The following is a 57671-nucleotide window of genomic DNA, read 5'->3' on the forward strand; positions in this document are numbered from 1 at the left end:
AGTACGGGGTCGCAGTTTTCAGGTGTGGGGAAGTTACACCTCTAGGGGCGCGGGGGGGGGGGGGGCCCCCCCCCCCCCCCCCCCGCCCCCCGCCCCCCCCCCCCCCCCCCCCCCCCGGGGGGGGGGGGGGGGGCCCCCCCCCCCCCCCCCGCCCCTGGAGTTACTCCTCGACAGGCAGCAGCAGCCCCGTCAGTCCCTCGATGAGCTTCGCTCCAGGGCCTTCGCCCTGGTAGTGCACAAGCAGACCCCGCAGGACCGTCGCGCTCTGCCGGTCGTGGAGGGCCATCACCGCGAACATCGCCACGAACTCGTCGACCAGCCAGTCGCGCAGCGACTCCGCGCTGCCGACTCCGCCCTCGTCCAGCCAGGTCAGCGCCGTCGCCTCGACGACCGCGACCCAGGAGCGGATCAGCAGGGCGAGTCGCGGGCCGGGGTCGCGGACCCCGAGGTGCTCGATGATGTTGGTGAACGCGGACCTGCGGACCTCGTCCACGATCGCGTTGGTGCGCTGCGTCTCCACCGCCGAACCGCCGCGCAGCAGCGCGCCGTAGCCCGCCGCATGCTCACGGACGAACGCGAGGTAGCGGTCGAGCGCATAGGCGAGCCGCTCGGTCGGGTTGCCCTCCGCGGGGGAGACGAAGCGCGCTGCGAGCTCCCTGGCCGCGCTGCCCAGCGCGGCCTCGTACAACTGCTGCTTGCCGCCAGGGAAGTAGCGGTAGACCAGCGGCCGGGACGCTTCCGCCGCCGTGGCGACGTCGTCGAGGGAGACCTCCTCCGGCGCGTGGCGGCTGAAAAGCTCCAGCGCCACCGCGATCAGCTGCTCGCGACGCTGTTCCACCGGCAGGCGCCGGTAGGGTCCGCGGCGCGCTCGGGTCGTGGTCGTGGTCGCGGAAGCCTCGTCGGGCGTGGCAGGCGCTGGGGTCACCTGATCACCTTACGCCGCCGCCCCGTTCGGCGACGCGGAGCGTCCGGGCTCGGCCCGAGGTCGGACGGGGGCGGACGGGGTCGGGCACGGCCGGCCGGGCTCGGCCGAGGTCGGACGGGGGCCGCGCGGCTCCGCCGCCTCCGCCCGGCTCGGGTTGGGCCGCCGCGCCGCGACGACCTCAGAGCAGCCCCGACCGCCGCCACTCGGCGCGCACCGCGCGGCCGTGGATGACGCCGGTCTCCTCCAGGAACTCCACCAGCTTCTCCGCCGACCACCGCATGGTCTCCCTGCGGTGCTCGCTCGCGCGGACCTGGCGCAGGCACTCGTCCACGTCCAGACCGGCCCGCTGGTAGACCTTGGGGCTGATCAGCGAACGGGCCACGACGACCGCCGCCTGGCCGGAGGTGAGCCGGGTGAAGGTGCGCTCCCAGAGCGGCGCGGTCACCATCTGCCGACGCAACTCCTCGCGCGCGTAGCGCACATGGCGGGTCTCCTCGACGACGTGGATCCGGGTGATGCCGCGCACCAGCGGCTGGATCCGCTCGTCGGGGAAGCTGACCCGCTGCATCCGGTCGAGGATCTCCTCGACCAGCAGGGTCGCGGTGAAGGCTGCGGGCGTCGGCGCGGTGGTCTTGAGGACGCGCCCGAGGAAGCGGGACATCCCGCCCGGCTGGTACCAACCGGTCTCCAGCTTGGCGACCATGCGCGCGAACATCTTGGAGTGCCGGCACTCGTCGGCGACCTCGGTGAGCGCGTACTGGACGTGGCCGGTGCGCGGGTCCAGGTCGTAGATGTGCCGGGCGAGCAGCTGCATCAGGATGACCTCGAACCAGATGCCCGCCGAGGCGAGGCTGGCGGCCTCGTGGCGGGACAGGTCGATCCGCTGCTCCTCGGTCATCCGCTCCCATAGCGGCGTCCCGTAGAGGGAGACGAGGTGCTCGGGCAGGAACCAGAGACCGGGGACGAGCGGGGCGTCCCAGTCGAGCTCGGTGTCCGGGTCGAAGGAGTGCTTGGCCGAGGCCGTGAGCAGCCGTTCGGCGACCAGTTCACGGTCGCTGAGCAGTAGGGAGGGGGCGCCCGGGGTCGTCGTCATCGCCATGCTGTTATGAGACTCCGCGTCAGCAAGGGTGTCAATCCCTTCGACGTCGGCTTCCCCTTTCGGGGCGACTTTCCGTGGCGGCTTCGTGGCGCGAGTTGTCCACAGGCGGGGTTTGTCCACAGGGTGAGAAGTGCGCGAAGGGAAACATGTGGTTCTTGTGCAGAATGGCCCACATGACGCGAGTCGCCCGCCCCGTCCGGCCCAGTTCCGAGCCCTCACCGCCCAGTCCCGTCGCCAGAGCGGCCACGAGGCTCTGGGCGCTGGCCCGGTTCCTGATCCGGTCCGCGCCCGGCACCTACCTCTGGCTCTTCATCCTGGGCGTCAACACCCTTGCGCTGACGCGGATGTCGCCTCGCTTCAAGCACTGGTTCCTGGCCACCCACAGCACCAACCTGGTCGAACTCAGCCACCATCCGGTCAAGGTGCTGATCAGCAGCGCGTTCTGGACGGAGACGCCGAGCTTCTTCTTCTGGTTCGTGATCTTCAATCTGTTCCTGGTCCCGGCCGAGTGGTGGCTCGGAACCGCCCGCTGGCTGGCGGTCGTCGTGCTCGCGCACGTCCTCGCCACGCTGATCAGTGAGGGCACGGTGCAGTTGATGATCAACGCGCACATGTACCCGCACCGGGAGCGGTTCGTCATCGACATCGGCGTCAGCTACGGCCTCTCCGGGGGCGTCGGCGTGCTGGCCTGGTGGTGGGCCAGGCCCTGGCGCTGGTGGTATCTCGGCATCTCCGCCGCCTTCTACGGCGTCCTGCTCGGGGTCTCCACCAACTTCACCAATCTCGGCCATCTCTGTGCCTATCTGATCGGTGTGGCCTGCCTGCCGCTCACCCGTGGACGACGCGGTGGCGACATGACGCCGGCCAGTCTTATCGCTCCTCTGCGAAAACGACTGACTAGCACCCCTCTCCGTGGTGCAGGATGACCCGCATGGCAGACACCCATTCCCTCGCAGCTGACACGCCTCGTCGGATCGCGGACGCGTACGTCGACGCGGTAGCCGAGCAGAACCCCGTCACCGCCGCATACCTGGGCGTCAATCCGGGCGATCCGCGTCAACCGGACCTCTCCCCCCAGGGGTTCGACACCGAGGCGGATCTCGCCCGCCAGGCGCTTGCCCGGCTGGACGCGCTTCCGGCCGAGGCGTTCGAGGACCCGGTCGAGTCGGCGTGTGCCCGGCTGCTGCGCGAGCGGCTGACCGCGCAGCTCGCGGTCCACGAGGCCGGCGACCACCTCCGCTCGCTCAGCAACATCGGCGCGCCGGTCCACGACGTCCGCGCCATCTTCTCGGTCGCGCCGAGCGAGACCAAGGAGGACTGGGCCGCCCACGTGGGCCGGATGGGCAACGTCGCCGACGCGGTCCGCGGGTACCAGGCCACCCTGGCCGAGGGCCTGCGCCGCGACCTGGTCAGCGGCCCGCGTCAGGTGGCGACGGTCGGCACCCAGCTGGCCGCCTGGTTCGGCGAGAGCCTGACCGACGAGAAGAACTGGTACAGCACCTTTGCCGTCGACTGCCCCGCAGACCTGCGGGCCCAGCTCGACGCCAACGCCGAGCAGGCGTCCGTAGCCGTCGCCGAGTTCTGCGCCTGGCTGCGCGACACCTACGCGCCCGTGGCCGCCGACCGTCCCGACACCGCCGGTCGGGAGCTCTACACGCGGTCCGCGCGCCTCCACAGCGGCGCCGACCTGGACCTCGACGAGGCCTACGCCTGGGCGTGGACGGAGTTCCACCGCCTGGAGGCCGAACTCGTCGCCGAGGCCGACAAGGTGAAGCCCGGCGCGACCCCGCGCGAGGCCTCCGAGTACCTGGAGACCGACGGCCACACGATCGAGGGCGTGGAGGAGATCCGCGTCTGGCTGCAGAACATCATGGACGAGGCCATCGAGGCACTCGACGGCACCCACTTCGACATCCAGGACAACCTGCGCCGGGTCGAGTCCCGGATCGCCCCGGCGGGCTCCGCCGCCGCGCCGTACTACACGCAGCCCAGCCTCGACTTCTCCCGTCCCGGCCGCACCTGGCTGCCGACGCTCGACAAGACCGCCTTCCCGACCTGGCAGCTCGTCAGCATCTGGTACCACGAGGGCGTTCCCGGCCACCACCTGCAGCTGGCGTCCTGGGTTGCGGCGGCCGACACGCTCTCCCGCTACCAGGTCACCCTCGGCTCAGTCAGCGCCAACCTGGAGGGCTGGGCGCTGTACTCCGAGCGCCTGATGGACGAGCTCGGCTTCCTCGCCGACCCGGCCCACCGTCTCGGCTTCCTCGACGAGCAGATGCTGCGCACGGTCCGCGTCATCATCGACATCGGCATGCACCTCGGCCTCACCATCCCGGCGGACTCCCCGTTCCACCCCGGTGAGACGTGGACGCCGGAGCTGGGGTCGGACTTCTTCGCGGCCTACGTCGGCTCGCCCGCGGAGATGCGGGAGAGCGAGATCATCCGCTATCTGGGCTGGCCGGGCCAGGCCATCGGCTACAAGCTCGGCGAGCGCGCCTGGCGTCGTGGCCGCGACGCGGCGAAGGCGGCGGCAGAGGCGCGCGGCGAGGAGTTCGACCTCAAGGCGTGGCACATGAAGGCGCTCGCCCAGGGCTCGTTCGGGCTGGACGACCTGGTCGCCGAGCTCAGCGCGCTGTAGCGGGCAGGCCCTGGTCGGATTCTGGGCGGTCCCCGGCCGGTTGCCCGGTCGGATTGCTGCTCGGATTGCTGGTCGGGCTGCCTGGTCGGACTGCCTGGTTCGGGCGTCCTGCCTGCCGTACCCGAGTCCCCGGCGTCTGCGACGGCAAAGGCCGCGCGAGAGGCTGGGGCTCGGGTTACGGTAAGGCCCTCTGCTGACTACGAGGGAGACCACGTGGAGCACGAGCTGCTGGTCGCGGAGTCGCGGCTGGATTCCGTCACCGTCCATGCCGACGGCGCACTCTGCCGCCGCCGGGTACGCGTCCAACTCCCGGCCGGTGTCTCTCGGGTACGGCTCACCGGCCTGCCCCTGGTCTCCGATCCGCAGAGCCTGCGGGCGCGCGTCGTCGACCTCCTCGACCCGGACGCGGAGGGGGCGGCGGAAGGGGCGGCGGAGCGGTCATCACGCGGTCGGGTGCTGGACGTGCGACGCGAGGAACGGGCGGAGGTCGTACCGCGCGAGCAGCTCGCCTCACTCCGGCGCGAGGTCGACGCCGCGCAGGAGGCGTACGACGTCGCACGCGCTCGGCGTGACCGTCTGGCGGCGCGCGCCGAGACCACCTGCGCGCTGCGGCCCGTTCCGCCTTTGCCCCGGCGTGGGGACCCGCCTCGTCCCGCACCCGTCGACGCGGTCATCGCGCTCGCCGGGTTCACGGACGAGCGCCTCGACACCGTGAATGCCCAACTCCTCGGCGCAGAGCAGGCGTTCGAGCGGGCCGAGCACGACCTGGATGTCGCGCGACACCGTCTCGCTGAGGCCTCGCACGCGCTCCCCACGGAGTCGACCCGGACGACGGCCGACGCGGTGGTCACGATCGACCGCGGGGCAGACGGGACGGGTGGGGCAGGCGGGTCGGGTGCGGTAGGCGCGGCAGTCGGGTCCGGAGGGCTGGACGGCCAAGATGCCCTGGTCGAGCCGGAGTTGGAGGTAGAGCTGGAACTGGAGTATGCCGTCCCCGGCGCCACCTGGTTCCCCTCCTACCGGCTCCACCTGACCCGCCGCGGGGCAACTGATGGTGCCTCTGGTGTCTCTCCGCGCGACAGCCTCTCCCTCCGTGCGTCCATCGCTCAACGCACGGGTGAGGACTGGACCGGTGTTCGACTGAGCCTCTCCACCGCCGATCTGCTGACCCGCACCGTGATGCCGCAACTGCGCTCCATCCGGCTGGGCCGACGGCAGGCCGAGCAGCCCGCACCGCCGTGGCGGGAGGCTCCGGCAGGCCTGAGCGGACTCTTCAGCGGCTACGACGCAGCAGTCGCCGACGCCCCGGCTCCGCCGGTGCCGCCGCCATCGCGCGGTCTGGGCGCGGCAGTTGCTGGGGCCGGGGCCGGGGCTGGCGTCGTCGGCGGCAGCGAGGGTGAGAGGGAACTACGTCCCGCGATGCGCCGTGCCGCTCCACGTGCTGCGGCATTCGGTGCAGCCCCCGCCGCTCCGGGGGCTGCGCCCGGCGGTCCCGTCGCCTACGGCGGCGCGTCTCGTGCCCAGCCCATGGCCGTCGCCTTCCCGGCAGCGCCGCAGGCGGGCGCGGCCCCACCCGTCCGGGCGTTGCCCGCGGCCGAGCCGACGCTCGACGTCGCCCTCCGTGACCTCGCCGGGCTCGAACTCGCAGGTCCGACCGCACCGATCGGGGCTCGGGGCACGCTCGCTCCCAGCCTGTCCGGTGGCTCGGCCGGCCCGGTCGAGCGGGAGCACCGGCAACGCGCGCAATCCGTACGCGGGCTGCCGGTGCCGCCGCACGCTGTGCCGGTGCACCTGCGTGCGGCGGCCATGGGCGCCGGTCCCGTCGCCGACGACCGCGCCCAGACCCTCGAGCACCGCTTCGACCACCAATTCGACCACCGCTTCGACACTGCGGCGAGGGTGGACGTTCCCGCCGACGGCGCCTGGCACAGCGTGGCCGTCTCGGAGCTCCCGGTCGGGTTGATGCTCCGTCACCTCTGCGTGCCGTCCCTGGACCCGCAGGTGTACGCCACGGTCGAACTGGCCAACACCAGCCCGCACGCCTTGCTGCCCGGCCCGCTCGACGTGGTCGTCGACGGCGAGTACAGCACCACCGTCGCGATGCCCGCCCTTGCGCCCGGCGCGCGCAAGCGGATCGGGATCGGCGTCGAGGAGGGCGTGCGGGTCGCCCGCCACAGTCGTTCCGCCGAGTCGTCCAGCGGCCTGCTCGGCGGTACGACCGTGATCACCCAGCGCGTCGAGATCGAGGTGGCCAACCGCCTCGACCGTCCGATCGATCTCGACGTGCTGGAACGCGTCCCCGTCAGCGACGAGAAGGACGTACGGATCGAGGACACCGCCGCCACTCCACCCTGGACGGTCGTCCCGCCCGAGCAGGACGAGCACCATCGCCGGGGGCTCCGTCGCTGGCAGCTCGACCTCGCGCCCGCCGCCACCGCCACGCTCACTGGTGGCTACGAGATCCGCATTCCGTCCGCCAAGGCCGTCGCCGGCGGCAATCGGAGAGACGCATGACGACCCCGCCCGATCTCCCCGACGCGACCGACGCCACGGACGCGACCGACGCCACGGACGCGACCGACGCTCTTCACGCCCCGATGCTGCTGACCGCGCCCGTCACCGCCGTCACCGTGCTTGAGGACCGGGTCGAGGTCCAACGCGCCGTGTCGCTGGCCGGTTCGGCGCTGTCGCCCGGAGTGCACCGACTCCGCCTCGGGCCGGTCAGCCCGCTCGTCGTCGACCACTCCCTGCGCGGGGAGCTGGACGGCTTTCCGGGCGGCAGCGTGCTGGACCTGCGCGTGGTGCGGCGCTACACGCCGAGGCCGCCGGTCGCCTCGTCGTCCTCGGACGAGCGGTCCGACCTGTCGGTGGTCGGACGACGCGTCAACGACCTGTCGCAGCAACTGCGGAGGGCGGAGCTGAAGGTGGCCAGGCTCGCCGCGCACGTCGCAGTCCTGGAGCAGTTGCTCGTCGACGTGCACCGTGACATCGCCGAAAGCGCGGGCGCGGGTGACGCGCATCCGGAGCGCTGGCGTGAGGCCCTCAATCGCGCCGAGGGTGAGTACGACCGCCACGACGACGAGCTCGGCGCGGCCCGCCGCCGCGCCGCGCGCCTCAAGGCCGAGCTGATCGAGGCCCAGGAGTCCTTGGCAGCGTCGGAGACGCCCCCCATGGTGCTCACCGCACATGTCGAGGCGGTTCTCGAACTTCCGGAGAGTGGCGCGGTCGGATCTGCTTCCTTGTATGCAGAACCAATGTTGACGCTCCGTCATCTCACCCCCTGTGCCCTCTGGCGCCCGGCCTACCGGGCCACGCTCACCACCGGTGCCGGCACTACCGGCTCCACAGGCGAGCAGCCGGGCCTGCAACTGGAGCGCGACGCCTTCCTCTGGCAGCGCACGGGCGAGCCGTGGACGGACGTCCGAGTCACCCTCTCCACCGCCCGCCCGGCGCGTGCCGCCGAGCCGCCGTTCCTGCCCTCGGACGTGATCGCCCTGCGGGACCGCAGCGCGGAGGAGCGTCGCACGGTCGAGGTGGACCTGCGTGAGGTCGAGATCCCCGAACTCGGGCCGGCCATGGACGAGTCCGGGGCCGCAGCCGGGGGAGTGCAGTCCACGGTCTCGACGCTCCCGGGCGTCGACGACGGCGGCGAGGCACGGCGTCTGGTGATCCCGACAGCCGTGACGGTGCCGAGCGACGGGCGCGCCCATCGCGTGCCGCTGGGGGAGACCACGTCGGCCGCCACGGTCGACCTCTTCTGCCTGCCGGAGCTCTCGCCGCTGGTGCTGCGGAACGTCCGCTTTCGCAACGACTCCGGCGCGCCGCTGCTGTCGGGGCCGGTCGACCTGGCGCACGACAGCGCCTTCGTCGGACGCGGCGAACTGCGCTTCACCGCGCCCGGCGCGCCGGCGGAGCTCTGCTTCGGCAGCGACGGCGGCTTCCGCGCGGTCCGCAGCGTGCAGGAGACGACGGAGACGGTCGGACTCTCCGGCCGCACCGTGCGCAGCAGAACGGTCCGCGTCACGCTCACCCGTTTTGCGGCCAGCCCAGGGGACGAAGCTTCCGATCCGATCCGCGTCTCCCTGCGCGAACGGGTGCCGGTGTCCGAGCTGGCCGAGGTGGAGATCCGGCTCGACAAGCACGGAACGTCGCCGCAGCCGGATGCGCTGGACACCGACGGCATCGCCCGCTGGGAGATCGATGTCCAGCCGGACGACCGGCGGACGGTGGTGCTCCGCTACGACGTCGTCGCCGCGCCCAGTGTGTCGATGACCGACTGATCGTCAACGTGATCGTCAACTGGTCGTCCGCACAGCGATTTCGAACGAAGCAAACGCAGCCGATCGTTCGCTGCGCGAAGATGCCCGGTGAACGACTCAGCGATCGGAGGAGCGCGCCCATGAGCGAACAGTCGGCCGCCGAGCCCGCCGCCTCCGTGCCGCCACGCTCCCGTGTGCGCTTTCCCCTGCCTGACGACGAGACACGATCGGTCCTCCGCCGTGACGCGCTTCCGATCGCGATCGCCGCGATCGTGTCGATCGCCGCGCTGATCGTTCGCCATGGCTGGACGCTCGTCCTCCCGGCCCAGATCGTCTTCGTGGTCGGCGCCGCCGCGCTCGCGATGGTCGACGCCCGCCTGCGCCGCCTGCCCGACGCGCTGACGTATCCCGCGTATCCGGCGCTCCTGCTGCTGCTGGCCCTCCCGGGGGCGGGCGGCCCATGGCTCCGTGCCCTCCTCGGCGCGCTGACACTCGCTTGCGGCTACTACCTGTTGGCGCTCTTCGGCGGCGCAGGGCTCGGCGACGTCAAGGCAGCCGGGCTGGTCGGCCTCGTCGTCGGCTACGAGGGCTGGTTCCGTCTGCTCGCGGCCACCGTCTACGCCTCACTCCTGGCGGGCGTCTGGGCCGTAGCCCTCCTCGCCACCCGCCGGGCCGGACGCCGCAGCCAGATCGCCTTCGGCCCGTTCCTGATGTCCGGCGCCCTCCTCGCCCTGCTGCTCTGACCACCCGGCGCGGAGGGACAGCGGAGGGATATCCGTTCGCGGACGGGCAGTCGACCAGGCAGAGTTCGCGCATGAGCGCGACCACGACAGGCCTGGACAGCGACGGCTACATCGCCCGCGAGGGCTCACTGGACCGGGTGCCTTCGGCCTACGCCCCCGTGGTCGCCACCGCCCGGGACCGCATCGCCGCGGCCTTCGACCCCGGCTCCCGCCTCCACAGCGCCTACCTCTACGGCAGCATCCCGCGCGGCACCGCTGTGCCCGGCGTCTCTGACCTCGACCTGCTCCTCGTCCTGCACGAGCCGCCGACCCCCGCCGACCGTGAGGCGGCCGACGCGCTCGCGTCCTCCCTCGACGCGACCTTTCCGTTCGTCAACGGCGTCGGTGTGCTGCTCTTCGATGCCACCACCGTGCTCAGCGAGCTCGAACGCCACGACCTGGGCTGGTTCCTCGCCTGCCTCTGCACGCCCCTGCTCGGTCCGGATCTGGCCGCCCAACTCCCGCGCTACCGCCCGGACCGCCTCCTCGCCCGCGAGACCAACGGTGACCTGGCTCTCGCCCTACCCCGCTGGCGCGAACGCCTCGCCGCTGTCGAGGGCGATCTCACCACTGAGCACGACCTCGCCGCCCGCCGCGTCCTCTGCCGCAGCGTCGCCCGCCGCCTGGTCCGCACCGGCCTCACCCTGGTCATGCCCCGCTGGGGCGGCTGGACCAGCGACCTCCGCCTCTCCGCCCAGATCTTCGCCCGCTACTACCCCGCCCGCGCCACCCAGATGCACCTCGCCGCAACCGTCGCCCGCACGCCCACCGACGACAGGTCCGTCCTGCACACGCTGGTCGACGACCTGGCCCCGTGGCTCGCCACCGAGTACACCGCCGTCCACGGCACCAAGGCCCCACGCGTGTGAGGTCGGTGTATCAAGTTCGAGCTGGTCAGCGCCGTCGCGCGGGTCTCGCGGTACCTATCACGTGAAGCCGCCCGAAGGCCGTGCCGACCGCTAGGATCTCGGCATGCGTGCGTCCGTCCCCACAGCCCCACAGTTTGCGATCATCGACCTCTTTTCAGGTCCGGGTGGTCTCGACGTGGCGGCGCAGCTTCTTGGCGTCCGTACGACGGGCATCGAGTGGGACGTGGACGCGTGCGCCACCCGTCGTGCCAACGGGCTTGCTACAAGGCAGGGCGACGTCAGGGGCTTCAAGCCCGACGATTTTCCGGACCACAACGTTCTCGCGGGCGGACCGCCTTGTCAGACTTTCACGGTCGCAGGAAAGGGAGCCGGTCGTAAGGCGCTCGATCAGGTACTTGATTTCTCCCGCCGACTAGCGAGTGGGGAAGACCCTGAATCCATTGACGCGGAACTGGCCGAGCTCGACGACGAGCGCACCGGGCTTGTACTGGAACCCCTGAAATGGGTGCTGCGCGCTATCGCGATCGACAATCCTTACCAGGCGATCGTCCTGGAACAGGTACCTGCAGTACTTCCGGTTTGGCGTGCGTTTGCAGAGATCCTCCGATCGAAGGGTTACCAGGTCCGGGAGCCGGAGGTGCTGCACACGGAGGAATACGGCGTTCCGCAGACGCGGCGACGTGCCATTCTGATCGCCAGATGGTCGGGACCGACCGCATTGCTGAAGGGCAAGCCGGACTTGCCCGCCCCGACCCACCACCGGTACCGCAAAGGCCGTCCGCGCGGGGCGGGATCCGCAGACCGCGCTCCCTGGGTCGCAATGAACGATGTCGTCCGCGTCGGGCAGCAGTTTGAGGTTGTTTCCAATTACGGCACAGGCGGGGACCCAAAGGCACGAGGCCGCCGTCGATCGGATGAGCCGTCTGCGACCGTGACTGGCAAGATCTCAAGGAATCGTGTGGTCTCGGACGGGGTGGACCTGCAGCGTTTCAGCGACGCTGAGGCAGGACAACTGCAGACCTTCCCGCCGAATTACCGTTGGCGCGGCAATGGCGTTGCCCAGCAGGTGGGGAACGCGGTTCCTCCGCGTCTCGCCCTCCACATCATCGCCGCTGCGCTCGATCTGGAAGAGTCCCGGGTGGCCAAGGCAGTCAAGGTTCTGAACGACGGCATCGATCACGAGTCCGAGTTGTAACGGCCTGCATCGACTGACCCTGCCCCTGAGCGCAGTCCTAACGACGCTTCGCTCGTCTGGCGCCCTTGCTCGTCGCCTCGGAACGTCGTCGCATGACGGCCGCGCGGATAAGCTCTGCGCACTCGCCCGGCGCCTGGTGCTCCCAGAAGCGAAGAACAAGCCATCCCTCCGCTTGCAGGCGGGCGTCGGTGTCCCGGTCGCGGGCGACGTTCCGGGAGATCTTCTCCTCCCAGAACTGCGCGTTCGTTTTCGGGGCCGTGAAGTGTTCAGGGCAGCGATGCCAGAAGCAGCCATCAATGAAGATCGCCACTTTGGTGGGACCGAAGACAAGGTCGGCCGTACGGCGGATTCCGGGAACCGGTCTTGCGGAGACCCGGTAGCGGAGCCCGGAGGCATGCACCAGTGATCGCAGCGCACGTTCCGGGGAGGTGTCGCGCCCGCGATTTCCCAGCATGCTCCGCCGGTTGCCCTCTGAAGACGCCCAGGAACCAGCAGGTGGGGTCCAGTCAGACGTCGGGGACATGAGGCTCTACCTCCCGAGCACCAGTGGATCGCGCCAAGAGCGGACGCAGTGGGCGCTCGAGGTTGACCACAGTCTCGCGTGCGATCAGGGCGTTCACGGCCGCAGCCGCATGGTGTCTGGGGAGCTCCCACAGGGCTGGCCCCGAGGGCCCAGAGTAGTCGGAGATTCCGCTCGGTTGCCCGCCTTAGCGTGTGGCAACTGACAGAAGCACTTTCCCCTCCAGCGCTTCATGATCGCCCCCATAATGTGTGCAGGGACGGTGACGACAGCAGGCGTGGCGGCCCCGCTCCCAAGCAGGCAGGGGGCGGGGCTCGTTGGTCGCAGTCCTTGCCCTGCTCCACGGGCGGCGAGGATGCGATGACGAAGGACTCAGGGGTTCGGATGAGCGAGCAGTTCGACGAGTTGCTGTACGACACGTTCAAGGTACTCCTGGACACGTATCCGCCCGCTGAAGCGGTCAAGCGCCTGGAGATCCTCGGCACCTCGCCGGACGCGATCGGATGGATTCGTGAGCGCCATGAGCAGGAACGGCTGCAGATCAGGGAGTTGGAGGAGCCGCGCTCCGCGGTGATGGGAAACCGGGACACCTGGTATACCGGGCCGCGTGAGGGCGACAAGTGTTGGCCTGCCCTAGTTCGGCAGCTTGAGCGGGACGGGTGGCCGCAGGAGCCCGCGATCCGGAGTCTGGATGATTCCTCCACTCGCATTGTCTCCTTGCTCGATCACCCGAGGGAGCCCTCCTTCGCCACCCGCGGGCTGGTGGTGGGCTACGTGCAGTCTGGGAAGACCACGAGCTTCACCGCCGTGACAGCCAAAGCAGTCGACCGGGGCTACAAACTGATCATCGTGCTCGCGGGCATCCACAACGGTCTGCGCCGGCAGACCCAGGCACGCCTGATGAAGCAGCTGGTGGCCCCTAATCCGACGCTGTGGTCGCAGATGACCGACCTGGAGGATGATTTCCGTCCCCAGGCCAACCCTGCCTCCTATTTCGGCAAGAGCAACCGGACGCACGTGCTGTGCGTGGTGAAGAAGAACGCCACGGTGCTGCGCAGACTTGCGCGGTGGCTGGACCAGGCCAAGGAGTACCTGCAGGACTGCCCGGCCTTGATCGTCGATGACGAGGCAGATCAGGCCACGGTGGCGACGAAGTCGATCAACCCGTTGATCCTGGCGATCATGGGCAGCCTGCCACGCTGCGCCTACGTGGGTTACACCGCCTCGCCGTTCGCGAACCTGCTGATCGACCCGAGCGCGCAGGATCTCTATCCGAAGGACTTCATCGTCAACCTGCCCAAGCCGCAGGGGCATTTCGGCACCGAGGTGCTCTTCGGCCGATACGCGTTGGACGGCGAGGACCCCGAGCAGGTCGACGACGGGTACGACATGATCCGTTCGATCCCTGAGGACGACATCGACTGCGTTCGCCCGCGTACCCGTGATGAGGTGGAGGGCTTTGAACCGTACATCACCGACACGCTGCGAGATTCCCTGAGGTACTTCTGGTTGGTCACTGCAGCCCGCAAGGTACGCGGAACGGGCAACCCCCATAACACGATGCTCATTCACACGAGTGTCAACACCGGGGTGCACAACAGCTTCGAGTGGCCGTTGCGGCATGCGAAGGATCAGGCCCGGTCCCGGCTTCAGGATCCCGATCTGCTCGCCGAGCTCCGTGCACTGTGGGATCTGGAGACGGCTCGCGTTCCGGCCGAGGAGTTCGGTGAGGAGAGGGTCTCCTTCGACAAGCTGTTGCCGGAGCTCGCCGGGGTGCTCGACGGCTGCCGGATAGTGATGGACAACTCCAGCAGTGATGCCCGCCTCGACTACGAGAACGGTCCGGTCACGGCGATCGCGGTCGGAGGCAACACTCTCTCCCGCGGGCTCACCTTGGAGGGACTCTCGGTGAGCTACTTCGTTCGGGCGGTGTCCGCTTACGACACCTTGTTGCAGATGGGGCGTTGGTTCGGTTTCCGCAACGGCTACGCCGATCTGCCCCGGATCTGGATGACCGACGAGCTGAACGAATGGTTCCGCCACCTGGCCACGGTCGAGACCGAGATGCGACGTGATATCGACGTGTATCTCACCGAGGACGAGACCCCCTTGTCCTTCGCGGTGCGGCTGCGGACCCACCCTAGTCTCCGGGTCACCGCTGCGGCGAAGATGAAGAGCGCGGTGACCGCGGCCTCCTCCTTCGGAGGCAAGCGGGTACAGACGCACTACTTCCGCACCGACAGGAACTGGATTGTCCATAATCAGGCAGCCGCACGGACGTTGGTACGCGGAGCCCAACTGCAGGCGGTCCGGACCGAGGACCGCAGCGCGGAGGGTCGGTACCTGCTTCGGGAGGTCCCGCATGAACTGGTGCTGGAGTTTTTGGAGAGCTATCAGTTCCACGAGGATTCGGTGGAATGCGACGCCGGGTTGATAACCGACTACATCCGCAAGCGGGTGCGGGTAGCGGGTGCACTCGCCCGGTGGAACGTGGCAATCGTCGGCAACCCGCTGGAGGCGCATGAGGAAGGCTTTGAATTTGCTTCGGGAGTTGCAGTCGGCCGGGTGAACCGTGCCCGGCTCGTGCCCGAGCCTGGCAAGTCCGTGCGTGCGGACCGCGCCGATATCAAGACCTTGATGAGCCGTCGGGACGCGGCGGTCGATCTCGCAGGTGATGTCGCGAAGCTGGACGAGCACGGGATTATGGAGGAACGGAAGCGCCAGTTCCCCGACACCGGCCTGCTGGTGCTCTATCCGATCGACCGCGTCTCGCAGCCTGTTCCTTCGAAGAAGCTGCGTGCTCCACTGGACGCAGAGGAGCACGTGCTCGGCGTCGGCCTGGTCTTCCCCAAGCCGATTGGGGACGACAGCGAAGTGAGCCGATATCTCTCCGCCGATCTTTCCCAGGTTGTCCTGGAGGAAGAGGACTACAGCGCGCTCGAGGAGGACTCATGACCGAGGGCGCGTTGCCGACGGTGGTGGAAGAGCACTGGCGGAGGCTGACGGCCGAGCAGGTGTCTGGGGAACGGCGGCTACGAGTGGCGCCGCTGCCAGTCGACACAGTCAACGGCCCGTTGGCCATTGGAATCGACTACGAGGGGCACCGTCACCTCTTGGTGCCGATCAAGAGTCGGCAGCAGGTGCGTCGGGGGATGGACGGCCCGGTTCTGAGACTGCGCCGGCGGCCGTTGGAGGACGCCGAGAGCTACCGAGTGTACGCAGACCTCGGGTGTCTGCTGCCCGCCTATCAGGAGCTGTTCACACGACTCTGCAGTGACGTGTTGGCTGAGACCGGGCAGATGCCCGGGAATCCGCTCAGAGCGTTGTACCGGGTGCTCGATCGCTGGAAGGCCCTGTTCGAGTCGAAGGGTGTGCTGCTGGGACCGGACGAGCTGGCCGGCTTGTTCGGGGAGCTCCAGGTGCTCAACCGGCTGCTGGAACAGGATCCGGGCGCATATCGGCTGTGGCTCGGCCCGAGGGGCAACCGACACGACTTTGTCGGTGCGGATGGAGCGATCGAGGTGAAGGCGTCCACGGCGGAGGAAGGCCGTCGTCCGCGCATACACGGGCTTGATCAGTTGGAGAGCCCCAGCGAGGGTGCTCTGCAGCTCGTCTGGTTGCGCCTGCGGCGGGCGACGTCGAGTGGTGTGGGTCTGGTCGAACTTGTGGATCATGCTTTGGACCTGTGCGATGACGAGAGCGCCCTCCTGTCACTGCTGGCCGATGTCGGCTACCGGCCGGGCGACACGGAGTTGTATCAGCCGCTGCGGTTCGAAACCACCGAGGAACGCTGGTACCGGGTCGACGCGGATTTTCCGAAGCTGACGGAGCAGCAGCTTGTCGAAGCAGGACTCCCGGTGGACGCACTGAACGTGGAGTACACGATCGACCTGTCGGGTGAGCAGCCCACGCCGTTGGGAGAGGGAGACGTGATCGAGGCCGTGCACCGGCTGCTCGCTGGACAGCGCACATGACGGAGCCTGGCTGGTTCTCCCAGCCCTACCCACCCCTGGGCGCCAGCGCTGCCGAGGGGATCCGCAATCAACTCGGCCGCCCTGAGCTGGATTTGATGACCATCCTGGTGCGGGAGTCGGTGCAGAACAGCTGGGACGCGCACCTGGAGGGCACGGGAACGCCGGTGGACTACCGGTTGGACCTGTGGACAGTCAGCCCGGGCCACATCGCGGCCTGGCGCGAGCTCCTACTCAACGATGCTCCGGCAACCGCGTATCTGCCGCTTCGTGACTCGTTGCGGCGCAGTGTGGTGCAGGTTCTGGCTGTTTCTGACCGAGGGACTACCGGCCTCGGGGGGCCGACGCGGGCTGATAAGGCCTCCGACACCGATAGAGACTTCGTATCGTTCATCCGCAATATCGGTGAGCCCCGCGACACGGTGTTGGGTGGGGGGACCTATGGCTTCGGCAAGGGTGTCTTCTACCTGATGTCCAAGCCCGGTGTGATCCTGGTGCACACCCGCTGCAGGCTCGCGGACGGCTCGTACGAGACCCGGCTGATGGGTTGCGCGATGTGGAAGAGCTACGTCGCCGATGAGAACGGTGTCAAGTGCCGCTATACCGGCAGACATTGGTGGGGAGACACCTCCGGGGACATCATCGAGCCACTGATCGGGGCGGAGGCCGAGGGCATCACCCGTCGGCTCGGGCTCAAGCCGTTCGGCCCGGACGAGACGGGCACGACTGTCGTGGTCATCGACCCTCTCCTGCGGCGTGACGAAGAGCCACTGGCTGCCGGCGAGGCAGCCGACTATCTGGCTGACACCCTGGCCTGGCACTTGTGGCCGAAGATGATCGAGGTTTCGGGTGATGGGCCCGCGATGCGATTCTCCGTCAGTTGTGACGGTATCGAACATCCGGTGCCTGATCCGCGCACGACGCCGGGGCTGAAGTTGTTCGTAGCAGCCTACGAGGACATGATCGGACCGGACGCGCGGAGACTCGACTGTCACCGGCCGAAGAAGCACCTCGGCAGGCTGGGTTTGGTCAAGCGCATCATGCCGCCACTCGAGCCGACGCTGGCCGCACGCATGGTCGGCATCGACAGGCTGCTCCATCATGTCTGCTTGATGCGCCCCGCAGAACTGGTGGTCACCTACTGGCCGGGGGTGCGGCCACCGAGTGAGAACCTCGGTTATGCCGGTGTCTTCCGAGCCGACACAGCGATGGATGACGTCTACGCCCAGGCCGAGCCGCCGACGCACGACGCGTGGCACCATCAGCCACTGGACCACCCGGACAGTACGTTTGTCCGAACAACGTTCACGCGTCTCGCGGAGAGTGTCGACGGCCTTCTCAACTTGAGCGGCGGCGTCCGTCAGGGAGCGGCCAAAATGGCGCTCGGTGCGGCAAGTTCGATGTTCTCCGGGCTGGTCGGCGGCGCCTGGGGCATCGGTGGTGCGACTGCCTACGCCAAGGCGGGCAGTACCGCTATGCCTGCCCCTCGACGGAAGGCCGAAGCACCGGACGTCGTCGAGGAGGAGTACGTGTCGCCTGGCGTTGCGTGCGACGGAGGTGGTGCCGTCGGTGTAGCAGGCGGTCTGTCCGAGTCCGCCGGCGACACCTCAGCTGGCCCGAAGGCCGTGGCTCGCCCGCGAGTGCAGTACGTCGGTGAGCCGTACTACGACGAACGTGAAGGCGTCACTGTGCTGGTGCAGGAGTTCCGTCTGCCAGCGGCGCTCGCGCAGCGGGTACGCATCGACCTGGCCATCACCTTGCCCGGATCTGGCGGACGGGAGACCGAACCTCCGCAGGGCGCGCTGATGCCCGAGCTGGTCGGTTGGGAGGACACCGGAGGCAGTCTCGTTGGCGCTCCGGCCTGTGTTATCGAGGGCGGCGACGGCAGGATCTGGCGTGTCCTCGTTCGACCTGCTCCAGACACCATGACCGAGATCGGCGTCAGGGTCGAGGCGGTGCGGACTTCGTGAGCCTGCGCGCACTTCCGTACCGTGTGCCGACAGCAGACACGGTCACTGCCCAGCCATGGCATCTGATCACTGATGACGGTGCGATGCCTCTGCCGGAGGCTCTGCCGGACTGGGACTACCAGATGGATCTCCACCTGTGCCGTAAGGTCCGGATCGACGTCGACCGGGTCCGCGCTCAGACCGGTCTGTCGGCAGATGCCGTGCTTGGACTCAGCGCTGTCTGGAGTGCGACCGGCTCCAACCTCAGTGGTCCGGCGCATCACGTCCGTCTTGTCGGGTCCGGCACGGTCGATGTGGAACTGGAGGCCCGCCTGCGTGGGGCGGATCTCGGCGGCCTGCTTCTGCTTGACACAGCTCTGGTGCTGGCAGAGAGATACTTGGACGGCAGGCCCTCTGCGCCGCGCCGAGCAGGCTCCGTGCTCTGGAGCCACCAGGATCAGTTGCGGCTGCAGGGAGACGCCCCGCAGTTCCCCATGGCTGTCATCGACTTTGCGCACACCTCGTTCCCTGCTCGGGCTGCCTGGCACCTTCAGATCAGCGGCAGCCTGGAGAGCGCGACCATGGGTTCGCTGTTGTTGTTGATCAATGAGAAGAACACGGTCACTGCCACCGCCTTCGAGAATGCCGCGAGGCCGCGCCCTGTGGACAGGGCGGTGCTCTCGGCCGTCTACGCGGACGCGGCGCGCACCATGCTCGAACACGCTCTGGCACACCCCGACTTCGCCGATGATGCCGAGTTCCCCGATGACTCCTTGGGGATGACGTGCATGGCCCTGTTCGACACGCTGTTCCCGAAGCGCACTATCACCGACGTGCGACTGCTCCGCGAGCAGTCGGCGAGCCTGTTCGCCTCGGAGCTCCAGGCGCAGGTGAGGATCTTTGAGGAGTCCGGATGAGCTACCTGTACCCGAGACTGCTGTCCGGCCAGGCGAAGGCGCTTTTCGAGGAGTACCGGGGACTGTCCGTTTCCGAGCTCACCGGACGGGCACGGACGTCGCACGACTCTGCAGTCTACGTCGCCACAGGTGGCGACCGCGTCGCGGAGCGTCGGCTCAAAGAACTGCGTGGCGCGGTGGAGACACTGGCCCTTGAGGCAGGTTTCCCCGACCGCGCAAGCAGGGCTGACAACACCGAGTTCGACGTGCGCCTGGCCAGGTTGCTGCACGACAGCATGGGGCTGGTCCCAGCGGAGGCCGCGTCCAGGGACGTCTGGGCGTTCCTGTCTCTAGTGCTCCTGCCCGACATCGCGTACTGGCGTTACCCGTCCCCGCCTCGCGACCGTGTTCTGGGGACGGATCTGACTCGGCATGTGTTCGGACGTATGTGGTGGCGGGCACAACTGGTCTACTCGCCCGAGGACGAGGATCCCTACGCCTCACTTCGGATCCTCGGCGAGGCAGCCTTTGACCAGATCTATGCCCGCCGCGCTGCTCTAGGCGGCAGCCCCCATATGGTCAAGGCCATCCTCAAAGTCTGGAACGAGATCGCACTCACCGGACTGACCGGACTCAACGAGCGGGAGACACTACGCGACTTCCTCAAACGGCTGCTCCGCCTGGCGCCCTTCGTGCTCTTCGACGGTGTTGAGGCAAGTGCCTTGGAGGACGAACTCCGCGCTGTGCTAAGCGAATCGGTGACTGCATTGCTCGCCCGGGCAAGGGGCGATGAGTCCGGCTCCAGCCAGCTCGTGGCCACCGTTGACGCCGTGTTCGCCAGCACGGCGATTACAGAGGCCGTCCCGGAAGACGACTGGGTCCTGGCGCCTCCGGCCCAACGACGGTTCACGTCGGTGGAGGTCTGCGCCGGGGCAGGAGGGCAGGCCCTCGGCCTTGAACGTGCAGGCTTCGATCCAGTGCTCCTCATCGACAACCAGGAGCATGTCTGTCGGACTCTCGGTCTCAACCGGCCTCGATGGGACGTCCGCTGTGGCGACGTGCGTGCCTTCGACCCGGCTGAACATCTGCGAACCGAGCGCGTGGACTTGCTCAGCGGAGGGCTGCCGCGGATCCGGTCGGCGGCCACGTCCGCGCGCGCGGACGATGTCGAAGAGCGCGAGGTCTTCGAGGCCGCGGTCAACCTGGTTGCACGGATGAGGCCGAAGGCCGTCCTGTTGGAGAACATGCCCGAATTCATCGAGAAGGACGACTTTGCGGCTGAACGCTCGGCGATTGAGGCGGAACTGACGGAGCACGGATACCACGTGTTCTGGCGAGTGCTTGACGCCGCAGACTTCGGCGTCCCGCAGCATCGCCGATCCGGCCTTCTCGTAGCACTCGCCGAGCCCTACCATGAGGCGTATTCCTGGCCAGCAGCGATCCCTGAGTCGCCTCGCACGGTCGGGGAGGTCCTCGGGGTTTCCATGGCGTCGGGAGGTTGGCCCGGAGCGACCGAGTGGGCGACCCGCGCTGACAAAGTGGGTCCGGCACTCGTGGGCGGTTCGGACAGGCGGGGTGGCGCTGACCTCGGGCCGACCGGAAGTAAGAACGCCTGGGCGGGTCTCGGCGTCAACGGGAACAGCCTCGGGGACACTGTGCCCGAGGCGGGTTTCCCGCCCGGAGAGATGCCGAAACTCACCGTACGCCAGGCAGCTTTGCTGCAGTGCTTCCCGGAGGACTGGGGTTTCGAAGGCGGGAAGACCAAGGAATACCGTCAGATTGGGCATGCCATGCCACCACCACTGGCAACAGCGGTGGGGCGGCGAATCGCGGCAGCCCTTGCCTGATCGCCTGGTCCAGTCGCCCGTCTCGCACTTTCGCATAGCCCAAGGAGACGCGTCCGGGGTCGAGCAGTCGTCGCGCACGCCTCCGTGGTCGTGTTCGCAGCGCCAGCGAGACTGAGGCAACCATGGGCCGCGCCAGGGCCCGCTCAGGGGGGAGCTGGCGCTAACGGCATGCAAAACGGGGTGTGGACATCAAACTGTCCACACCCGATCACGGCCAACCTGCCCGTCATGGCGAACCACTGACGGATGCACGGAGTGCCCCCGGTAGGATTCGAACCTACGCACCCGCCTCCGGAGGGCGGTGCTCTATCCCCTGAGCTACGGGGGCGCACTGTCTTGCGACGTGGAGAACACTACCAGTCCAGACCGCCTGCTCGTGCACGTGGTTTTCGGAAGGGGACGTAACCAGTTCCGGCGGAAGTCCCCAAAACGGAGACGGAGTGTGGTTCCTCCGCATACCCTCAGTGATGTGTCAGGCGAGTCGGGGCGGGTGCTGGTTGTCGACGACAGCGCGGTGATCCGCCAGCTGATCAGGGTCAATCTGGAGCTCGAGGGCTTTCAGGTGGTGACCGCCGTGGACGGGGCCGAGTGTCTGGACGTGGTGCATGCGGTGCAGCCGGATGTGATCACGCTGGACGTGGTGATGCCCCGTCTGGACGGTCTGCGGACGGCGGCGCGGCTGCGGGCCGATCCGCGGACGAGCCATCTGCGGATAGCGATCGTCAGTGCCTGTACGCAGCTGGACCTGGAGCGCGGGGAGTCCGCCGGCGTCGACGGCTATCTCGCCAAGCCATTCGAGCCCATGGAACTGGTCTCCCTGGTGCGGCGGTTGGCCTGCGGCCAGGAGCGCCGCGGTCGTCGCGGCGCGGCCGGCGGAGCGCAGGTGCTCGGCGGTGGCGGAGCGGCGGGCGGCCGGACCGGTGTCGGGCGGGCGCGTCGTTCGCTGTGAGCGAACGTTCCGGGCCGGATCGCAAGCGCAGGTGGATGCGCAGCGACCGCCGGATCCCGCTCGCCGGGTGGACGCGGTGTCTCACTCGGCAGAACTGATGCCAGGGAAGGCCCGCCTCTCGCCTAGGCTTGCCCCGTGACACCCGCAGAGCTTTCCCAGGCAGTCCAGGATGCCGTCCGCGCCGCCGTCGAGGCGGGCGAGATGACCGTCGCCGTCCCCGAGACGGTGACCGTCGAGCGGCCCAAGAACCGCGACCACGGCGACTACGCCACCAACGTCGCGCTCCAGTTGGCCAAGGCCGCCGGCAAGCCGCCGCGACAGGTGGCCGAGCTGGTCGCCGCCAGGCTCCGAGAGCTGCCCGGGATTGCGAAGATCGACATCGCCGGTCCGGGCTTCATGAACGTCACCCTCGACGCCGCCACCCAGGGCGAGCTGGCCCGCACCATCGTCACCGAGGGCGCGCACTACGGCCACGGGGATGCCTTCGGCGGGCTGAAGATCAACCTGGAGTTCGTCTCCGCTAACCCCACCGGCCCGATCCACATCGGCGGTGTCCGCTGGGCGGCCGTCGGCGACTCGCTCGCGCGCATCCTGCGCGCCTGCGGCGCGGACGTGACCACCGAGTACTACATCAACGACGCCGGCGTGCAGATCTCCAAGTTCGGCACGTCGCTGCAGGCCGCCGCCAACGGCCGTCCGGTGCCCGAGGACGGCTACGTCGGCGAGTACATCAACGACATCGCCGCGGAGATCGTCAAGGAGAACCCGGGCATCCTCGACCTCTCCAAGGGCGACTCCAACGCCGAGCCCAACGGCGATGCCGAGGACGAGCAACTGCAGAAGTTCCGCACCGAGGGCCTGCGCCTGATGGTCGCCGAGATCCAGCGCTCCATGGCCGAGTTCGGCGCCCACTTCGACGTCTGGTTCTCCGAGAAGTCGCTGCACGACTCCGGCGCCGTCGAGAAGGCCGTCGACCGGCTCCGCGAGCAGGGCCACGTCTTCGACAAGGACGGTGCGGTCTGGCTGCGGACCACCGACTTCGGTGACGACAAGGACCGCGTCCTGATCAAGGCGGACGGCGACACCACCTACTTCGCCTCCGACGCCGCGTACTACCTGAACAAGCGCGACCGCGGCAACGACGTCACCGTCTACATGCTCGGCGCCGACCACCACGGCTACGTCAACCGCCTCAAGGCCATCGCGGCCTGCGCCGGTGACGACCCGTCGCACAACATCGAGGTGCTGATCGGGCAGTTCGTGAAGATGCTCAAGGACGGCGAGGAAGTTCGCATGTCCAAGCGCGCCGGCAACATCATCACCATCGACGACGTCGTCGACTGGATCGGCGTGGACGCCGCCCGCTACTCGCTGGCCCGCGTCCCCACCGACTCGACGCTCACCCTCGACATCGACGTGCTCACCAGCCAGTCGAACGAGAACCCGGTCTTCTACGTCCAGTACGCCCACGCCCGGATGTCCTCGGTCGCGCGCAACGCGGCCGAGCTGGGCATCGACAAGGGCGCGGCGGAGGACTTCCGGCCGGAGCTGCTTGCGACCGAATGGGAGAACCAACTCCTCGGCCGTCTCGGCGAGTTCCCCGGTGTGCTGGCCTCCGCCGGCGAGCTGCGGGAGCCGCACCGCGTCGCCCGCTACCTGGAGGAGCTGGCCCGCGACTACCACCGCTTCTACGACAACTGCCGGATCCTGCCGCGTGGTGACGAGGAGGTCACCGACCTGACGCGCGCCAGGCTCTGGCTGGCGGAGGCCACACGAACGGTCATCGCCAACGGTCTCGGGTTGTTGGGCGTCTCCGCCCCCGAACGCATGTAATCCGCGCGAGGGGCCCGAAACCGTCAACCCGGACGACGGTTTCGGGCCCCTCGCGCAAGTGGGCCCCACGGCAGTCGGTGACCGACGAGTAACCAACAGCAGTTGTGGAGCGCGCAAGCACAGCAGCAGAACAGCAGGGAGAACCGAAGCAATGAGCCGTTCCGCCCACCCGGCCGGACCCCGTCATGGCGACGTGCTGCCCGAGGGCCACTACGCCGCGCCGCCCGCCGACCTCAACCTGCTGGACCCGAAGGTCTGGTCCAAGACCGTCACCCGTGACGAGGCCACCGGCGCGGTGACCGTCGCCGGGCTGGACGTCCGGGCGCTGGCCGAGCAGTTCGGCACCCCCGCCTACATCCTCGACGAGGAGGACTTCCGGTCCCGCTGCCGCGCCTGGCAGCAGGCCTTCTCGCACCTGGACGCGGACGTCTACTACGCGGGCAAGGCCTTCCTCTCCCGCGCCGTGGTCCGCTGGCTGCACGAGGAGGGCCTCAGCGTCGACGTCTGCAGCGGCGGTGAGCTGACCGTCGCGCTCTCCGCCGGCATGCCGCCGGAGCGGATCGCCTTCCACGGCAACAACAAGACCCGCGCCGAGCTGGAGCACGCGGTCAAGTCCGGGATCGGGCACGTGGTCGTGGACTCCTTCGAGGAGCTGGTCCGGCTGGCCTGGGCCGCCGACCAGCAAGGCGTGCGGCAGAAGATCCTGCTCCGGGTCACCGTCGGCGTCGAGGCGCACACCCACGAGTTCATCGCCACCGCGCACGAGGACCAGAAGTTCGGCTTCTCCCTGACCGGCGGTCAGGCCGCCGAGGCGGTGCGCCGGGCGCTGACGCTGGACGGCGTCGAGCTGGTCGGCATCCACTCGCACATCGGCTCGCAGATCTTCGACATGGCCGGGTTCGAGGTCGCGGCCCGCCGCGTGGTCGGCCTGCTGGCCGAGGTCAAGCACGAGCACGGTGTCGAGCTGCCCGAGATCGACCTCGGCGGCGGTCTCGGTATCGCCTACACCAGCGAGGACGATCCGCGCGAGCCGCAGGAGATCGCCACCGCGCTGACCGGGATCGTCCGCCGCGAGTGCGCCGCCGAGGGCCTGGCCATCCCGCGTCTGTCGGTCGAGCCGGGCCGCGCGATCGTCGGCCCGACGGCGTTCACGCTCTACGAGGTCGGCACGATCAAGCCGCTCGGGGGCCTGCGCACCTACGTCAGCGTCGACGGCGGCATGTCGGACAACATCCGTACCGCGCTCTACGACGCCGACTACAGCGTGGCGCTGGTCTCCCGCGCCTCGGACGCGGAGCCGATGCTGAGCCGCGTGGTCGGCAAGCACTGCGAGTCCGGCGACATCGTGGTCCGCGACGCGTTCCTGCCCGACGACCTGGCCCCCGGCGACCTGCTGGCCGTGCCCGCCACGGGCGCGTACTGCCGGTCGATGGCCAGCAACTACAACCACGCGCTCAAGCCCCCGGTGGTCGCGGTCCGCGACGGCCAGGCCCGGGTCATCGTCCGCCGCGAGACGGAGGAGGACCTGCTCCGCCTCGACGTGGGCTGAGAGGCGGGCTGAGAAACGGCCTGGTCAGCAAGGAGCTCCCGGCAGTGGCGAGAGGATTTGCTGCCGTCCGGTATCGACCAGCGGAATTTGCGTCTCAGTCCGTGGAACAACAGAAAAATCGGCGGCCCGGTCGCCGAGACTTGAGACAGAACAGCACAACACACACGTACAGATATACGTACAGAACAGCACGTTCCCCAGTGGTCAAACCCGTGCAGAACGGAGTCGGATGATGCGTACGCTCAAGGTGGCGCTCCTCGGTTGTGGAGTAGTGGGCTCCGAGGTGGCGCGCATCATGACGACGCACGCCGCCGATCTGGAGGCGCGCATCGGGGTGCCCGTGGAGCTCGCAGGCGTGGCCGTACGCCGGGCCGGACGCGCCCGTCCGGGCGTGCCGGAGCACCTGATCACCACCGACGCCGAGGCGCTGGTCAAGCGCGGCGACATCGACGTCGTGATCGAGGTGATCGGCGGTATCGAGCCGGCGCGTTCACTGATCGTCTCGGCATTCGAGAACGGCGCGTCCGTCGTCTCCGCCAACAAGGCGCTGCTCGCCGCCGACGGAGCCGCCCTGCACGCCGCCGCGGCCAAGGCCGGCGCGGACCTGTACTACGAGGCCGCCGTGGCCGGTGCGATCCCGCTGATCCGCCCGCTGCGCGAGTCCCTGGCCGGTGACAAGGTCAACCGGGTGCTGGGCATCGTCAACGGCACCACCAACTTCATCATGGACAAGATGGACAGCACCGGTGCCGGCTACTCCGAGGCGCTGGAGGAGGCCACCGCGCTCGGCTACGCCGAGGCCGACCCGACCGCCGACGTCGAGGGCTTCGACGCCGCCGCCAAGGCCGCGATCCTGGCCGGTATCGCCTTCCACACCCGGGTCACCGCCGGCGACGTCTTCCGTGAGGGCATCACCGAGGTCACCGCCGCCGACATCGCCTCCGCCAAGGCGATGGGCTGCGTGGTGAAACTGCTCGCCATCTGCGAGCGCTCCAAGGACGAGAACGGCGAGGAGTCGGTCACCGCCCGCGTCCACCCGGCGATGATCCCGCTCAGCCACCCGCTGGCCTCCGTGCGCGGCGCCTACAACGCCGTCTTCGTCGAGGCGGACGCGGCCGGTCAGCTGATGTTCTACGGCCCCGGCGCCGGCGGCGCGCCGACCGCGTCCGCCGTGCTCGGCGACCTGGTCGCGGTCTGCCGCAACAAGGTGGGCGGTGCGACGGGACCGGGCGAGAGCGCGTACGCTCAGCTCACCGTCAACCCCATGGACGACGTGGTCACCCGCTACCACGTCAGTCTGGACGTCGCCGACAAGGCAGGTGTCCTCGCCCAGGTCGCCACGGTCTTCGCCGAGCACGGGGTGTCCATCGACACCGTCCGCCAGCAGGGCCGGGACGGCGATGCCTCGCTTGTCGTCGTGACGCACCGCGCCACTGACGCCGCGCTGTCCGCCACCGTCGCCGAACTGCGCACTCATGACCACGTCCGTGGCGTGGCCAGCATCATGCGTGTCGAAGGGGAGTAACCCGATATGAGCACCACCCTCCAGCACACCCCTCAGTGGCGCGGCCTCATCGAGGAGTACCGCGACCGGCTCCCGGTCACCGCCGCAACGCCCGTGGTGACGCTGCTCGAGGGCGGCACACCGCTCGTCCCGGCCCAGCTGCTCTCCGAGCGCACGGGCTGCGAGGTCTACCTCAAGGTCGAGGGTGCCAACCCGACCGGGTCCTTCAAGGACCGCGGCATGACCATGGCCATCTCCAAGGCCAAGGAGGCGGGCGCGCAGGCGGTCATCTGCGCGTCCACCGGCAACACCTCGGCGTCCGCGGCGGCGTACGCGGTCCGGGCGGGGATGGTCTGCGCGGTGCTGGTGCCGCAGGGCAAGATCGCGCTGGGCAAGATGGGCCAGGCGCTGGTCCACGGCGCGAAGATCCTCCAGGTGGACGGCAACTTCGACGACTGCCTGACGCTGGCGCGCGACCTGTCCGACAAGTACCCGGTGGCGCTGGTCAACTCGGTCAACCCGGTCCGGATCGAGGGCCAGAAGACGGCCGCGTTCGAGATCGTCGACATGCTGGGTGACGCCCCCGACATCCACGTGCTGCCGGTCGGCAACGCGGGCAACATCACCGCCTACTGGAAGGGCTACCGCGAGTACGCGGCGGACGGCATGGCGACGAGGACGCCGCGCATGTTCGGCTTCCAGGCGTCCGGCTCCGCCCCGATCGTGGACGGCGCGCCGGTCCTCAAGCCGCAGACGATCGCCACCGCGATCCGCATCGGCAACCCGGCCTCGTGGGACTACGCGATCGCCGCACGCGACGAGTCGGGCGGCCTTATCGACAAGGTGACGGACCGACAGATCCTCTCCGCCTACCGGCTGTTGGCCTCCCGCGAGGGCGTCTTCGTGGAGCCGGCCTCGGCGGCGTCGGTCGCGGGTCTGCTCCAGGCCCACGAGCAGGGCCTGATCGACCCGGGCCAGCGGATCGTCTGCACGGTCACCGGCAACGGCCTCAAGGACCCCGACTGGGCGGTCGCTGGCGCGCCCCAGCCGACGGTCGTCCCGATCGACGCCGCGGCAGCGGCGGAGCGTCTCGGTCTGGCCTGAGTGCTTCGCTCCCGCAGGGAGCCGCACCGTCCGGGGCGCGGGGCTGTGCCGATACGCGGCGGAGCCCCGCGCCCCTGCGGCGGAGCCGCACGTCAGCAGCGCCGCACGTCAGCAGGGCCGCACGTCAGCAGGGCCCCGCGCCCCTGAGCATCCGCCTGGTTCGCCGTCCGGACAGGAGACACACCTCGTGTCGAGGTGTACCGCTGAACAGCCCCTTTTCGCTACCCTGGCGTCATACCCCAAGCGCATGCACTGATTTGCACGCTTGCATCGGGTTTCGTCGTACCCACTCCCGCAGGAGAGTCCACGCAATGGCAGGCCCCGCCTTCCGCGCCGCCGCAGTACGGGTGCGGGTTCCCGCGACCAGCGCCAATCTCGGGCCTGGCTTCGACTCCTTCGGCCTCGCCCTCGGCCTCTACGACGACCTCGTCGTGCGCGTCGCCGACGCGGGTCTGCATGTCGACATCGCCGGTGAGGGCGCGGACACGCTGGCCCGCGACGAGCGCCACCTCGTCGTCCGCGCGATGCGCGCCACCTTCGACCGGCTGGGCGGACAGCCGCGCGGTCTCGAAGTCGTCTGCGCCAACCGCATTCCGCACGGACGCGGACTCGGCTCCTCCTCCGCCGCCATCTGCGCCGGCATCATGGCCGCGCGTGCGGTGACCGTCGGCGGAACCGACGCCCTCGACGACGCCGCGACGCTCGCGCTGGCCTCGGAGATCGAGGGTCACCCCGACAACGTCGCCGCCTGTCTGCTCGGCGGCTTCACCATCGCCTGGACCGACGACTTCGACGGCGAGGGGACGCCGACGCCCGGCTCGGGCGCGCACGCGGTCACCCTCACGCCGAACCGCGAGGTCGTTCCCGTGGTCTTCATTCCCGGGGACCCGGTGCTGACCGAGGTCGCACGTGGTCTGCTGCCCGGGACCGTCCCGCACGCCGACGCCGCCGCCAACGTCGGCCGCGCCGCGCTGCTGGTGGAGGCCATCACCCGGCGTCCGGAGCTGCTGCTCCCCGCGACCGAGGATCGGCTGCACCAGGACTACCGCACTCCGGCGATGCCGCAGAGCGCCGCGCTGGTCGCGGGCCTGCGTGCGGAGGGAATCGCCGCCGTGATCTCCGGTGCCGGACCGACGGTGCTGGCCCTGACGGACGCGTCCACGGCCGAGAAGGTGCTCGGTTTCGCGGGCGAGGGCTGGGCCGCGCACCGGCTGGCGCTGGACACCGAGGGAGCCGCGGTACTGCCGTTGTCGCAATGACACGTCGATCCGCACCTGGAGATCTGCCCAGGGATCTCCACGGGGCAGATCTCCACGGGGCAGATCTCCACAGGCAGATCTCCACAGGATCCACAGGTCGGGGCGGATCTGCGAACGGCGGTGCCGGGAATACGTCGGGAAAGTGGGGACACGATTGACACTCGCAGAGTGGGGGAATGTTTGTTGGGTCCAGTAGTGTTAATCTCATGTCAGCACCAGGGGCCCTGCGGGGCCGGGTGCGCGGCGTCCCCACCGTTGGGACAGCAATTCTCCGGGAGCCCGCCACATCGCGTACGCAGCCTGCCTGCGCCATTGTGACCGCATCCCGACGCCGTGTCGGCTAAAGAACCGCCTCCGAGCAGGGGCCTGGAGCCGGAGCCGTACACGCGCAGGGGGCCCGGACGCGTTCGTGCGCAGCGCCATTGACACTGACACATCGCACGTACGCAGTGGGTTCCATCGTTTTATCGCAGCCACGCCCTGCCAAAAGACCACAGGGCGGACAGCACGACCGGTCGCCGAGCCAGAAAGGCCGACGTCCGCTCCAGGGAAGGACCCTTCGTGAGCGACACCACCGATCTGATGGGCGCGCGCCCGGACGCTGACGCGTCGGACGCCGGCACGGCCCCCGCGCCGAAGCGCCGTCGGACCACGGGCACCGGGCTGAACAGCATGGTGCTCGCCGAGCTGCAGCAGCTCGCCTCCGGCCTCGGCATCAGCGGCACCGGCCGGATGCGCAAGAGCCAGTTGATCGATGCCATCAAGGAGAAGAGCGGCGGCGACCCGCTGCTCGCCGCCTCCGCCGCGGCTCCCGCCGCGAAGCGTGCCTCCTCACGCTCCGCCGCCGCTGCCACGCCGGCTGCCGACGACGCCACCGAGACCGCGCCCGCCGCCCCGGCCCGCCGCACGACGCGGTCCCGCGCCGCCGCTGCCGCGCCCGCCGAGCAGCAGATCGAGATCCCGGTGCAGAGCAAGGCCGAGAGCGCGCCCGCCACGGTCGGCGCCACCGCTGCGCCCACCACCGCGGAGCGTCCGGCGCGTCGCAGCCGTCGTGCCACCGCTCCGGCGGGTTCGCCCGAGGGCGCCCCGGCCGCCGCCGCGACCGGTGTCGCGACCGAGGCCGCGCAGGCCTCCGCCCAGGCCGCGCCGGCTCAGGCGCAGGCTCCGGCCGCCGCCGAGTCCGCCCAGTCGGCTCAGGCTGCGACCGGGACCGAGACCCGTGAGCGCGGCGAGCGCGGTGACCGTGCCGACCGCGGTGACCGCGGCGAGGGCCGTGAGGGCCGTCGCGAGCGCCGTAGCCGTCGCGACCGCCGTGAGCAGCAGGGCACCGACGGCGGCCAGCCCCAGCAGGGCCAGGACGGCAACCGTCAGGGCCGTCAGCAGGGTGGCCAGGGCGGCCAGGAAGGTGGCCGTCAGCAGGGTCGCCAGGGCGGCCAGAAGGACACCGACTTCGAGGACGACGAGTTCGGCGGTCGGCGCCGTGGCCGCTACCGCGACCGCAACCGCCGTGGCCGTGACCGTGGTTACGAAGGTCCGGCCGAGCCGCAGGTCGGCGAGGACGACGTCCTGATCCCGGTCGCCGGCATCCTGGACATCCTGGACAACTACGCCTTCGTCCGGACCTCGGGCTACCTCGCCGGTCCGAACGACGTCTACGTCTCGCTGGCCCAGGTGCGCAAGAACGGTCTGCGCAAGGGTGACGCCATCACCGGCGCCGTCCGCCAGCCGAAGGACGGCGAGCGCCGCGAGAAGTTCAACGCGTTGGTCCGCCTCGACTCGGTCAACGGCACGGACCCGGAACCCGGCCGCAACCGGCCTGAGTTCAACAAGTTGACGCCCCTGTACCCGCAGGACCGGCTCCGCCTGGAGACCGACCCGGGCGTGCTGACCACCCGCATCATCGACCTGGTCGCACCCATCGGTAAGGGCCAGCGTGGTCTGATCGTCGCGCCGCCGAAGACCGGCAAGACGATGATCATGCAGGCGATCGCCAACGCGATCACCCACAACAACCCCGAGACCCACCTGATGGTCGTCCTCGTCGACGAGCGTCCGGAAGAGGTCACGGACATGCAGCGCTCGGTCAAGGGCGAGGTCATCTCCTCGACCTTCGACCGTCCCGCCGAGGACCACACCACCGTCGCCGAGCTCGCGATCGAGCGCGCCAAGCGTCTGGTGGAGCTGGGCCACGACGTGGTCGTGCTGCTGGACTCCATCACCCGCCTGGGCCGCGCCTACAACCTGGCGGCGCCGGCCTCCGGCCGCATCCTGTCCGGTGGTGTCGACTCGACCGCGCTCTACCCGCCGAAGAAGTTCTTCGGCGCCGCGCGCAACATCGAGAACGGCGGCTCGCTGACCATCCTGGCCACCGCGCTGGTCGAGACCGGCTCGCGCATGGACGAGGTGATCTTCGAGGAGTTCAAGGGCACCGGCAACATGGAGCTCAAGCTCGACCGGAAGCTCGCCGACAAGCGCATCTTCCCCGCGGTGGACGTGGACCCGTCCGGCACGCGTAAGGAAGAGATCCTCATGTCGCCGGACGAGCTGCGGATCGTCTGGAAGCTGCGCCGGGTGCTGCACGCGCTCGACTCGCAGCAGGCGATCGAGCTGCTGCTGGACAAGATGAAGCAGACCAAGAGCAACGCCGAGTTCCTCATGCAGATCGCGAAGACGACCCCGGGCCAGGACGACTGACCCGACGCTCCGCGCTCAGCACTGCGACCCCGGGCCCGAAAGGGCCCGGGGTCGCGGGCTTTTCCTCAGGCACGGGGGCCGGTCGCACGGTCCGGGGGCGCAACTCCGGGCCCCGGAATATCCGTGGCCCGAACCCCGTTTTGGAGCATGACGGCAGTCCCTGGCAGACTGGTACGTCGGTCCCGGTTCACGCGCGGCAGCCCGCCGCACGACCCGGTGCCCTCCCAGAACATAGGAGCATCCCTTGAAGGCCGAGATCCACCCCACCTACGTGGTCACCCAGGTCACCTGCACCTGCGGCAACGAGTTCACCACGCGCAGCACTGAGCAGTCCGGCGTCATCCGCGCCGAGGTCTGCTCCGCCTGCCACCCGTTCTACACCGGCAAGCAGAAGATCATGGACACCGGTGGCCGCGTGGCCCGCTTCGAGGCCCGCTTCGGCAAGAAGCACGCCGCCAAGCAGCAGTAGCGGCCTTTCGGCGCCGGCCGGGCGTACCCGTGGTTTCCCGGGTGCGCCCTGGTCGGCGCCGTTCGCGTTGACGAGAAGGTTTCACCGGTTCCATCCCACTTGCGGAAGAAGGCCCAGCTCCCATGTTCGAGGCAGTCGAGGAGCTCCTCAACGAGCACGCGACGCTTGAGGAGCGTCTTGCCGATCCGGCCGTGCACGCCGACCCGGCCGCCGCGCGTCAGTTGACGAAGCGCTACGCCGAGCTGACGCCGATCACCAAGGTCTACCGCGAGTGGCGTCAGACCGGCGAGGACATCGAGACCGCCCGCGAGCTCGCCGAGGCGGACCCGGAGTTCTACGCCGAGATCAAGGCCCTTGAGGCGCAGCGCGAGGTGCTCACCGAGCGCCTGCGGATGCTGCTGGTGCCGCGTGACCCGAGCGACGACAAGGACGTGCTGCTGGAGGTCAAGGCGGGTGAGGGCGGCGAGGAGTCCGCGCTCTTCGCGGGAGACCTGCTGCGCATGTACCTGCGCTACGCCGAGAAGCAGGGCTGGAAGACCGAGATCATCGACGCCAACGAGTCGGACCTCGGCGGCTACAAGGACGTCCAGGTCGCGGTGAAGTACCGCGGTGGCAACCCCGAGCCCGGCCAGGGCGTCTGGGCGCGGCTGAAGTACGAGGGCGGTGTGCACCGCGTGCAGCGCGTGCCGGCCACCGAGTCGCAGGGCCGGATCCACACCTCCGCCGCGGGCGTGCTGGTCACGCCGGAGGCCGAGGAGGTCGAGGTCGAGGTCAACGCGAACGACCTGCGCATCGACGTGTACCGCTCGTCCGGTCCGGGTGGCCAGTCGGTCAACACCACCGACTCCGCCGTGCGCATCACGCACCTGCCGACCGGTATCGTCGCGTCCTGCCAGAACGAGAAGAGCCAGCTCCAGAACAAGGAGCAGGCCATGCGGATCCTCCGCTCCCGTCTGCTGGCGGCGGCGCAGGAGGAGGCGGACCGTGAGGCCAGCGACGCCCGCCGGAGCCAGGTCCGCTCGGTGGACCGCTCGGAGCGGATCCGCACCTACAACTTCCCGGAGAACCGGATCTCCGACCACCGCACCGGTTACAAGGCGTACAACTTGGACCAGGTGCTCGGCGGCGAGCTCGACCCGGTGATCCAGTCCGCCGTCGACCAGGACGCCGCCACGCGGCTCGCCGAGGCGACCTGAGCCCGTCGGCCGCACCGGCGCTCCGCCGCCGGCGCAGCGAGTAGAACCCGAAGGACCGCAAGAGAGGCACGCACGTGAACCTCCTCCTCGCCGAGGTGGCCCAGGCCACCCAGCGGCTGGCTGCCGCAGGCGTGCCCTCGCCGCGTTTCGACGCGGAGGAGCTCGCGGCCTTCGTCCACGACGTCAAGCGCGGTGAGCTGCACGCCGTCAAGGACGCCGACTTCGACGCCCGTTACTGGGAGGCCGTCTCCCGTCGCGAGGCGCGCGAGCCGCTGCAGCACATCACCGGGCGGGCGTTCTTCCGCTACCTGGAGCTCCAGGTCGGCCCCGGGGTCTTCGTGCCGCGTCCGGAGACCGAGTCGGTGGTCGGCTGGGCGATAGACGCCCTGCGCGACATGGACGTGGCCGAGCCGCTGGTGGTCGACCTCTGCACCGGCTCGGGCGCAATCGCGCTGGCTCTGGCCCAGGAGGTGCCGCGCAGCCGGGTCCACGCCGTGGAGATGTCCGACGACGCCTACGCGTGGGCCCGCCGCAACGTCGACGCCAGTCCGGACGCGTCCCGGATCGAGCTGATCCGCGGCGACGCGACCAAGGCGTTCGTCGACCGGCCCGAGCTGAGCGGCCAGTTCGACCTGGTCATCAGCAACCCGCCGTACATCCCGCTGACCGAGTGGGAATACGTCGCGCCGGAGGCTCGCGACCACGACCCCGAGATGGCACTCTTCTCCGGCGAGGACGGTCTCGACACCATCCGCGGCATCGAGCGCGTGGCCGCGCGGCTGCTGCGGCCCGGGGGAGTGGTCGTCGTCGAGCACGCGGACACGCAGGGCGGTCTGGTGCCGTGGATCTTCCGCGAGGAGGCGGGCTGGACCGACGCCGCCGACCACCGCGACCTGAACAACCGCCCCCGCTTCGCCACCGCGCGCCGCGCCGTCCTCTAGGAAGGGATTCCACCGATGAGTCGTCGTTACGACTGCGCCGACGCGACCGAGCGTGCCGCCGGTCTGCGCGAGTCCGCCTCCGCGATCCGCCGGGGCGAGCTGGTGGTCATCCCCACCGACACCGTCTACGGCCTGGCCGCCGACGCCTTCTCCGCGGACGCCGTGGGCGAGCTGCTGGCCGCCAAGGGCCGCGGCCGGAGCATGCCCAGCCCCGTCCTGGTCGGCTCGCCGACCACGCTGCACGGGCTGGTCACCGACTTCTCCGAATCGGCGTGGGAGCTGGTCGACGCGTTCTGGCCGGGCGGGCTCACCCTGGTCGCCCGTCACCAGCCGTCGCTGCGCTGGGACCTCGGCGAGACCCGCGGCACGGTCGCGGTCCGGATGCCGCTGCACCCGGTCGCCATCGAACTGCTCAACACCACCGGCCCGCTGGCCGTCTCCAGCGCCAACCTGACCGGCGGCCCGTCCCCGGCGACCTGCGACGCCGCCCAGGAGCAGCTCGGCCAGAGCGTCTCGGTCTACCTCGACGGGGGCCGTGCGGACCACGCGGTCCCGTCGTCCATCGTCGACGTGACCGGCAAGGTCCCCGTGCTGCGGCGCGCGGGCGCGGTGTCGCTGGAGCAGCTCCGGGAGGTCGTACCCGACCTGGAGGCCGGGAGTTGACCGGTCGCGTCCGGCCGATACGCCCCACTCCGCGTCCCTACGCCCACGGCGCGGAGCAGCGCGTCGGAAGATTCCGGATCCTCTACGTCTGCACGGGCGGAGTCTGTCGCTCGCCCATCGCCGAGCGGCTGACCCTGCATGAGCTGACGGTCCGTCTGGGCGGGCGCGTGGGTTCGGAGATATCGGTGGAGAGCGCCGGCACCTGGGGCCACGAGGGCGCTCCGATGGAGTCCAACGCGGCGGAGATCCTCGGCGAGTTCGGCGCGGACCCGTCCGGCTTCATCGGCCGCGAGTTGCTCGACGAGCACGTCATCGAGGCCGACCTGGTGCTGACCGCCACCCGCGACCACCGGGCCCAGGTCATCTCCATGGGCCACGACGCCGGCATGCGCACCTTCACCCTGAAGGAGTTCACCCGCCTCGTCCGGGCCATCGACCCGGCGACCCTGCCCGACGACTCCGTCGAGCCCGGCGCGCTGGCGGAGCGGGCACGCGTCCTCGTCCGCGCGGCGGCGGCGCTGCGCGGCTGGCTCCTGGCGGCTTCGCCGGAGGCGGACGAGGTGGACGATCCGTACGGGGCGCCGTTGGGCATGTTCCGCAACTGCGGATCGGAGATCTTCGACGCGCTGGACCCGATCGTCACCGCGCTCACGGGCGTTACCCGGGTTCGGGTCTGAGCACGGTCCGTTCGGGCAGAGCGGACGTTGCACTTTCCCATGGGCGCGGGGCTCTGCTTGATCAACTGCGTGCGCGAGCCACCACCCGGTGCGGATGGCCCTGCTCGTTCGGCGTGCCAGGTCCGCCGGTGGCTTCTCGCGCCCGCGCGGCGGAGCCGCATATCCGCAGAGCCCCGCGCCCCGCAGGTGTGCAACGGCCTCGCCGCGCATGAGTCCCCGCGCCCCGCAGTAGCGCAACTGGCCCTATGCGGGCGTGTGCGCACGGGCGTCTCTGCCGCCTCCGGCGTACCGTTTGCACCGGAGGTGAGCGCGGCCATGGCGACCCTGGTGACGAGCGACGAACCGGCGCGGGCTGCTGCCTTCCCTGACGAGCCGGATCCCGCCCTGGACGCGCTGCTCGACGCCGAGCGGGACCGCCGCCGGACGCAGATCCAACTGCTCGCCGGAGAGAACTTCTCCTCCCCCCGTGTGCACGCGCTCCTCGGGAGCGACTTCGCGGACAAGTACGCCGAGGGCTACCCGGGCAGGCGACACCACACCGGCTGCGGCCCCGCCGACGCGGTCGAAGAGCTCGCCGTCGAGCGCGCCAAGGCGCTCTTCGGGGCCGACCACGCCAACGTGCAGCCGCACTCGGGGACCGGCGCCGTGCTCGCCGTGGCAGCGGCCCTGCTGCGGCCGGGGGATTCCGTGCTGGCGATGTCGCTCGCGCACGGCGGGCACCTCACCCACGGCTCGTCGGCGAACTTCTCCGGACGCTGGTTCTCCGTCACCGGATACGGCGTGCGCGAGAGCGACGGGCTGATCGACCTCGACCAGGTGCGCGACCTGGCGCGCACCGTGCGCCCGAAGGTGCTGGTCGCCGGGGCGATCTCGTACCCGCGGGCGATCGACTGGGAGGCGTTCCGGTCCATCGCCGACGAGGTCGGCGCGCACTTCGTCGCCGACGCCTCGCAGACGCTCGGGCTCTCCGCCGGTGGGACGATCCCGTCGCCGGTGCCGTACGCGGACGTGGTGTGCGGGGTCACGCACAAGGTGCTGGGCGGTCCGCGGGGCGGACTGCTGCTCTGCACCAGGGAGTTGGCCGAGCGGATCGACCGGGCCGTCTTCCCCTTCATCCAGGGCGGGCCGATGGTCGACCAGCTCGCCGCCAAGGCCTACGCGCTCGGACGCGCGGCCACGCCCGCCTTCACCGCGTACACGCGCCGCTGCGTGGTGAACGCCCAGGCGCTGGCCGCCGCGCTGGACGGGTACGGCCTGCGCCCGCTGACGGGCGGGACCGACACCCACCTGGTCACCGTCGACGCCCGCGCGCTCGGGCTGACCGGACGGGAGGTGGAACAGCGGTGCGAACGGGCGGGTCTGCTGCTCGGGCACTGCGCCGTCCCGTTCCAGGAGGTACCGCCCGCGTCCGCGTCGGGGGTCAGGCTGGGGACACTCTGTGTGACGACGCAGGGGATGGATGAGCCGGAGATGTCCGAGATCGCCCTCCTCATCCGCTCCGCAATTCAGGAACCGGATTCCGGATCGGTCGCCGAACGTGTGCGTGCCCTGGCGGAGCGTTTCCCTACCCTGTCGACAAAACCGCAATGCGGGGAGTCGGCGTCTCTCTGATTAGGGTGTGCCCGTGACGCACCTTGATTCCGGCGACCGCTCATGGACGGGACGGCTATGCTCTGCCGATATCTCGGGGGTGTCCAGCGCAGCACAGGAGGACTCTGGTGCGTGAGTTCCTGCTGACGCTCTGTGTGACCGCGGCGGTGACCTATCTGCTGACCGGTCCGGCGAGGAAGTTCGCGATCATCGCGGGCGCCATGCCGCCGGTCCGTGACCGCGACGTGCACAAGGAGCCGACGCCACGACTCGGTGGGATCGCCATGTTCGGCGGTCTCGTCGCAGGCCTGCTCACGGCCGACCATCTGGACACCCTCAAGTACGTCTTCCAGGGCACCGGTGACGTCCCGGCGCTGCTGTCCGGCGCGACCATCATGTGGGTGCTGGGTGTGCTGGACGACAAGTGGGGTGTCGACGCGCTGGTCAAGCTCGGCGGTCAGATGGTGGCCGCGGGCGTCATGGTCTACCAGGGCCTGACCGTGCTCTGGCTGCCGATCCCCGGTGTGGGCACGTTCGCGCTGCCGGAGATGTGGGGCACCTTCATCACCGTGGCGCTGGTCGTCATAAGCGTCAACGCGGTCAACTTCATCGACGGTCTGGACGGCCTGGCGGCGGGCATGGTCTGCATCGCCGCCCTCGCGTTCTTCGTCTACGCCTACCGGCTCTGGTACGGGTACTCGGTGCCCGACGCGGCGCCGGCCGCACTGTTCAGCGTGATCCTGGTCGGCATGGTGATCGGCTTCCTGCCGCACAACTTCCACCCCGCCCGGATCTTCATGGGCGACTCCGGTGCGCTGCTGATCGGGCTGGTGCTCTCGGTCTGCATGATCTCGATCACCGGTCGTGTCGACCCCGACGTGATCACCATGCAGACGCAGAGCGGGACGGCCACCGTCCACGCGATGGTCCCCGTCTACATCGTGCTGCTGCTCCCGCTGACCGTGATCGCGATCCCGCTCGCGGACCTGATCCTGGCGGTGGTCCGCCGCACCTGGGCCGGCAAGTCGCCCTTCGCCGCGGACAAGCAGCACCTGCACCACCGCCTGCTGCAGCTCGGCCACTCCCACAGCCGCGCGGTCCTGATCATGTACTTCTGGGCGGCTCTGCTCGCCTTCGGAACCGTGGCCTTCTCGGCCAGCCGCACCGAACTGCTGGCCATCAAGGTCGCTTTGGTGCTGTGCGCGATCGGCATCCTGCTTCTGCTGCTGCCGCGCTTCCGGCCGCACGCGCCCCGGGTGGCGGAGCGCTTCCTGCCGCCGCGCTACCGGCAGAGTGCAAAGGTAAGTGATGTTCTTACCAATGGGCCGGTAAAGGAGATCGTGGACGATCCCATTCCGGTGGCATCGTCGCTGACCACGGCGGATGAGGAGCTGCTCGACCAGATCGGTACGGGCTCCCATGCGGTGGGGCACCATTCGGGCACTTCGGGACGATCCGGCTCCGGTGCAGTGCGTGTGTCAAGGAGCACACCAAGAAAGTAAAGACTGCGCCAAATAGCTTGTGATACCGTTCACGACATCGGGTGAGCTGCCGAAGGACCTTATGGGAGAAGGTCGTTCGACCCGGCTCTCCGTCCCAACCCACCCTGCTGTAACTCACGACCTCATCGCTCCGGAGCCACGACAATGTTGTCCAACGACGCCCGGATCCTTCGCGGCTGTGCCCTGGTGGCAGCACCCGTCGGAATCCTCGCGCTGGTGCTCAGCACGGTTTTCGCGGGCTCCAAGGGACTGGTCGGCGCGCTGATCGCGCTGGCCGTGGCCCTGGTGGTGTTCGGTGGTGGGTTCGCGGCACTGATGAGGCTCACTCGGGACCGTCCGCAGACGGTGCTGATGGCCGGGCTCCTGGTGTACGCGGTGCAGATGCTGCTCGCCGGCGTCTTCATCGTGGTCTTCAAGAACGCCTCGTTCTTCAACGGTCGTGCGTTCGGGTTCTCCCTGCTGGCCACCCTGCTGGCCTGGGTCGGCGGGCAGGTGTACTTCACGCTCAAGAGCAAGACCCTCTACGTGGACACCTCGGCCGGCAAGCCTGACGGGCCCCAGAGCAAGTCAGGCGGCTCGGGCAACGGGACGTAAGGCCCGCGTAAAGGTAGTACCAAGACATCTGCTATCGTCCGGATTCCGGAGCCCCCTCCCTGACCCTCGTGCGTCAGGGGAGCGAGTGGCCCCGGACAACCCGATCACGGTGCCGAACTGCGGCGGTCCTCCGTCGCGCCGACACACAAGGTTGCAGTTCTGATGCTTCACGACGAAGGAGTCAAGGGTGAGTAGCCCCTCCACGACGCTCGTTGCGAGCGGGTGTCACATCACCCCCTCTGGTTGCGGTTTCCCGGCCCCTGGGCTCGACTCCTTCAACTTCAAGCCGATCTTCAGCATCGGCAGCTTCGACTTCACGAAGCCGATGCTGCTGGCGATCATCTGCATGCTGCTGGTGATCGGCTTCTTCTGGGCCGCGTTCCGCAAGCCGAAGCTGGTCCCCACGAAGCTGCAGCTGGTCGGCGAGATCGGCTACACCTTCATCGCGCGTGGCATCGCGCGTGACGTCATCGGCAAGAAGGGCGACAAGTTCGTCCCCTTCCTGACGTCGATCTTCTTCTTCGTGTGGATGATGAACATCATGTCCATCATCCCGCTGGCCCAGTTCCCGGTGGCGTCGCGCTTCGCGTACCCGGTGGCCCTGGCCGTGCTGGTGTGGGTGACGTACATGTACCTCACCTTCAAGACGCACGGTTTCCTGGGTGGTTGGAAGCACCTGACCTACATGGAGGGTCTGCCGAAGCCCCTGGTGCCGCTGATCGTCTTCCTGGAGTTCCTCCAGAACGTCATCACGCGGCCGTTCACGCTCGCGGTGCGACTGTGGGCCAACATGTTCGCCGGCCACATGCTGATCGTCATGTTCAGTGTCGCGAGCTGGTACCTGCTGACGCCCTCGATCATGTCCGCCTTCGCCGGAGGATCGTTCGTCCTCGCCATCGGCATGACGGCCTTCGAGGTCCTGATCCAGTTCCTGCAGGCGTACATCTTCACCCTCCTCACCTCCCTCTACATCAGCGGAGCGCTCGAAGAGGGTCACTGAGACCCGCCCGCTGCTGACCACCTGAATCTTCCGCCGGGAAGCCCCCCTGCGGATCGCATCACAAGAAGGAAGACAACAAAATGTCGACCCTCCACGGCGTCACCGAGCTCGCTGCCAACTCCATCAGCATCAAGGGCAACCTGGGCGCAGTCGCCTACGGTCTGGCCGCCATTGGCCCGGGCGTTGGTATCGGTCTCGTCTTCGGTCACTCGATCGAGGCCATGGCCCGCCAGCCCGAGGCCATGCCGATCATCCGCCAGAACATGTTCCTCGGCTTCGCCCTCTGTGAGGTTCTGGCCCTGCTCGGCCTGGTCGTTCCGTTCATCTTCTCGGCCTGAGTCGACCCCAGTAGCCACGCTCGACGAAAGGTTCAGACATGCTGACGCAGTTTCTGGCTGCGGAGGGGCCTCAGAATCCTCTGATCCCCTCCACGCCTGAACTCATCATCGGCTTTCTCGCCTTCTTCATCGTCTTCGGCGTCCTCGGCAAGAAGCTCCTGCCCAACATCCAGAAGACTCTGGAGGAGCGGCGCGACGCGATCGAGGGTGGCCTGGAGCGGGCGGCTGAGGCTCAGGCCGAGGCAACCCGCACGCTGGAGGAGTACAAGGCGCAGCTCGCCGAGGCCCGTCACGAGGCGGCCCGGATCACCGAGCACGCCCGCGAGCAGGGTTCGATGATCATCGCCGAGGCCCGCGAGGAGGCGCAGCGTCAGGCTGCGGTCACCGTCGCGCACGCCCAGGCGGAGATCGAGCGCACGCGCGGTCAGGTGACCACGCAGCTGCGCCACGACATCGGCCGTATCTCGATCGAACTGGCCGGCAAGGTGGTCGGTGAGTCCCTGGAGGACTCCGCCCGCCAGAGCCGCACCATCGACCGCTTCCTTGACGAGCTCGAAGCCAAGGCTGCGGAGTCGGCGGGTGCCAAGTGAGCGGCGCCACCCGGCAGTCCATGGCGGCCGCCCGCGAGCGACTTGAGGCGCTGACGGACCACGCGTCCGTCGACCTCGACCGCCTGGCGGACGACCTGCTGGACATCACCCGGGTGCTGGACCGCGAGGCGGGCCTGCGCCGGACCCTGACCGACCCGGCCGCGCCGGGTCAGGCCAAGGCCGACCTGGTCACCAACCTGCTGCAGGGCAAGGTCGGCGCGGACGCGATCGACCTGGTCTCCGGCATGGTCCGGTCCCGCTGGAGCGCCGGCCGCGACCTGGCGGACGCCACCGAGCAGCTGGGCGCCATGGCGCTGATCATCGGCGCCGACAAGGCCGACGCGCTCGACGAGGTCGAGGACGAGCTGTTCCGCTTCGGCCGCGTGGTCGCGAGCAACGTCGAGCTGCGCTCCGCGCTGACCGACAACGCCGCGAGCAACGAGGCCAAGGCCGCGCTGGTGCGCAACCTGCTCGACGGCAAGGCCCGGGCCGCGACCGTCGCGCTGGTCACCGTGCTGGTGACGCAGCCGCGTGGACGTAGCCTGGAGAGTGGCCTGGAGGAGTGCGCCCGGCTCGCCGCCGACCGTCGCGGTCGTGTGGTGGCGCTGGTGACCTCCGCCGTGCCGCTGTCCGACGCGCAGAAGCAGCGCCTCGCCACCGCGCTGGCGTCCCTGGCGGGACGCCAGGTGCACCTGAACCTCGACGTGGACCCGGCGGTCCTCGGCGGCGTTCGGATCCAGGTCGGCGACGAGATCATCGAGGGCACCATCGCGGGTCGTCTCGACACCGCGAACCAGGGCCTGGCGGGCTGAGCCCAAGCAGCATTCCGACCCTCGGTCGGTACACAACAGAGGACGGTCAGGCCTCGCACCGCACCACCAGCGGGAACTGACCGAGAGTCGAATACTTGCGGCCCTCCATGGGCGGGCCGAGGACGCAACTAGGAGAGCAGGGAACCCAGATGGCGGAGCTCACGATCCGGCCGGAGGAGATCCGGAACGCTCTGGACAACTTCGTCCAGTCGTACCAGCCGGACGCCGCCTCGCGTGAAGAGGTCGGCACCGTCACCTTCACGGCGGACGGCATTGCCAAGGTCGAGGGCCTTCCCTCGGTCATGGCCAACGAGCTGCTGAAGTTCGAGGACGGCACCCTCGGCCTCGCGCTCAACCTCGAGGCCCGCGAGATCGGTGTCGTCGTCCTCGGCGAGTACAGCGGGATCGAGGAGGGCCAGACGGTCCGCCGCACCGGCGAGGTGCTGTCCGTCCCGGTCGGCGAGGGCTACCTCGGCCGCGTGGTGGACCCCCTCGGCACCCCGATCGACGGCCTCGGCGAGATCGAGACCCACGGCCGCCGCGCGCTGGAGCTGCAGGCTCCGGGCGTCATGGTCCGCAAGTCGGTGCACGAGCCGATGCAGACCGGCATCAAGGCCATCGACGCGATGACCCCGATCGGCCGTGGCCAGCGTCAGCTGATCATTGGTGACCGCCAGACCGGCAAGACCGCGGTGGCGATCGACACCATCATCAACCAGCGCGACAACTGGCGCTCGGGCGACCCGAAGAAGCAGGTCCGCTGCATCTACGTCGCCATCGGCCAGAAGGGCTCCACCATCGCCTCCGTGCGCGGTGCGCTGGAGGAGGCCGGTGCCCTGGAGTACACCACCATCGTCGCCGCCCCGGCGTCGGACCCGGCGGGCTTCAAGTACCTGGCCCCCTACACCGGCTCCGCCATCGGCCAGGAGTGGATGTACGACGGCAAGCACGTCCTGATCATCTTCGACGACCTGTCGAAGCAGGCCGAGGCCTACCGCGCCGTGTCCCTGCTGCTCCGTCGTCCGCCGGGCCGCGAGGCCTACCCGGGTGACGTCTTCTACCTGCACTCCCGCCTGCTGGAGCGTTGCGCCAAGCTGTCCGACGAGCTCGGCGCCGGCTCGATGACCGGTCTGCCGATCATCGAGACCAAGGCCAACGACGTCTCGGCGTACATCCCGACCAACGTCATCTCCATCACCGACGGCCAGTGCTTCCTGGAGTCCGACCTGTTCAACGCCGGCATCCGCCCGGCCGTGAACGTCGGTATCTCGGTCTCCCGCGTCGGTGGCTCCGCGCAGATCAAGGCCATGAAGTCGGTGGCCGGTCGCCTCCGTCTGGACCTGGCCCAGTACCGCGAGCTGGAGGCGTTCGCCGCCTTCTCCTCCGACCTGGACGCCGCGTCGAAGGCGCAGCTGGAGCGCGGTGCGCGCCTGGTCGAGCTGCTGAAGCAGGGCCAGTACCAGCCGTTCCCGGTCGAGGAGCAGGTCGTCTCAATCTGGGCCGGCACCACCGGTCAGCTGGACGAGGTCCCGGTCGCGGACGTGCGCAAGTTCGAGCGTGAGTTCCTGGACTACCTGCGCCGCGAGCACAAGGGCGTCCTGACCACCATCGTCGAGACCCAGAAGCTCGAGGACGGCACGATCGAGTCCCTGGTCGACGCGATCACCGCGTTCAAGCGCGAGTTCACCACCCACACCGGTGCGCTGCTCGGCGAAAACGCCTGACGAGACGGAAAGGACGTAACGACCCATGGGAGCACAGCTTCGGGTCTACAAGCGCCGGATCCGCTCTGTCACCGCGACGAAGAAGATCACCAAGGCGATGGAGATGATCTCCGCGTCGCGCATCATGAAGGCGCAGCGCGCGGTGGCCGCCTCCTCCCCGTACGCGACCGAGCTCACCCGTGCGGTGACCGCGGTGGCGACGCGATCGAACGCCAAGCACCCGCTGACCCAGGAGCCCGTCGACGCCACCCGCGCCGCCGTGCTCGTGGTGACCGCGGACCGCGGTCTGGCCGGTGGTTACTCCAGCAACGCCATCAAGGCGGCGCTGGAGCTGACCCGCCGGCTCCAGTCCGAGGGCAAGGCCGTCGACACGTACATCATCGGCCGCAAGGGCGTCAGCTACTACGGGTTCCGTGACCTCAAGGTCACGGGCTCGTGGGTCGGGTTCTCCGACAAGCCGACGTACCAGGACGCCAAGGAGGCGTCCGCGGCCCTGATCGACGCGTTCGTGACGGAGACGTCCGACGGAGGCGTGGACGAGCTCCACATCGTCTCGACGGAGTTCGTCTCGATGCTCACCCAGAACCCGGTGGAGGCCCGCCTCCTGCCGCTGTCCCTGGCTGAGACCGAGGCCACCGCCGAGGCGGAGGGACCGTTCCCGCTCTACGACTTCGAGCCGTCGGCCGAGGGTGTCCTCGACGCCCTGCTGCCGCGGTACGTGGAGAGCAGGATCTACAACGCGCTGCTGCAGTCGGCTGCTTCCGAGCACGCCGCCCGCCGCCGCGCGATGAAGAGCGCGACCGACAATGCGGGCGAGCTCATCAAGTCGCTCACGCGACTCGCCAACACGGCCCGCCAGGCCGACATCACCCAGGAAATCAGCGAGATCGTCGGTGGCGCGAGCGCCCTGGCCGACGCGACCGCGGGGAGTGACTGATCACATGACTACCACTGTAGAGACGGCCTCGGCGACGGGCCGCGTCGCGCGGGTCATCGGCCCGGTCGTCGACGTGGAGTTCCCCGTCGACGCCATGCCGGACATGTTCAACGCACTGCACGTCGAGGTCGACGCGCCGGACGGCACCGGCAAGAAGACCCTGACGCTGGAGGTCGCGCAGCACCTGGGCGACGGGATGGTCAAGGCCATCTCGATGCAGCCCACCGACGGCCTGACCCGTGGCGCCGCTGTCTCCGACACCGGCTCCGCGATCTCGGTGCCGGTCGGCGACATCACCAAGGGCAAGGTCTTCAACGCCCTCGGCGAGGTGCTGAACGCGGACAAGGCCGAGTTCAACGCCCAGGTCACCGAGCGCTGGCCGATCCACCGCAAGGCGCCCAACTTCGACCAGCTCGAGTCGAAGACCGAGATGTTCGAGACCGGCATCAAGGTCATCGACCTGCTCACCCCGTACGTCACGGGTGGCAAGATCGGTCTGTTCGGTGGTGCCGGTGTCGGCAAGACCGTTCTGATCCAGGAGATGATCTACCGCGTCGCCGAGAACTTCGGTGGTGTGTCGGTGTTCGCCGGTGTCGGCGAGCGCACCCGTGAGGGCAACGACCTGATCCACGAGATGGTGGACTCGGGCGTTCTGGACAAGACCGCGCTGGTCTTCGGTCAGATGGACGAGCCGCCGGGCACGCGTCTCCGCGTCGCCCTGTCCGCGCTGACCATGGCGGAGTACTTCCGCGATGTGCAGGGCCAGGACGTGCTGCTCTTCATCGACAACATCTTCCGGTTCACCCAGGCCGGTTCCGAGGTGTCGACCCTGCTCGGCCGGATGCCCTCCGCGGTGGGTTACCAGCCGAACCTGGCCGACGAGATGGGTCTCCTCCAGGAGCGCATCACCTCGACCCGCGGTCACTCGATCACCTCGATGCAGGCGATCTACGTCCCCGCCGACGACCTGACCGACCCGGCCCCGGCCACCACCTTCGCCCACCTCGACGCGACGACGGTTCTCTCCCGTCCGATCTCGGAGAAGGGCATCTACCCGGCCGTGGACCCGCTGGACTCCTCGTCCCGCATCCTTGACCCGCGGTACATCTCGGCCAACCACTACGACACCGCTGTGCGTGTCAAGGGGATCCTGCAGAAGTACAAGGACCTCCAGGACATCATCGCGATCCTCGGTATGGACGAGCTGTCCGAAGAGGACAAGGTCACCGTCAACCGGGCGCGCCGCATCGAGCGCTTCCTGTCGCAGAACACCTACGTCGCCAAGCAGTTCACCGGCGTCGACGGCTCCACCGTGCCGCTGTCCGAGACGATCGACGCGTTCAACGCGATCGCGGACGGCAAGTACGACGGCGTGCCGGAGCAGGCGTTCTTCATGTGCGGTGGCATCGAGGACCTCGAGCGCAACGCCGCCGAGCTGGCCAAGAAGTAATCGCTGCAGGTGAGGGGGCGGCCCGACCGCTGGTTGGGTCCGCCCCTTTCCCACCCGTTATTCTTTCCCCACTCCCGTCTTTCGGCGGGGGGCAGAGACCGAGGAGCCCACGGTGGCTGAGCTGCACGTCGAGCTGGTCGCGGCCGACCGAAAGGTCTGGTCGGGCGAGGCCACGATCGTCCTTGCCCGTACCAAGTCCGGTGACATCGGCATCCAGCCGGGGCACACCCCGGTCCTGGGCGCGATGGACACCCAGCCGGTGACCATCCGCCAGGCGGACGGCACCACGGTGATCGCCGCGGTGCACGGCGGCTTCCTGTCCTTCGCGGACAACAAGCTGTCGATCCTGGCAGAGGTCGCGGAGCTGGCCGACGAGATCGACGTCGACCGCGCCGAGCGGGCCCTGTCCTCGGCCAAGGCCGAGAGCGAGGCGGCGGCGCAGCGTCGTGCGGAGGTCCGGCTCTTCGCGGCCACCGGCCGCTGAGGCGCTTGGCGCTTTCGCTCGACACGAGCTCTACCGGCAGTCCCGGGGCACCGAGGGTGACCCCGGGACTGCTGTATCAGTTGTGCAGAACGTGAAGGACCTGCTGGACGCGTAGGACGCCGCCGACCCCGGGACGGGTCGGCGAGGAGGGAGCCGGGCATGGTGCTCGCGGTGGTGACCGTCATCGCGGTACTGCTGGTCTGCCTGCTCGGGCTGGGGGCCTTCGCAGTGCGGAGACGCCTGATCCAGCGACCGGGTGGCACCTTCGACTGTTCGGCGCGGCTGAACGCGCCTTCTGCGGAGGGTACTGAGGCAGAGGGCAAGGGGTGGATCTTCGGGATCGCCCGGTACAACAACGACTCGGTGGAGTGGTTCCGGGTCTTCAGCTACGCGCCGCGTCCGCGGCGGGTGCTGGAACGTTCGCAGATCGAGGTCCTGGAGCGGCGCACGCCCGCCGGGCAGGAGGAGCTGGCACTGCTCTCCGGCGCGGTCGTCCTGGTCTGCACGCACGCCGGCGAGCCGCTGGAGCTCGCGATGAGCGAGGACGCCCTGACGGGTTTCCTCGCGTGGCTGGAGGCGGCGCCTCCAGGCCAGCGGGTCAACGTCGCCTAGAACATTTCGCCGGCGGACGTTGCGCCCCTGAGCACTTGCCTGGTTCCTCGCCTGCGGAATCCCCGCCTAGACTTCCTTCATGGAGCAGGTGAGCCTGGACACGCTCGTGTCGCACGACGGGGTCGTGCTGTGGGGCCTGCTCGGGAACGTGTACCGGTTGATCAACGACCGGTTGCATGAGGACATCCACGACGCCACCGGCCTCGACGGCTCGGAGTTCGAGTTCCTGCTGCGGCTCGCCCGCTTCCCCGCGGCGCGGGGGATGGCCACGCGGGTCGGGGAGCGGATGGGGTTCACCTCCGCCGGGACGACCAAGCTGGTGGCGCGCTTGGAGCGCAAGGGGCTGATCGAGCGGACCAGGGACCCCGACGACGGGCGGGCCTATCTCGTCGCGCTGTCGCTGCGCGGTGAACGCCTGCTCCGGAAGGGGCTCACGGCGCACGTTCCGCGCCTGGACGACGAGGTGCTCGGGCACCTGACCCCCGCCCAGCAGCGGCAGTTGCACTCCCTGCTCAGCCGTCTCGACCCGACGCTGCGCCCCTGAACCGCCGAAGTACCGATTCCCCCGGGCGATAGGCTCCGGACATGGTCAACCTCACCCGCATCTACACCCGCACCGGCGACGACGGCACCACCGCGCTGGGCGACATGAGCCGCACCCGGAAGACCGACACGCGTCTCGCCGCCTACGCGGACTCCAACGAGGCCAACGCCGCCATCGGCGTCGCCATCGCCTGCGGCGGTCTGGACGCGGACGTGGCAGCGGTGCTGACGCGTGTTCAGAACGACCTCTTCGACGTGGGCGCGGACCTGGCCACGCCGGTTGCTCCGGACCCGAAGTACCCGCCGCTGCGCGTGCTGCAGACGTACATCGACCGGTTGGAGGAGGACTGCGACCGGTTCAACGCCGATCTGGAGAAGCTGCGCAGCTTCATCCTCCCGGGCGGGACGCCGGGTGCGGCGTACCTGCATGTGGCGTGCACGGTCGTCCGCCGCGCCGAGCGCAGCACCTGGGCGGCGATCGAGGAGTACGGCGACGGCATCAACCCGCTGACCGCCAAGTACCTCAACCGGCTCTCGGACCTGCTGTTCATCCTGGCGCGCACGGCCAACAAGGCGGTCGGCGACGTGCTCTGGGTGCCGGGCGAGAACCGCTAACCCTGACCGGGTTCCGGCGCGGCGGGGTCGGGCTCTTCGCCGAAGAGGGCCAGCATCCGGCTCAACACCCGTACGCACGCGGTCAGTTCGGCGTCCGTCAGGTCGCCGGCCAGCTGGCGCAGGAGGGCGTACTCGTGCCCGGTCACGGCCGTGATCGCCGCGCTGCCGCTCTCGGTGAGCCGGATCAGCGAGGAGCGCTGGTGGGCGGGGTTGGGGATGGCCTCGACGAAACCCTGTGCGGCGGCGTCATTGACCATGCGCTGGACGAACTGACGGCTGAGCGACTGGGCGCGGCCCATCTGCGGGACGGTCATCGGGCCGTTCTCGCGCAGCAGGTCGAGCACGGCGCGGACGCCGACGGAGAGCCCCTCCGTCGGAGCGTCCTGCTCGATCCGGCGCTGGACCCGCCGGTAGAGCGGGCCGACCAGGCCGAACACCTCCATCAGGCGTTCGGGCAGTTCGTCGGGGGAGAGGATGCGGTCGGGCACGGCTTCATGATGACACACGACATGACACCTCGGTTGCCATAGTGCTCCAACTGTGACACCTTGGTTGTCATGACTGAGACCTCGATCTCTTCGGTGTCCCGTGACGCAACCCGTGACGCATCCCCTGACACGCACTCCTTCGACTCCGGCGACGGTGACCTCGTCTACCGCGACTCCGGGCCGCCGGACGGGCAGTTGGTCGTGCTGCTGCACACCGGCTTCGTCGACCGCACCCAGTTCGACAACCTCGTCCCGGGCCTCGCCGCCCAGGGCTACCGCGTCGTCGCCCCCGACGCGCGCGGGCACGGCGACTCCGCCAACGCCTCGCGGCCGTTCCGCTTCACGGACGACCTCGCCGCGCTGCTGCGCCACCTCGACGCCGGTCCGGCGGTGCTGGTCGGAGTCTCCATGGGCGCGCTGATCGCGAGCGACACCGCGCTCGAACACCCGGAGCTGGTCCGGGCGTTGGTCACCAGCGGCTACGGCCTCGGCGACCATGACGCGGGCGACCCCTGGTTCGTCGAGCGCCAGGCGGCGCAGAGCGACGCGCTCGCGCGCGGGGACATCCCGGCGTGGATGGACGTCTTCCTCGACTGGCTTCCCGGGCCCGACCGCGCGCTCACCGACGTCGACCCCGCCATTGTCCGTCAGGTCCGGGAGATGTCCGTCCGGACGCTGATGAAGCACACGCCGGACGAGCCCGACCACGCGGTGTGGGTGACCGGCAAGGAGGAGCGCGCCCACGAGCTGACGCTGCCCGTGCTGGCGGTCAACGGCGGTTTCGACTGCGTCGGTGTGCGCCGCTCCGTCGCGCGGATGGTCGCGGCCGTCCCCGACGGCCGCGCGGTGGATCTCCCCGACTCAGGCCATTACACGACGATGGAGCGGCCGGAGGAGTTCACCCGGATCCTGGTCGACTTCCTCGGGCAGCTGGACTGAGCAGCCCGAACCGGGCGACACCGACATCACGCGTCACTCTTCCGGCCGAGCGCGCGACGGGCGCCACGTACGATGCCTGACCATGGAACGGTTCCGGGTGGTCGGTGGCACGCGGCTCGTCGGGCGGGTGCGCGTGCCGGGTGCGAAGAACAGCGCGCTCAAGCTGATGGCGGCGACGCTGCTTGCCGAGGGCGAGTTCAGGATCGGCAATCTGCCCCGGATCCTGGACGTCGAGATCATGGCTGAGCTGCTGCGACGGCTCGGCTGCCAGGTGCAGCTGGAGTGGGAGGACATCCAGGGCGGCACGGCCGTGATCAGCGTGCCGGGGGAGATCGGTTACGAGGCCGACTACGACCTGGTCCGCCGGTTCCGCGCCTCCATCGCCGTGCTCGGGCCGCTGCTCGCCCGCTGCGGGCAGGTGCGGGTCGCCCGGCCGGGCGGGGACGCGATCGGCTCGCGCGGCCTGGACATGCACATCGACGGCCTGACCCGGCTGGGCGCCAGGATCGCCACCGAGCACGGGTTCCTGGTGGCGGAGGCGCTCTCCGGCAGGCTGGTCGGCGCCTCGGTGGAGTTGGACTTCCCGAGCGTGGGCGCGACCGAGAACATCCTGATGGCAGCGGTGCTGGCCAAGGGCGACACGGTCATCGACAACGCCGCCCGCGAGCCGGAGATCGTCGACCTCTGCGAGATGCTGCAGGCGATGGGCGCGAAGATCGGCGGCGCGGGTTCGTCGACGATCGAGGTGCAGGGCGTGGACCGGCTCTACCCGGTCGCCTACGACACCGTCCCGGACCGGATCGTGGCCGGGACCTTCGGCGTCGCGGCGGCGATGACCATGGGCGACGTCCGGGTCGACCACGCCCGCCCGGAGCATCTGCGCATCGCGCTGGACAAGCTCGCCGCGGCGGGAGCCGAGATCAGCGCGGACCCGGTGGGCTTCCGGGTGGTGATGACACGCCGTCCGCGCTCCGTGGACGTGGTGACGCTGCCGTACCCGGGGTTCGCGACGGATCTGCAGCCGCAGTTCGCGGCGATGAACGCGGTCGCGGAGGGCACGGCGATGATCACCGAGAACATCTTCGAGGCGCGCTTCGTCTTCCTCCAGGAGCTGGCCCGCTTGGGCGCGGAGGTGCGCACCGACGGCCACCACGCGGTCCTGCGCGGCGTCGACTGGTTGTCCGGTGCGCCGGTGGTCTCCTCCGACGTGCGGGCAGGCGCGGGCCTGGTCCTGGCCGGGCTCGTCGCGGACGGCGAGACGGTGGTCTCGGGGATCCACCACATCGACCGCGGATACGCGGGCTTCGCCGAGCAGTTGACCGCGCTGGGCGCGACGATCACGCGCGAGCACGAGTCATAGGGGAAGTTGCAGGTTCCTCAGGGGCGCGGGGCACTGCTGATCTGCGGCTCCGCCGCCGTGGGCGCGCCAACCCACCCACGCGGGTTGAGCGCCGAACGTTCAGGGCCATCCGCACGGGGTGGCTTCTCGCGCAGTTCCCCGCGCCCCTGGAGATTGCACCGTCCCTCTCACCGCAGCGTCCGGCGGGCCCGTTCCACGTCGTCCTCCCAGACCATGACGCGGGGGCCGGACGTGGTGTCCACGATCGTGTGCCGGATGCCCGCCTCGTCCAGCCGTGCGCTCAGCACCAGCGCCTCCTCGGTGTCGGCCGGCGCAGCCACCGGCACCAGCAGGCCGTAGTCGTCCGGGCGGCCGGACCTCGGCTCGCGCTGAGCGAGGGAGCGGCCACGTCCCCAGGTCCAGCGCAGCAGCAGCATCAGGACCCCGACCACGAGAAACGGGGCCAGCAGGCGCAGGGTGAGCGCGATCACGCTCCCATTCTGCTTCGGACGGCCGTGAAGTGTGTAGATTCCTGCCAGGCACGACGCCGTGCGCGGGCGATCCTCGCTGCGCGGATGCGCTGCCGCGGACACCACTACGACACGGAGGACACCGTGACCAGCAGCATCGCCGTCGTCGGAGCCGGGCTCATGGGTTCCGGAATCGCCCAGGTCTCGGCTGTCGCCGGACATGACGTGGTGCTGCGGGACGTCACCGACGCGGCCCTCGAGCGCGGCCTCACCGGCATCCGGGACAGCTACGCCCGCTTCGTCAGCAAGGGCAGGATGACCCAGGAGGCCATGGACGCCGCCCTCGCCCGGATCACCACGACCACCGACCTCGGCGCGGCCGGGAACGCGGACATCATCGTCGAGGCGGTCTTCGAGCAACTGGACGTCAAGGAGGGCGTCTTCCGCGAGCTCGACAAGATCGCCAAGCCGGGCGCGGTGCTCGCCACCAACACCTCGGCGATCCCGATCACCCGCATCGCGGCCGTGACGGAGCGTCCGGAGGACGTCGTCGGCGTCCACTTCTTCTCGCCGGTGCCGATGATGCAGCTGGTCGAGCTGGTGCGCGGCTACAAGACCAGCGACGCCACCCTGGCCACGGTCCGCGCCTACGCCGAGGGCATCGGCAAGACCTGCGTCGTCGTCAACCGGGACGTGGCGGGCTTTGTGACGACCCGCCTGATCACCGCGCTGGTGGTCGAGGCCGTCAAGCTCTACGAGTCCGGCGTCGCCAGCGCGGAGGACATCGACACCGCCTGCCGTCTCGGCTTCGGCCATGCGATGGGCCCGCTGGCCACCGCGGACCTGACCGGCGTCGACATCCTGCTGCACGCCGCGCACAACATCTACGACGAGACCCAGGACACCAAGTTCGCCGCGCCGGAGATCATGGCGCGCATGGTGACCGCGGGCGACCTCGGTCGCAAGAGCGGCCAGGGCTTCTACCCCTACGGCGACAAGTAGGACCGCTCCGCACGCGTGCGGAAGTGTGACGTGGGCCCCAGGTGAGCTGTCTCACCTGGGGCCCCATCAGCACTGGGGATCCTCGATAATCAAACGAACATCCGGTCGACTGACGTGAAGCGCGGACATCCTTCACCCGGATGAGTGATTTCCTTTCAGATCTCGCCGTGGCCAGCAACTTGCTCGCCTGTCGTTGCGTCAGATGGAGGGGGTCACCTGTGAGAAGTCACCGGCGGACACCTCGGTGACCCGGTATCCACGAGAGCGAGGGGAGCCCGCATGCTGATCCGCGGTGACCACGGTCACCTCGCCGTCGAGGGCGAGCTCGACGTGCGCTCCGCCGCCGATGCCCGCACCGCGCTGCACCGCGCCGTGGACGACGGAGCGGGCGATCTCGTGCTCGACCTGAGCGGCCTGTCGTCCTGGGACGCGACCGGGCTGGGCGTGATCATGGGTACCCACCGCCGTGCCGGACGTTACGGCCGCCGCCTGGTGCTGCGCGGCGTCCCGCTGCAGCTGCAGCGACTGCTGGTGGCCACGCGGCTGCACCGGATCCTCGCGATCGAGAGCTACCACCCGGCGTCCGCGGTCGAGCCGCTGCCGGTGTCCATCCCATAACGGTCCGAGGGCCGCTCTCCCCAGGGTTCACTTCCGTACCGCAGAATGACCCCCGCAGAGCGCCTTGTGTCGGCGCGGACGGGGCCGGAAGAGGATCATGAGCGAAACGACAGGCCACCACTCCGCAGGCATATCCGGCGGGGAACTGGTGCCCAGAGGTACACCCGGCGCGGTCGCACCGTATACGGGCGGTTTGTCCGTCGCGGGTGGAGCGCTCGGCTCCGGCGAGCCGCTCCCTGACGGACGCCGACGTACCGGCGACGTCGTCGCAGGCGACCTGCTGCTGACCGTCAACGGCCCCGAGGGCTCCGCCGTCGAGCCGCTGCCCGAGCACCGCCGCCCGCAGCCGCCGACGCCGCTGGGCGACGCCCACGGCCCCGTCCGCTACGCGGCCGGCGGACTGCTGGAGCGCGAGGAGCAGTGCGCACGGCTCCGGGAACTGCTCGTCCAGGGCCGCTCGGTCCGGCTGACCGGCCCGCACGGCTCCGGACGCAGCGCCGTGCTGGAGGCCGTCGCCGCCTCGTGCTCCGGGCTGCTGCCCGGCGGCGTGGTCCGGCTGAGCGCCTACCGCAAGCCGCTCGGCGACCTGCTCCAGGACCTCTACGCCGCACTCGGCGGCGCCCCCGGCCACCGGCCCACCCGTCGTGAGCTGCCGCAGCTGCTGGCCGGCCACCGCGCCGCCGTCCTCGTCGACGACGTCGACTTCGGCGGCGAGGCGCTGGACGAGCTGATGCTCGCCGCTCCCGACTGCTCCTTCCTGATCGCGGCCACCCCCGACGCCCCCACGCCCACGGCCGGCGCACCCGTCGAGGAGTCGCGGCTCACCGGCCTGAGCCGGGCGGGCTGCCTGGCGCTGCTGACCAAGCTGGCGTGCCGCTCCCTGGACGAGAGCGAGCGGGCCTGGGCGGTGGACCTCTGGTTCGAGTCCGAGGGCCTCCCACTGCGCTTCGTCCAGGCCGCCGCGCTGCTGCGCCACCGCGAGCTGGCCATCGACGCGCTCGCGGGCGGACTCGTCGACCTCGACGAGGACCCCGTGCCGCTGCCGTCGGTCGCCGAGAGCGCCGCGCCCGCGGCCCGGATCGCCAGGGGCCTCTCCGAGCCCACGCGGGCCGTGCTCCGGCTCGCCGCGTCGCTCGGCGGCGACTTCCCGACCCCGCCGCACCTGCCCGCGCTGGTCGACGTCGGCCACGGCGAGGCGGCCCTGGAGGAGCTGGTCGAGGCCGGTCTGGCCGAGGAGGTGCCCGGCGGCACGCACCGCCTGGTCGAGGGCACCGCCGCGCTGCTGGCGGGGGAGTGGCCCGAGACCGGAGTCCGGGACGCCGCGCAGCACTTCGCCTGGTGGACCGGGCACGCCGCGGTGACGGAGACTCAGATCGCGATCGAGGCCGAGGTGCTGCTCGCCGTGCTGCGCACCGACCAGGAGGCCGGACGGCACGAGCAGGTGGTGCTGCTGGCCCGCGCCTGCGCGCCCGCCTTCGGGCTGGCGCTGCGCTGGGGCGCCTGGGAGCGGGCGCTGCGCCACGGTCTGGAGTCCGCGCGGGCGACCGCCTCGGTGGCTGAAGAAGCCTGGTTCCACCACGAGTTGGGCGTGCTGACCTTCTGCGCGGGAGCCTACGAGCGCTCGCGTGCCGAGCTTGAGGCCTCCGTAGCGCTGCGCGGTGCCCTGGCCGACGCGCGCGGCACCGCCAACGGCCGCCACGTGCTGGAGTTGCTCGACCAGGCCGCCGTCATCACCGGCGCCACCGCCGTCGGCGGAGCGCGCCTGCGCGGCGGCCGGGAGGACGGCCTGCGCCGCCTCGCCGCGTTCGCGACGCGTCGCACCGTCGGGGCCACCGAGCGCCGCGAGGGTCCGGCGACGCGGCGTCAGCTCATGCTGGCGGGCGGCAGCGTGGTGCTGATGGGCCTGCTCGGTGCGGGCGCGGCCGTGGGGCTGCACGTCTTCGACGGCGGCTCCGGCAAGGGGCAGAGCGTCGACGTCGCCCCGGCCGGTCGTCCCAGCGCGACGCCGACCCTGCCGGACCTCGGTGGTCCCGGCTCGCCGTCCGGCTCCGGCACGACCTCCTCGTCGGCCAAGGCGTCCCCGTCGAAGTCGACGACCGCCTCGCCGAGTTCCAGCGCGTCCAGCCCCTCGCTCTCCCCGTCGGCTCCGGGCGTGACCCAACCGCCGAACTCCCCGCCCGCCACGCACGGTGGCTCGGGCGGTACCACGGGCGGGTCCACCGGCGGTTCCAGCGGCGGCAGTTCGGGGGGCACCACGGGTGGCACAACCGGTGGCAGTACCGGTGGCAGTACCGGTTCGACGGGGGGCAGCACGGGTTCCACCGGCGGGTCGACCGGAGGCACGTCGGGCGGTACGACGGGCACGCCTACGGGCGGTACGACGGGCGGCACGACCGGTGGCAGCACCGGGAGCACCGGTTCGACGGGGGGCAGCGCGGGTTCCACCGGCGGGTCGACCGGCACGACCGGTGGCACGTCGGGCGGGTCGACCGGCTCGCCCTCGCCCGGCGGGAGCGCCGCGGCCGTCCCGGCGAGCCAGTCGGCCACGGCGTCCGGCCCGGTAGCGAGCAGCTCGGCGGCGAGCAGCCCGGCGACGAGTGGCTCAGCCGGGACGTCCTCCCCGACCGCTGGCTAGGCGGTGTTGAGAACCCCCGCCAGGCCTGCGGGGGTTCCAGAACATTGGCCTGGTCGACGACACCTGCTGATCCGGGATCAGAACAGCTTGAGCTTGTCGTCCTCGATGCCGCGCAGCCCGTCGTAGTCCAGGACCACGCAGTCGATGCCGCGGTCGTTGGCCAGCACCCGGGCCTGGGGCTTGATCTGCTGTGCGGCGAAGATGCCCTTCACCGGGGCCAGCAGCGGGTCACGGTTGAGCAGTTCGAGATAGCGGGTGAGCTGCTCGACGCCGTCGATCTCGCCGCGACGCTTGATCTCGACCGCGACGGTGGTGCCCTCCGCGTTGCGGCAGAGGATGTCGACCGGACCGATCGCCGTCATGTACTCCCGGCGGATCAGCGACCAGCCCTCGCCGAGGACCTCCATCCGGTCGGCGAGGAGCTCCTGGAGGTGGGCCTCGACGCCGTCCTTGATCAGGCCCGGGTCCACGCCGAGTTCGTGCGAGGAGTCGAGCATGACCTCTTCGAGGGTGATGATCAGCTTTTCGCCGGCCTTGTTCTCCACCGTCCAGCGGCCGTCCTCCTCCTTGAGCGTGCAGGGCGGGGACATCCAGTTGAGCGGCTTGTAGGCGCGGTCGTCGGAGTGCACGGCGACACTTCCGTCCGACTTGACCAGGATGAGCCGAGGGGCGGACGGCAGGTGGGCGGTGAGCCGGCCTGCGTAGTCGACGGAGCAGCGGGCAATGACGAGACGCACGGCCGACCACGCTAGCCCACGAAGGCCATTCGAAGCGATTCCACGCCAAACCCGCGAACGCGCGATCCGCCGGAACCACCGGCGTACGCGGGCGCGTTGTCACGGTCGAGTACCGGCGACTACGCAGAGCACGCGCCGTGTGACAGTCGGATCACCACAACTGTGGCTTGATCCTTTCGCCGCACTCTGGTGCCACTGTGTATCACCCCTTACGGTGAGTCACGGACACTCAGGGTAGGGAGATTGCCACATTCCGCTCCCTACCCGGCCGTTCCCTGGGACGCTGGTGAGTACGCCTTTCCGCCGGAGCTGTGGCGGGAGAGCGGACTGAGCAACCACCGTCCACTCTGCACCACCCCTCCGCGGCGGCCCGTTCGCGGAGGCACTGCGAGAGGAGAACCCATGTCGCTCGACGTCTCACCGGCCCTGCTCGAAAAGGCCGAGCGAGGCGAGGTCGACGAGAGGGAATTCGTCGACTGCGTCCGTACCTCCCTGCCCTACGCCTGGGACCTGATCAGCTCGCTGGTCGTCCAGCAGCAGGTCGACGGCAGTGAGTTCGCCGACAACCAGGTGCCCCCGCCTTCCGAGCAGGCCCGCGGCCAGCTGCTGCGCGCCATGGCGAGCAACGCGATCAGGGGCGCCCTGGAGCGGCACTTCGGTGTCCGGCTCGCATTCCAGAACTGCCACCGGGTCGCCGTCTTCCCGCCGGGGCCGGAGTCCGACAACCGGTTCGAGAAGTTCACCTCGATCCGCGCGCAGGTACTCAACCAGTCCGAGGTGTTGCGGGACTGCTGAAGACGTTCGGGGGCGGATCTGATCAAGTCAATTCTGCGGAAGCTGGGGGAGGACTTCCGCGCCCAGCCG

51 protein-coding genes and 1 tRNA gene (1 of these 52 running past the window's edge) are annotated in these 57671 nt (G+C 69.6%); 44 read left to right on the forward strand and 8 right to left on the reverse strand.

The features are described 5' to 3' along the window. Positions 1 to 160: 160 nt before the first annotated feature. Both ABH940_RS27060 and ABH940_RS27065 read right to left on the reverse strand, forming a co-directional pair. Complete coding sequence (locus ABH940_RS27060; protein WP_370060910.1) at positions 161 to 925, reverse strand: TetR/AcrR family transcriptional regulator; 765 nt, start codon at positions 923 to 925, stop codon at positions 161 to 163. Between the two features lie 178 nt (positions 926 to 1103). Further along, positions 1104 to 2018 carry a diiron oxygenase gene (locus tag ABH940_RS27065; RefSeq protein WP_370061849.1) on the reverse strand — a complete coding sequence of 305 codons (915 nt, stop codon included), beginning with the start codon at positions 2016 to 2018 and terminating at the stop codon, positions 1104 to 1106. 179 nt (positions 2019 to 2197) lie between these two features. Here ABH940_RS27065 and ABH940_RS27070 point away from each other — a divergent pair, with 179 nt between their 5' ends. From ABH940_RS27070 to ABH940_RS27100, 7 genes are all read left to right on the forward strand, one after another. Then, complete coding sequence (locus ABH940_RS27070; protein ID WP_370060908.1) at positions 2198 to 2950, forward strand: rhomboid-like protein; 753 nt, start codon at positions 2198 to 2200, stop codon at positions 2948 to 2950. A gap of 5 nt (positions 2951 to 2955) precedes the next feature. Continuing rightward, positions 2956 to 4662 (forward strand): DUF885 domain-containing protein, encoded by a 1707-nt coding sequence (locus ABH940_RS27075; protein ID WP_370060906.1) that lies wholly within the window; start codon positions 2956 to 2958, stop codon positions 4660 to 4662. Positions 4663 to 4875: 213 nt separating this feature from the next. Continuing rightward, entirely contained in the window at positions 4876 to 7176 is a 2301-nt protein-coding gene (locus ABH940_RS27080) for a DUF4139 domain-containing protein (protein WP_370106419.1), read from the forward strand. Beyond that, positions 7173 to 8942 carry a mucoidy inhibitor MuiA family protein gene (locus tag ABH940_RS27085; protein WP_370106420.1) on the forward strand — a complete coding sequence of 590 codons (1770 nt, stop codon included), beginning with the start codon at positions 7173 to 7175 and terminating at the stop codon, positions 8940 to 8942. The genes ABH940_RS27080 and ABH940_RS27085 overlap by 4 nt, the downstream gene beginning before the upstream one ends. Positions 8943 to 9061: 119 nt before the next feature. Next, a complete protein-coding gene (locus ABH940_RS27090) occupies positions 9062 to 9664 on the forward strand; it encodes a prepilin peptidase (RefSeq protein WP_370060900.1) in 603 nt (200 codons plus the stop codon). Positions 9665 to 9735: 71 nt separating this feature from the next. Continuing rightward, positions 9736 to 10572: a nucleotidyltransferase domain-containing protein gene (locus ABH940_RS27095; RefSeq protein ID WP_370106421.1), complete on the forward strand. Its 837-nt coding sequence runs from the start codon at positions 9736 to 9738 to the stop codon at positions 10570 to 10572. Positions 10573 to 10675: 103 nt separating this feature from the next. Further along, positions 10676 to 11767, forward strand: coding sequence for a DNA cytosine methyltransferase (locus ABH940_RS27100; RefSeq protein WP_370106422.1), 1092 nt, complete (start codon positions 10676 to 10678; stop codon positions 11765 to 11767). A 37-nt stretch (positions 11768 to 11804) separates the two neighbouring features. Here the strand turns inward: ABH940_RS27100 and ABH940_RS27105 are convergent, their stop codons facing one another. Continuing rightward, complete coding sequence (locus ABH940_RS27105) at positions 11805 to 12290, reverse strand: very short patch repair endonuclease (protein ID WP_370106423.1); 486 nt, start codon at positions 12288 to 12290, stop codon at positions 11805 to 11807. Positions 12291 to 12671: 381 nt separating this feature from the next. On the opposite strand from ABH940_RS27105, the gene ABH940_RS27110 reads away from it, so the two are divergent. The 5 genes from ABH940_RS27110 to ABH940_RS27130 are packed head-to-tail and all read left to right on the forward strand — an operon-like array spanning position 12672 to position 20950. Then, positions 12672 to 15242: a Z1 domain-containing protein gene (locus ABH940_RS27110; RefSeq protein ID WP_370106424.1), complete on the forward strand. Its 2571-nt coding sequence runs from the start codon at positions 12672 to 12674 to the stop codon at positions 15240 to 15242. Next, complete coding sequence (locus ABH940_RS27115) at positions 15239 to 16261, forward strand: PD-(D/E)XK motif protein (RefSeq protein WP_370106425.1); 1023 nt, start codon at positions 15239 to 15241, stop codon at positions 16259 to 16261. The genes ABH940_RS27110 and ABH940_RS27115 overlap by 4 nt, the downstream gene beginning before the upstream one ends. Then, the gene (locus ABH940_RS27120) at positions 16258 to 18228 is read left to right on the forward strand and encodes a hypothetical protein (RefSeq protein WP_370106426.1); all 1971 of its coding nucleotides are present in this window, start codon (positions 16258 to 16260) and stop codon (positions 18226 to 18228) included. Before ABH940_RS27115 ends, ABH940_RS27120 begins: the two co-directional genes overlap by 4 nt. Next, positions 18225 to 19124, forward strand: coding sequence for a hypothetical protein (locus ABH940_RS27125; RefSeq protein ID WP_370106427.1), 900 nt, complete (start codon positions 18225 to 18227; stop codon positions 19122 to 19124). The genes ABH940_RS27120 and ABH940_RS27125 overlap by 4 nt, the downstream gene beginning before the upstream one ends. Next, the gene (locus ABH940_RS27130) at positions 19121 to 20950 is read left to right on the forward strand and encodes a DUF6339 family protein (RefSeq protein WP_370106428.1); all 1830 of its coding nucleotides are present in this window, start codon (positions 19121 to 19123) and stop codon (positions 20948 to 20950) included. Before ABH940_RS27125 ends, ABH940_RS27130 begins: the two co-directional genes overlap by 4 nt. 256 nt (positions 20951 to 21206) lie before the next feature. On the opposite strand, the gene ABH940_RS27135 is transcribed toward ABH940_RS27130, so the two are convergent. Continuing rightward, positions 21207 to 21278: transfer RNA gene (locus ABH940_RS27135), tRNA-Arg, on the reverse strand. Positions 21279 to 21419: 141 nt separating this feature from the next. Here ABH940_RS27135 and ABH940_RS27140 point away from each other — a divergent pair. The 26 genes from ABH940_RS27140 to ABH940_RS27265 all read left to right on the forward strand — a co-directional run bounded on the left by ABH940_RS27140 (position 21420) and on the right by ABH940_RS27265 (position 48579). Continuing rightward, positions 21420 to 21899: a response regulator gene (locus ABH940_RS27140; protein WP_370060894.1), complete on the forward strand. Its 480-nt coding sequence runs from the start codon at positions 21420 to 21422 to the stop codon at positions 21897 to 21899. A gap of 135 nt (positions 21900 to 22034) precedes the next feature. After that, on the forward strand, positions 22035 to 23732 hold the full coding sequence (argS, locus tag ABH940_RS27145) for an arginine--tRNA ligase (RefSeq protein ID WP_370106429.1): 1698 nt from the start codon (positions 22035 to 22037) through the stop codon (positions 23730 to 23732). A 151-nt stretch (positions 23733 to 23883) separates the two neighbouring features. Next, positions 23884 to 25281 (forward strand): diaminopimelate decarboxylase, encoded by a 1398-nt coding sequence (gene lysA, locus ABH940_RS27150; protein WP_370106430.1) that lies wholly within the window; start codon positions 23884 to 23886, stop codon positions 25279 to 25281. A 229-nt stretch (positions 25282 to 25510) separates the two neighbouring features. Beyond that, a complete protein-coding gene (locus tag ABH940_RS27155; RefSeq protein ID WP_370060891.1) occupies positions 25511 to 26806 on the forward strand; it encodes a homoserine dehydrogenase in 1296 nt (431 codons plus the stop codon). 6 nt (positions 26807 to 26812) lie between these two features. Next, positions 26813 to 27889 carry a threonine synthase gene (gene thrC, locus ABH940_RS27160; RefSeq protein WP_370060890.1) on the forward strand — a complete coding sequence of 359 codons (1077 nt, stop codon included), beginning with the start codon at positions 26813 to 26815 and terminating at the stop codon, positions 27887 to 27889. Positions 27890 to 28200: 311 nt separating this feature from the next. Beyond that, positions 28201 to 29148 (forward strand): homoserine kinase, encoded by a 948-nt coding sequence (gene thrB, locus ABH940_RS27165; protein ID WP_370060889.1) that lies wholly within the window; start codon positions 28201 to 28203, stop codon positions 29146 to 29148. A gap of 561 nt (positions 29149 to 29709) precedes the next feature. After that, a complete protein-coding gene (rho, locus tag ABH940_RS27170; RefSeq protein WP_370060888.1) occupies positions 29710 to 31842 on the forward strand; it encodes a transcription termination factor Rho in 2133 nt (710 codons plus the stop codon). 244 nt (positions 31843 to 32086) lie between these two features. Further along, complete coding sequence (gene rpmE / locus ABH940_RS27175) at positions 32087 to 32311, forward strand: 50S ribosomal protein L31 (RefSeq protein WP_370060887.1); 225 nt, start codon at positions 32087 to 32089, stop codon at positions 32309 to 32311. A 122-nt stretch (positions 32312 to 32433) separates the two neighbouring features. After that, a complete protein-coding gene (gene prfA, locus ABH940_RS27180) occupies positions 32434 to 33507 on the forward strand; it encodes a peptide chain release factor 1 (protein ID WP_370060886.1) in 1074 nt (357 codons plus the stop codon). A gap of 74 nt (positions 33508 to 33581) precedes the next feature. Continuing rightward, positions 33582 to 34448 (forward strand): peptide chain release factor N(5)-glutamine methyltransferase, encoded by an 867-nt coding sequence (gene prmC, locus ABH940_RS27185; protein ID WP_370060885.1) that lies wholly within the window; start codon positions 33582 to 33584, stop codon positions 34446 to 34448. A 15-nt stretch (positions 34449 to 34463) separates the two neighbouring features. Then, a complete protein-coding gene (locus ABH940_RS27190; RefSeq protein ID WP_370060884.1) occupies positions 34464 to 35111 on the forward strand; it encodes an L-threonylcarbamoyladenylate synthase in 648 nt (215 codons plus the stop codon). Positions 35112 to 35128: 17 nt separating this feature from the next. Then, positions 35129 to 35788 carry a protein-tyrosine-phosphatase gene (locus ABH940_RS27195; RefSeq protein WP_370061847.1) on the forward strand — a complete coding sequence of 220 codons (660 nt, stop codon included), beginning with the start codon at positions 35129 to 35131 and terminating at the stop codon, positions 35786 to 35788. A gap of 315 nt (positions 35789 to 36103) precedes the next feature. Further along, on the forward strand, positions 36104 to 37399 hold the full coding sequence (gene glyA, locus ABH940_RS27200; protein ID WP_370106431.1) for a serine hydroxymethyltransferase: 1296 nt from the start codon (positions 36104 to 36106) through the stop codon (positions 37397 to 37399). A gap of 107 nt (positions 37400 to 37506) precedes the next feature. Beyond that, a complete protein-coding gene (locus ABH940_RS27205; protein ID WP_370060882.1) occupies positions 37507 to 38880 on the forward strand; it encodes an MraY family glycosyltransferase in 1374 nt (457 codons plus the stop codon). Positions 38881 to 39024: 144 nt separating this feature from the next. Further along, positions 39025 to 39474 carry a hypothetical protein gene (locus tag ABH940_RS27210; protein ID WP_370060881.1) on the forward strand — a complete coding sequence of 150 codons (450 nt, stop codon included), beginning with the start codon at positions 39025 to 39027 and terminating at the stop codon, positions 39472 to 39474. A gap of 187 nt (positions 39475 to 39661) precedes the next feature. Beyond that, on the forward strand, positions 39662 to 40474 hold the full coding sequence (gene atpB, locus ABH940_RS27215) for a F0F1 ATP synthase subunit A (RefSeq protein ID WP_370060880.1): 813 nt from the start codon (positions 39662 to 39664) through the stop codon (positions 40472 to 40474). 80 nt (positions 40475 to 40554) lie between these two features. Next, positions 40555 to 40812 (forward strand): ATP synthase F0 subunit C, encoded by a 258-nt coding sequence (gene atpE, locus ABH940_RS27220; protein ID WP_370060879.1) that lies wholly within the window; start codon positions 40555 to 40557, stop codon positions 40810 to 40812. 38 nt (positions 40813 to 40850) lie between these two features. Further along, complete coding sequence (locus ABH940_RS27225; RefSeq protein ID WP_370060878.1) at positions 40851 to 41402, forward strand: F0F1 ATP synthase subunit B; 552 nt, start codon at positions 40851 to 40853, stop codon at positions 41400 to 41402. Further along, on the forward strand, positions 41399 to 42214 hold the full coding sequence (locus tag ABH940_RS27230) for a F0F1 ATP synthase subunit delta (RefSeq protein WP_370106432.1): 816 nt from the start codon (positions 41399 to 41401) through the stop codon (positions 42212 to 42214). The genes ABH940_RS27225 and ABH940_RS27230 overlap by 4 nt, the downstream gene beginning before the upstream one ends. 149 nt (positions 42215 to 42363) lie before the next feature. Beyond that, positions 42364 to 43938, forward strand: a complete 1575-nt coding sequence (gene atpA, locus ABH940_RS27235) for a F0F1 ATP synthase subunit alpha (RefSeq protein ID WP_370060876.1) — start codon at positions 42364 to 42366, stop codon at positions 43936 to 43938. Between the two features lie 25 nt (positions 43939 to 43963). After that, the gene (locus ABH940_RS27240; protein ID WP_370060875.1) at positions 43964 to 44875 is read left to right on the forward strand and encodes a F0F1 ATP synthase subunit gamma; all 912 of its coding nucleotides are present in this window, start codon (positions 43964 to 43966) and stop codon (positions 44873 to 44875) included. Between the two features lie 4 nt (positions 44876 to 44879). Next, positions 44880 to 46325, forward strand: a complete 1446-nt coding sequence (gene atpD / locus ABH940_RS27245) for a F0F1 ATP synthase subunit beta (protein ID WP_370060874.1) — start codon at positions 44880 to 44882, stop codon at positions 46323 to 46325. Between the two features lie 112 nt (positions 46326 to 46437). Next, positions 46438 to 46809 carry a F0F1 ATP synthase subunit epsilon gene (locus ABH940_RS27250; RefSeq protein ID WP_370060873.1) on the forward strand — a complete coding sequence of 124 codons (372 nt, stop codon included), beginning with the start codon at positions 46438 to 46440 and terminating at the stop codon, positions 46807 to 46809. A gap of 159 nt (positions 46810 to 46968) precedes the next feature. After that, positions 46969 to 47421, forward strand: a complete 453-nt coding sequence (locus ABH940_RS27255; protein WP_370060872.1) for a DUF2550 domain-containing protein — start codon at positions 46969 to 46971, stop codon at positions 47419 to 47421. A gap of 79 nt (positions 47422 to 47500) precedes the next feature. Further along, positions 47501 to 47965 carry a MarR family winged helix-turn-helix transcriptional regulator gene (locus ABH940_RS27260; protein WP_370060871.1) on the forward strand — a complete coding sequence of 155 codons (465 nt, stop codon included), beginning with the start codon at positions 47501 to 47503 and terminating at the stop codon, positions 47963 to 47965. A gap of 41 nt (positions 47966 to 48006) precedes the next feature. Next, positions 48007 to 48579: a cob(I)yrinic acid a,c-diamide adenosyltransferase gene (locus tag ABH940_RS27265; RefSeq protein WP_370060870.1), complete on the forward strand. Its 573-nt coding sequence runs from the start codon at positions 48007 to 48009 to the stop codon at positions 48577 to 48579. On the opposite strand, the gene ABH940_RS27270 is transcribed toward ABH940_RS27265, so the two are convergent. Continuing rightward, complete coding sequence (locus tag ABH940_RS27270; protein ID WP_370061845.1) at positions 48576 to 49022, reverse strand: MarR family winged helix-turn-helix transcriptional regulator; 447 nt, start codon at positions 49020 to 49022, stop codon at positions 48576 to 48578. The two genes, ABH940_RS27265 and ABH940_RS27270, sit on opposite strands and share 4 nt — an antisense overlap. A 114-nt stretch (positions 49023 to 49136) precedes the next feature. Here ABH940_RS27270 and ABH940_RS27275 point away from each other — a divergent pair, with 114 nt between their 5' ends. Continuing rightward, a complete protein-coding gene (locus ABH940_RS27275; protein WP_370106433.1) occupies positions 49137 to 50006 on the forward strand; it encodes an alpha/beta fold hydrolase in 870 nt (289 codons plus the stop codon). Between the two features lie 82 nt (positions 50007 to 50088). Continuing rightward, positions 50089 to 51366 (forward strand): UDP-N-acetylglucosamine 1-carboxyvinyltransferase, encoded by a 1278-nt coding sequence (murA, locus tag ABH940_RS27280; protein WP_370106434.1) that lies wholly within the window; start codon positions 50089 to 50091, stop codon positions 51364 to 51366. A gap of 167 nt (positions 51367 to 51533) precedes the next feature. Here the strand turns inward: murA and ABH940_RS27285 are convergent, their stop codons facing one another. Next, positions 51534 to 51836, reverse strand: coding sequence for a hypothetical protein (locus ABH940_RS27285; protein ID WP_370106435.1), 303 nt, complete (start codon positions 51834 to 51836; stop codon positions 51534 to 51536). A 123-nt stretch (positions 51837 to 51959) separates the two neighbouring features. Here ABH940_RS27285 and ABH940_RS27290 point away from each other — a divergent pair, with 123 nt between their 5' ends. The 3 genes from ABH940_RS27290 to ABH940_RS27300 all read left to right on the forward strand — a co-directional run bounded on the left by ABH940_RS27290 (position 51960) and on the right by ABH940_RS27300 (position 56070). Beyond that, complete coding sequence (locus tag ABH940_RS27290) at positions 51960 to 52817, forward strand: 3-hydroxyacyl-CoA dehydrogenase family protein (protein ID WP_370060866.1); 858 nt, start codon at positions 51960 to 51962, stop codon at positions 52815 to 52817. A 279-nt stretch (positions 52818 to 53096) separates the two neighbouring features. Continuing rightward, positions 53097 to 53435: an STAS domain-containing protein gene (locus ABH940_RS27295; RefSeq protein ID WP_370060865.1), complete on the forward strand. Its 339-nt coding sequence runs from the start codon at positions 53097 to 53099 to the stop codon at positions 53433 to 53435. 193 nt (positions 53436 to 53628) lie between these two features. Beyond that, the gene (locus tag ABH940_RS27300; RefSeq protein WP_370106436.1) at positions 53629 to 56070 is read left to right on the forward strand and encodes an ATP-binding protein; all 2442 of its coding nucleotides are present in this window, start codon (positions 53629 to 53631) and stop codon (positions 56068 to 56070) included. 77 nt (positions 56071 to 56147) lie between these two features. Here the strand turns inward: ABH940_RS27300 and nucS are convergent, their stop codons facing one another. After that, the gene (gene nucS, locus ABH940_RS27305) at positions 56148 to 56807 is read right to left on the reverse strand and encodes an endonuclease NucS (protein ID WP_370060863.1); all 660 of its coding nucleotides are present in this window, start codon (positions 56805 to 56807) and stop codon (positions 56148 to 56150) included. A 402-nt stretch (positions 56808 to 57209) separates the two neighbouring features. Here nucS and ABH940_RS27310 point away from each other — a divergent pair, with 402 nt between their 5' ends. Next, positions 57210 to 57602: an SCO5389 family protein gene (locus tag ABH940_RS27310; RefSeq protein WP_370060862.1), complete on the forward strand. Its 393-nt coding sequence runs from the start codon at positions 57210 to 57212 to the stop codon at positions 57600 to 57602. 27 nt (positions 57603 to 57629) lie between these two features. On the opposite strand, the gene ABH940_RS27315 is transcribed toward ABH940_RS27310, so the two are convergent. After that, positions 57630 to 57671: the 3' end of an LLM class flavin-dependent oxidoreductase gene (locus tag ABH940_RS27315; RefSeq protein ID WP_370061843.1), read on the reverse strand. It continues 1137 nt past the right edge of the window; 42 of the gene's 1179 nt are visible here — the last part of the coding sequence; its start codon lies off the right edge, out of view; its stop codon occupies positions 57630 to 57632.

Origin of the sequence: Streptacidiphilus sp. BW17 (assembly GCF_041262485.1) — a bacterium.
Classification (GTDB): Bacteria; Actinomycetota; Actinomycetes; order Streptomycetales; family Streptomycetaceae; genus Streptacidiphilus.

What these genes read in the sequence shown, in the direction of transcription:
- glyA (WP_370106431.1), top strand. Translation starts at nt 36,104, where the DNA reads ATGGCGACCCTGGTGACGAGCGACGAACCGGCGCGGGCTGCTGCCTTC.
- atpE (WP_370060879.1), top strand. Translation starts at nt 40,555, where the DNA reads ATGTCGACCCTCCACGGCGTCACCGAGCTCGCTGCCAACTCCATCAGC.
- ABH940_RS27240 (WP_370060875.1), top strand. Translation starts at nt 43,964, where the DNA reads ATGGGAGCACAGCTTCGGGTCTACAAGCGCCGGATCCGCTCTGTCACC.
- ABH940_RS27110 (WP_370106424.1), top strand. Translation starts at nt 12,672, where the DNA reads ATGAGCGAGCAGTTCGACGAGTTGCTGTACGACACGTTCAAGGTACTC.
- ABH940_RS27190 (WP_370060884.1), top strand. Translation starts at nt 34,464, where the DNA reads ATGAGTCGTCGTTACGACTGCGCCGACGCGACCGAGCGTGCCGCCGGT.
- ABH940_RS27105 (WP_370106423.1), bottom strand. Translation starts at nt 12,290, where the DNA reads ATGTCCCCGACGTCTGACTGGACCCCACCTGCTGGTTCCTGGGCGTCT.
- ABH940_RS27100 (WP_370106422.1), top strand. Translation starts at nt 10,676, where the DNA reads ATGCGTGCGTCCGTCCCCACAGCCCCACAGTTTGCGATCATCGACCTC.
- ABH940_RS27070 (WP_370060908.1), top strand. Translation starts at nt 2,198, where the DNA reads ATGACGCGAGTCGCCCGCCCCGTCCGGCCCAGTTCCGAGCCCTCACCG.
- ABH940_RS27120 (WP_370106426.1), top strand. Translation starts at nt 16,258, where the DNA reads ATGACGGAGCCTGGCTGGTTCTCCCAGCCCTACCCACCCCTGGGCGCC.
- ABH940_RS27255 (WP_370060872.1), top strand. Translation starts at nt 46,969, where the DNA reads ATGGTGCTCGCGGTGGTGACCGTCATCGCGGTACTGCTGGTCTGCCTG.
- ABH940_RS27210 (WP_370060881.1), top strand. Translation starts at nt 39,025, where the DNA reads ATGTTGTCCAACGACGCCCGGATCCTTCGCGGCTGTGCCCTGGTGGCA.
- thrB (WP_370060889.1), top strand. Translation starts at nt 28,201, where the DNA reads ATGGCAGGCCCCGCCTTCCGCGCCGCCGCAGTACGGGTGCGGGTTCCC.
- ABH940_RS27130 (WP_370106428.1), top strand. Translation starts at nt 19,121, where the DNA reads ATGAGCTACCTGTACCCGAGACTGCTGTCCGGCCAGGCGAAGGCGCTT.
- ABH940_RS27095 (WP_370106421.1), top strand. Translation starts at nt 9,736, where the DNA reads ATGAGCGCGACCACGACAGGCCTGGACAGCGACGGCTACATCGCCCGC.
- ABH940_RS27265 (WP_370060870.1), top strand. Translation starts at nt 48,007, where the DNA reads ATGGTCAACCTCACCCGCATCTACACCCGCACCGGCGACGACGGCACC.
- ABH940_RS27090 (WP_370060900.1), top strand. Translation starts at nt 9,062, where the DNA reads ATGAGCGAACAGTCGGCCGCCGAGCCCGCCGCCTCCGTGCCGCCACGC.
- ABH940_RS27270 (WP_370061845.1), bottom strand. Translation starts at nt 49,022, where the DNA reads ATGGAGGTGTTCGGCCTGGTCGGCCCGCTCTACCGGCGGGTCCAGCGC.
- murA (WP_370106434.1), top strand. Translation starts at nt 50,089, where the DNA reads ATGGAACGGTTCCGGGTGGTCGGTGGCACGCGGCTCGTCGGGCGGGTG.
- ABH940_RS27065 (WP_370061849.1), bottom strand. Translation starts at nt 2,018, where the DNA reads ATGACGACGACCCCGGGCGCCCCCTCCCTACTGCTCAGCGACCGTGAA.
- atpA (WP_370060876.1), top strand. Translation starts at nt 42,364, where the DNA reads ATGGCGGAGCTCACGATCCGGCCGGAGGAGATCCGGAACGCTCTGGAC.
- ABH940_RS27115 (WP_370106425.1), top strand. Translation starts at nt 15,239, where the DNA reads ATGACCGAGGGCGCGTTGCCGACGGTGGTGGAAGAGCACTGGCGGAGG.
- ABH940_RS27155 (WP_370060891.1), top strand. Translation starts at nt 25,511, where the DNA reads ATGATGCGTACGCTCAAGGTGGCGCTCCTCGGTTGTGGAGTAGTGGGC.
- prfA (WP_370060886.1), top strand. Translation starts at nt 32,434, where the DNA reads ATGTTCGAGGCAGTCGAGGAGCTCCTCAACGAGCACGCGACGCTTGAG.
- ABH940_RS27075 (WP_370060906.1), top strand. Translation starts at nt 2,956, where the DNA reads ATGGCAGACACCCATTCCCTCGCAGCTGACACGCCTCGTCGGATCGCG.
- thrC (WP_370060890.1), top strand. Translation starts at nt 26,813, where the DNA reads ATGAGCACCACCCTCCAGCACACCCCTCAGTGGCGCGGCCTCATCGAG.
- ABH940_RS27275 (WP_370106433.1), top strand. Translation starts at nt 49,137, where the DNA reads ATGACTGAGACCTCGATCTCTTCGGTGTCCCGTGACGCAACCCGTGAC.
- ABH940_RS27295 (WP_370060865.1), top strand. Translation starts at nt 53,097, where the DNA reads ATGCTGATCCGCGGTGACCACGGTCACCTCGCCGTCGAGGGCGAGCTC.
- ABH940_RS27310 (WP_370060862.1), top strand. Translation starts at nt 57,210, where the DNA reads ATGTCGCTCGACGTCTCACCGGCCCTGCTCGAAAAGGCCGAGCGAGGC.
- lysA (WP_370106430.1), top strand. Translation starts at nt 23,884, where the DNA reads ATGAGCCGTTCCGCCCACCCGGCCGGACCCCGTCATGGCGACGTGCTG.
- ABH940_RS27085 (WP_370106420.1), top strand. Translation starts at nt 7,173, where the DNA reads ATGACGACCCCGCCCGATCTCCCCGACGCGACCGACGCCACGGACGCG.
- atpD (WP_370060874.1), top strand. Translation starts at nt 44,880, where the DNA reads ATGACTACCACTGTAGAGACGGCCTCGGCGACGGGCCGCGTCGCGCGG.
- ABH940_RS27260 (WP_370060871.1), top strand. Translation starts at nt 47,501, where the DNA reads ATGGAGCAGGTGAGCCTGGACACGCTCGTGTCGCACGACGGGGTCGTG.
- ABH940_RS27225 (WP_370060878.1), top strand. Translation starts at nt 40,851, where the DNA reads ATGCTGACGCAGTTTCTGGCTGCGGAGGGGCCTCAGAATCCTCTGATC.